Origin of the sequence: Mesotoga sp. BH458_6_3_2_1 (genome assembly GCF_003664995.1) — a bacterium.
Taxonomy (GTDB): domain Bacteria; phylum Thermotogota; class Thermotogae; order Petrotogales; family Kosmotogaceae; genus Mesotoga.
The window spans coordinates 115343-173013 of record NZ_JFHL01000005.1; the positions used below are offsets into that span (position 1 = coordinate 115343).

The 57671-nt window shown below is 46.6% G+C and carries 48 protein-coding genes and 1 tRNA gene (2 of these 49 running past the window's edge); 31 read left to right on the forward strand and 18 right to left on the reverse strand.

Translation table 11 applies throughout. The features are described 5' to 3' along the window. From Y697_RS04535 to pth, 5 genes are all read left to right on the forward strand, one after another. Positions 1-714, forward strand: partial view of an aldo/keto reductase gene (locus Y697_RS04535; protein ID WP_121550493.1) — the 3' portion only. It extends 414 nt beyond the left edge of the window; only the last 714 of its 1128 coding nucleotides appear in the window; its start codon lies beyond the left edge, outside the window; the stop codon is at positions 712-714. A gap of 113 nt (positions 715-827) precedes the next feature. Next, positions 828-2177, forward strand: coding sequence for a bifunctional UDP-N-acetylglucosamine diphosphorylase/glucosamine-1-phosphate N-acetyltransferase GlmU (gene glmU / locus Y697_RS04540; RefSeq protein WP_121550494.1), 1350 nt, complete (start codon positions 828-830; stop codon positions 2175-2177). Beyond that, positions 2177-3124, forward strand: coding sequence for a ribose-phosphate pyrophosphokinase (locus Y697_RS04545; protein WP_121550495.1), 948 nt, complete (start codon positions 2177-2179; stop codon positions 3122-3124). Before glmU ends, Y697_RS04545 begins: the two co-directional genes overlap by 1 nt. A 13-nt stretch (positions 3125-3137) precedes the next feature. Further along, on the forward strand, positions 3138-3782 hold the full coding sequence (locus Y697_RS04550; protein ID WP_121550496.1) for a 50S ribosomal protein L25: 645 nt from the start codon (positions 3138-3140) through the stop codon (positions 3780-3782). Between the two features lie 3 nt (positions 3783-3785). Further along, entirely contained in the window at positions 3786-4361 is a 576-nt protein-coding gene (pth, locus tag Y697_RS04555) for an aminoacyl-tRNA hydrolase (RefSeq protein ID WP_121550497.1), read from the forward strand. Between the two features lie 11 nt (positions 4362-4372). Here the strand turns inward: pth and uvrB are convergent, their stop codons facing one another. From uvrB to Y697_RS04580, 4 genes are all read right to left on the reverse strand, one after another. Then, positions 4373-6379, reverse strand: a complete 2007-nt coding sequence (uvrB, locus tag Y697_RS04560; protein WP_121550498.1) for an excinuclease ABC subunit UvrB — start codon at positions 6377-6379, stop codon at positions 4373-4375. A 298-nt stretch (positions 6380-6677) separates the two neighbouring features. Further along, on the reverse strand, positions 6678-7271 hold the full coding sequence (gene ruvA / locus Y697_RS04570) for a Holliday junction branch migration protein RuvA (protein ID WP_121550500.1): 594 nt from the start codon (positions 7269-7271) through the stop codon (positions 6678-6680). After that, positions 7255-8574, reverse strand: a complete 1320-nt coding sequence (locus tag Y697_RS04575) for a folylpolyglutamate synthase/dihydrofolate synthase family protein (protein WP_121550501.1) — start codon at positions 8572-8574, stop codon at positions 7255-7257. The genes ruvA and Y697_RS04575 overlap by 17 nt, the downstream gene beginning before the upstream one ends. Beyond that, complete coding sequence (locus tag Y697_RS04580) at positions 8571-11174, reverse strand: valine--tRNA ligase (RefSeq protein WP_121550502.1); 2604 nt, start codon at positions 11172-11174, stop codon at positions 8571-8573. Before Y697_RS04580 ends, Y697_RS04575 begins: the two co-directional genes overlap by 4 nt. A 128-nt stretch (positions 11175-11302) precedes the next feature. Here Y697_RS04580 and Y697_RS04585 point away from each other — a divergent pair, with 128 nt between their 5' ends. Beyond that, entirely contained in the window at positions 11303-11620 is a 318-nt protein-coding gene (locus tag Y697_RS04585; protein ID WP_121550503.1) for an MGMT family protein, read from the forward strand. Here the strand turns inward: Y697_RS04585 and Y697_RS04590 are convergent. Then, complete coding sequence (locus Y697_RS04590; RefSeq protein ID WP_183083708.1) at positions 11617-12843, reverse strand: hypothetical protein; 1227 nt, start codon at positions 12841-12843, stop codon at positions 11617-11619. The genes Y697_RS04585 and Y697_RS04590 overlap by 4 nt on opposite strands. Positions 12844-13057: 214 nt before the next feature. Between Y697_RS04590 and murJ the strand changes: the two genes are divergently transcribed. The 4 genes from murJ (at position 13058) to Y697_RS04610 (ending at position 16835) form a co-directional block, all read left to right on the forward strand. Continuing rightward, entirely contained in the window at positions 13058-14554 is a 1497-nt protein-coding gene (murJ, locus tag Y697_RS04595) for a murein biosynthesis integral membrane protein MurJ (RefSeq protein WP_121550504.1), read from the forward strand. 64 nt (positions 14555-14618) lie between these two features. Further along, positions 14619-15848, forward strand: a complete 1230-nt coding sequence (locus Y697_RS04600) for an NAD(P)/FAD-dependent oxidoreductase (RefSeq protein WP_121550505.1) — start codon at positions 14619-14621, stop codon at positions 15846-15848. A gap of 194 nt (positions 15849-16042) precedes the next feature. Then, the gene (locus Y697_RS04605; protein WP_121550506.1) at positions 16043-16231 is read left to right on the forward strand and encodes a hypothetical protein; all 189 of its coding nucleotides are present in this window, start codon (positions 16043-16045) and stop codon (positions 16229-16231) included. Between the two features lie 73 nt (positions 16232-16304). After that, a complete protein-coding gene (locus Y697_RS04610) occupies positions 16305-16835 on the forward strand; it encodes a cob(I)yrinic acid a,c-diamide adenosyltransferase (protein ID WP_121550591.1) in 531 nt (176 codons plus the stop codon). Between the two features lie 3 nt (positions 16836-16838). Here the strand turns inward: Y697_RS04610 and Y697_RS04615 are convergent, their stop codons facing one another. The 3 genes from Y697_RS04615 to Y697_RS04620 all read right to left on the reverse strand — a co-directional run bounded on the left by Y697_RS04615 (position 16839) and on the right by Y697_RS04620 (position 19042). Continuing rightward, positions 16839-17111 carry a hypothetical protein gene (locus Y697_RS04615; protein ID WP_121550507.1) on the reverse strand — a complete coding sequence of 91 codons (273 nt, stop codon included), beginning with the start codon at positions 17109-17111 and terminating at the stop codon, positions 16839-16841. Positions 17112-17407: 296 nt separating this feature from the next. Then, positions 17408-17620, reverse strand: a complete 213-nt coding sequence (locus Y697_RS14580; protein WP_183083709.1) for a hypothetical protein — start codon at positions 17618-17620, stop codon at positions 17408-17410. A 45-nt stretch (positions 17621-17665) separates the two neighbouring features. Next, positions 17666-19042, reverse strand: coding sequence for a protein O-GlcNAcase (locus tag Y697_RS04620; RefSeq protein WP_121550508.1), 1377 nt, complete (start codon positions 19040-19042; stop codon positions 17666-17668). 199 nt (positions 19043-19241) lie between these two features. Here Y697_RS04620 and Y697_RS04625 point away from each other — a divergent pair, with 199 nt between their 5' ends. The 12 genes from Y697_RS04625 to Y697_RS04680 all read left to right on the forward strand — a co-directional run bounded on the left by Y697_RS04625 (position 19242) and on the right by Y697_RS04680 (position 34355). After that, the gene (locus Y697_RS04625; RefSeq protein WP_121550509.1) at positions 19242-20078 is read left to right on the forward strand and encodes a DegV family protein; all 837 of its coding nucleotides are present in this window, start codon (positions 19242-19244) and stop codon (positions 20076-20078) included. An 88-nt stretch (positions 20079-20166) separates the two neighbouring features. After that, positions 20167-21237, forward strand: coding sequence for a winged helix-turn-helix domain-containing protein (locus tag Y697_RS04630; RefSeq protein WP_121550510.1), 1071 nt, complete (start codon positions 20167-20169; stop codon positions 21235-21237). 301 nt (positions 21238-21538) lie between these two features. Next, positions 21539-22642 carry an aldo/keto reductase gene (locus Y697_RS04635; RefSeq protein WP_121550511.1) on the forward strand — a complete coding sequence of 368 codons (1104 nt, stop codon included), beginning with the start codon at positions 21539-21541 and terminating at the stop codon, positions 22640-22642. Positions 22643-22666: 24 nt separating this feature from the next. After that, complete coding sequence (locus Y697_RS04640) at positions 22667-23200, forward strand: DUF6512 family protein (protein WP_121550512.1); 534 nt, start codon at positions 22667-22669, stop codon at positions 23198-23200. Positions 23201-23281: 81 nt separating this feature from the next. Continuing rightward, positions 23282-25291 carry a urocanate hydratase gene (locus Y697_RS04645; RefSeq protein ID WP_121550592.1) on the forward strand — a complete coding sequence of 670 codons (2010 nt, stop codon included), beginning with the start codon at positions 23282-23284 and terminating at the stop codon, positions 25289-25291. 7 nt (positions 25292-25298) lie between these two features. Then, positions 25299-25859 (forward strand): pyruvate kinase alpha/beta domain-containing protein, encoded by a 561-nt coding sequence (locus Y697_RS04650; RefSeq protein ID WP_121550513.1) that lies wholly within the window; start codon positions 25299-25301, stop codon positions 25857-25859. Between the two features lie 54 nt (positions 25860-25913). Next, positions 25914-25989: transfer RNA gene (locus Y697_RS04655), tRNA-Ala, on the forward strand. Positions 25990-26410: 421 nt separating this feature from the next. Next, entirely contained in the window at positions 26411-28519 is a 2109-nt protein-coding gene (locus Y697_RS04660) for a glycosyltransferase family 4 protein (RefSeq protein WP_259462311.1), read from the forward strand. Positions 28520-29299: 780 nt separating this feature from the next. Beyond that, positions 29300-30805: a B12-binding domain-containing radical SAM protein gene (locus Y697_RS04665; protein ID WP_121550514.1), complete on the forward strand. Its 1506-nt coding sequence runs from the start codon at positions 29300-29302 to the stop codon at positions 30803-30805. A gap of 175 nt (positions 30806-30980) precedes the next feature. Continuing rightward, positions 30981-32240: a 2-hydroxyacyl-CoA dehydratase subunit D gene (locus Y697_RS04670; RefSeq protein WP_121550515.1), complete on the forward strand. Its 1260-nt coding sequence runs from the start codon at positions 30981-30983 to the stop codon at positions 32238-32240. Continuing rightward, on the forward strand, positions 32237-33967 hold the full coding sequence (locus tag Y697_RS04675) for an acyl-CoA dehydratase activase (RefSeq protein ID WP_121550516.1): 1731 nt from the start codon (positions 32237-32239) through the stop codon (positions 33965-33967). Before Y697_RS04670 ends, Y697_RS04675 begins: the two co-directional genes overlap by 4 nt. A 55-nt stretch (positions 33968-34022) precedes the next feature. Then, positions 34023-34355: a DUF2188 domain-containing protein gene (locus tag Y697_RS04680; protein WP_121550517.1), complete on the forward strand. Its 333-nt coding sequence runs from the start codon at positions 34023-34025 to the stop codon at positions 34353-34355. Between the two features lie 615 nt (positions 34356-34970). On the opposite strand, the gene Y697_RS04685 is transcribed toward Y697_RS04680, so the two are convergent. Both Y697_RS04685 and Y697_RS04690 read right to left on the reverse strand, forming a co-directional pair. Then, on the reverse strand, positions 34971-35330 hold the full coding sequence (locus tag Y697_RS04685) for a cupin domain-containing protein (protein WP_121550518.1): 360 nt from the start codon (positions 35328-35330) through the stop codon (positions 34971-34973). Positions 35331-35472: 142 nt separating this feature from the next. Next, positions 35473-36501, reverse strand: a complete 1029-nt coding sequence (locus Y697_RS04690) for a TrkA family potassium uptake protein (RefSeq protein WP_121550519.1) — start codon at positions 36499-36501, stop codon at positions 35473-35475. An 84-nt stretch (positions 36502-36585) separates the two neighbouring features. On the opposite strand from Y697_RS04690, the gene Y697_RS04695 reads away from it, so the two are divergent. The 4 genes from Y697_RS04695 (at position 36586) to Y697_RS04710 (ending at position 43105) form a co-directional block, all read left to right on the forward strand. Next, entirely contained in the window at positions 36586-38544 is a 1959-nt protein-coding gene (locus Y697_RS04695) for an ATP-dependent helicase (RefSeq protein WP_121550520.1), read from the forward strand. A 44-nt stretch (positions 38545-38588) separates the two neighbouring features. Then, the gene (locus Y697_RS04700) at positions 38589-40736 is read left to right on the forward strand and encodes a sodium-translocating pyrophosphatase (RefSeq protein ID WP_121550521.1); all 2148 of its coding nucleotides are present in this window, start codon (positions 38589-38591) and stop codon (positions 40734-40736) included. A gap of 94 nt (positions 40737-40830) precedes the next feature. After that, positions 40831-41994 carry a sugar MFS transporter gene (locus tag Y697_RS04705; RefSeq protein ID WP_121550522.1) on the forward strand — a complete coding sequence of 388 codons (1164 nt, stop codon included), beginning with the start codon at positions 40831-40833 and terminating at the stop codon, positions 41992-41994. Continuing rightward, positions 41987-43105, forward strand: a complete 1119-nt coding sequence (locus tag Y697_RS04710) for an NAD(P)/FAD-dependent oxidoreductase (protein WP_121550523.1) — start codon at positions 41987-41989, stop codon at positions 43103-43105. The genes Y697_RS04705 and Y697_RS04710 overlap by 8 nt, the downstream gene beginning before the upstream one ends. On the opposite strand, the gene Y697_RS04715 is transcribed toward Y697_RS04710, so the two are convergent. The 7 genes from Y697_RS04715 to Y697_RS04745 form a co-directional block, all read right to left on the reverse strand. After that, positions 43091-43813: an ABC transporter ATP-binding protein gene (locus Y697_RS04715; protein WP_121550524.1), complete on the reverse strand. Its 723-nt coding sequence runs from the start codon at positions 43811-43813 to the stop codon at positions 43091-43093. The genes Y697_RS04710 and Y697_RS04715 overlap by 15 nt on opposite strands. Further along, on the reverse strand, positions 43792-44805 hold the full coding sequence (locus Y697_RS04720; RefSeq protein ID WP_121550525.1) for an ABC transporter permease: 1014 nt from the start codon (positions 44803-44805) through the stop codon (positions 43792-43794). The genes Y697_RS04715 and Y697_RS04720 overlap by 22 nt, the downstream gene beginning before the upstream one ends. 4 nt (positions 44806-44809) lie before the next feature. Next, positions 44810-45781, reverse strand: coding sequence for an ABC transporter substrate-binding protein (locus tag Y697_RS04725; protein WP_121550526.1), 972 nt, complete (start codon positions 45779-45781; stop codon positions 44810-44812). Between the two features lie 253 nt (positions 45782-46034). Continuing rightward, positions 46035-46973, reverse strand: a complete 939-nt coding sequence (locus tag Y697_RS04730; protein ID WP_121550527.1) for an ABC transporter permease — start codon at positions 46971-46973, stop codon at positions 46035-46037. Next, a complete protein-coding gene (locus tag Y697_RS04735; RefSeq protein ID WP_121550528.1) occupies positions 46966-48081 on the reverse strand; it encodes an ABC transporter permease in 1116 nt (371 codons plus the stop codon). The genes Y697_RS04730 and Y697_RS04735 overlap by 8 nt, the downstream gene beginning before the upstream one ends. Next, entirely contained in the window at positions 48078-49604 is a 1527-nt protein-coding gene (locus Y697_RS04740) for an ABC transporter ATP-binding protein (RefSeq protein WP_121550529.1), read from the reverse strand. Before Y697_RS04740 ends, Y697_RS04735 begins: the two co-directional genes overlap by 4 nt. A 52-nt stretch (positions 49605-49656) precedes the next feature. Beyond that, complete coding sequence (locus Y697_RS04745; RefSeq protein WP_121550530.1) at positions 49657-50709, reverse strand: BMP family ABC transporter substrate-binding protein; 1053 nt, start codon at positions 50707-50709, stop codon at positions 49657-49659. A 248-nt stretch (positions 50710-50957) separates the two neighbouring features. Between Y697_RS04745 and Y697_RS04750 the strand changes: the two genes are divergently transcribed. Together Y697_RS04750 and Y697_RS04755 are read left to right on the forward strand one after the other, a co-directional pair. Next, positions 50958-51443: a ferritin gene (locus Y697_RS04750; protein ID WP_121550531.1), complete on the forward strand. Its 486-nt coding sequence runs from the start codon at positions 50958-50960 to the stop codon at positions 51441-51443. A 77-nt stretch (positions 51444-51520) separates the two neighbouring features. Continuing rightward, the gene (locus tag Y697_RS04755; RefSeq protein ID WP_121550532.1) at positions 51521-53305 is read left to right on the forward strand and encodes a 5'-nucleotidase C-terminal domain-containing protein; all 1785 of its coding nucleotides are present in this window, start codon (positions 51521-51523) and stop codon (positions 53303-53305) included. Positions 53306-53382: 77 nt separating this feature from the next. Here Y697_RS04755 and Y697_RS04760 read toward each other — a convergent pair whose 3' ends face one another. Beyond that, positions 53383-54243, reverse strand: a complete 861-nt coding sequence (locus Y697_RS04760) for a proline iminopeptidase-family hydrolase (RefSeq protein ID WP_121550533.1) — start codon at positions 54241-54243, stop codon at positions 53383-53385. A 445-nt stretch (positions 54244-54688) separates the two neighbouring features. Here Y697_RS04760 and Y697_RS04765 point away from each other — a divergent pair, with 445 nt between their 5' ends. The 3 genes from Y697_RS04765 to Y697_RS04775 form a co-directional block, all read left to right on the forward strand. Next, entirely contained in the window at positions 54689-55696 is a 1008-nt protein-coding gene (locus tag Y697_RS04765) for a sugar ABC transporter substrate-binding protein (protein WP_121550534.1), read from the forward strand. 81 nt (positions 55697-55777) lie between these two features. After that, positions 55778-57268 carry a sugar ABC transporter ATP-binding protein gene (locus tag Y697_RS04770; RefSeq protein ID WP_121550535.1) on the forward strand — a complete coding sequence of 497 codons (1491 nt, stop codon included), beginning with the start codon at positions 55778-55780 and terminating at the stop codon, positions 57266-57268. A 23-nt stretch (positions 57269-57291) separates the two neighbouring features. Continuing rightward, positions 57292-57671: the start of an ABC transporter permease gene (locus Y697_RS04775; protein WP_220665724.1), read on the forward strand. The gene runs 646 nt beyond the window's last position; only the first 380 of its 1026 coding nucleotides appear in the window; it begins with the start codon at positions 57292-57294; the stop codon falls past the right edge of the window.

Sequence of the window (57671 nt, forward strand, 5' to 3'; positions counted from 1 at the left end):
GCTCTCTCAAGTGGCCGGATCCGACACATCGGTTTCTCCTTTCACGATACTCTTGATGTCTTCAAAGAGATAATTGATTCTTACGATTGGGAGTTCTGCCAGATACAATATAATTTCCTCGATACAGAGAATCAAGCCGGCGTTGAGGGTTTGGGATACGCGTCAGATAGGGGAATCGGGATAGCGGTTATGGAACCCCTACGGGGAGGAAAACTGGCCAACAATGTTCGAAAGGATATTCGCCAAATCTGGCAGTCCGCCGAAATTCAGAGAACCCCTGCAGCCTGGGCGCTTAGATGGGTATGGAATGATCCAAGAGTGGGTGTTGTTCTGAGTGGGATGTCGACTATGGATCAGGTGAGAGAAAACATTGAAACGGCCAGAGAAGCTGCTCCAGATTCCTTGACTCCTTCTGAACTGGCAACGGTTGAAAGGGTTAAAGCGGAGTACATAAGGAGAATAAAGGTAAACTGCACGGGCTGCAGTTATTGCATGCCATGCCCGAGTGGCGTAGCGATTCCCACCTCCTTCGACTTTTTTAACGACGCCTTCATGTTTGACAACATCGAGGATCAGAAGAAGGTCTACTTGAGATTTGTCAAGGAGGAGAACAGAGCGTCCCGCTGTGTTGAGTGCGGGCGGTGCGAAGAGCTCTGTCCACAGAATATAGAGATAATCAAGAATCTCAAAGAAGTCTCCGCCCTCTTCGAATAAGAGAGTCTTGACGGAGAGAATGTCTTTCGCGGCTGCGCTGCCTTTTTCTCTGATAGTGCTATATAATTGTGCCGTAATTGGGAACGTCACTAACCTCTAAGGGGGTAATATAGATGACCGGAATAGTTCTTGCCGCTGGTCAGGGCACTAGGATGAAATCGAAGTATCCTAAAGTCATACATAGAATTCTCGACGTGCCTATGGTCAATTGGGTTGTATCGGCTCTTAGAAAGGCCGGTGCCGACAGAATAGTCGTTGTAACCGGATACGAAGCCTCGATGGTCGAAGATATTCTCGATGACGACATCATCTCAGTGAGGCAGAATCCCCAGCTTGGAACGGGCCACGCGGTTATGACCGCCGTCGATTATCTGGACGACGAAGAGATAGTCGTTATTGCTGGAGACGAACCTTTGGTACGGCCCTCGACACTTAAAGAACTTGTCTTTGCTAGGGGTGAAAAAGATCTTGATGTCGTCTTCTTGACTATGAAACCATCCGATCCGACAGGATACGGAAGGGTCGTCAAAGATGGAAACAGGGTGAAGATTGTAGAACACAGAGATGCAGATCCAGAGACGAGAAAGATCAACGAAGTCAACTCCGCAATTTACGCTTTCAGAGGAAGCTTCCTAAGGTCGGCAATCAGCAGACTGTCGAACAACAATGATCAGAAGGAGTACTACCTGACAGACACCGTAGCTATGGCAGAGAAAGCCGATACGATCATTGTCGAAGATGCAAGGGAAGTCCTTGGCGTGAATGACAGGATTCAACTGGCCGAAATAAATTCGATAGCTCAGAGAAGGATAAATGAGGAGCTCATGAAGAACGGTGTAACTCTGGTTAATCCTACCACCTGTTACATTGGACCTGAAGTTCAGATCGGTATTGACACCGTAATTGAACCTATGGTTTTCATTACAGGAAGGACCACCATTGGCGAAGGTTGTCTGATTGGTCCGATGACGAGAATCGAGAACTCGAAAATAGAAGACAATGTGGAAATCGTAAGATCCGAGGTTTCCTCGGCGGATGTACGTTCAGGAGCAAGAGTCGGCCCGCTTTCCAGACTCAGACCCGGTGCGGTAGTTATGAACGATGCTCACGTCGGCAACTTTGTGGAATTGAAGAAGACCGTCCTTGGAAGAAGATCAAAGGCGCAGCATTTGACCTATCTGGGTGACACGAATGTTGGGGAAGATGTGAACATTGGAGCGGGTACAATAACCTGCAATTACGACGGAAAGAACAAACACAAGACCGAGATCAGTGATAGAGCGTTTATCGGCAGTAACACAGCTTTAGTTGCCCCGGTGAAGATCGGTGAGAACTCTGTGATAGCAGCCGGTTCTGCGATTACCGAAGATGTCCCGCCCAACTCACTTGCGTTTGGTAGAGCGAGGCAAGTCGTAAAAGAAGGAAGATTCTCAAATAATAATGGGCAGGAGGAGAAAAGCTGATGCCTTACCAGACAAACGAGATGAAAGTATTCGCTGGTTCTGCGAGCCTACCTTTGGCAGAGAAGATCTCGCAACATCTTGGAATTAGGCTTGGAGATTGCAGAACAAAGAGGTTTTCCGACGGCGAGATAAATTTGAAGATTGACGAGACGGTCAGGGGCCACGATATCTTTATAATTCAGTCCACATGTAGCCCGGCCAACGAGAACCTCATGGAGCTACTCATAATGATCGATGCCTTTAGAAGAGCTTCAGCCCATTCAATTGCCGCCGTAATCCCATACTATGGTTACGCACGTCAGGATCGAAAGGCAAGAGGCCGCGATCCAATTACTGCAAAACTGGTGGCGAATCTTCTCACGACTTCAGGAGCGAGCAGACTAATCACCATAGATTTGCATGCCGAGCAAATACAGGGGTTCTTCGATATCCCCGTCGATAATCTGTGGTCTTTCCCCGCCTTTTTCAGGTTCTTCAACCAGGGACGGTTCGACAGAGAAAAAATGGCGGTCATTTCTCCTGACATCGGAGGAGTGAAGCGGGCGAGCAAGTTTGCGGCGAAACTCGGTGTTCCTCTTGCTATTCTAGACAAGAGAAGACCAAAGGACAACGTTGCCGAAATGGTACACATAATAGGCGATGTCGAGGGAAAGACAGCAATAATCTTTGATGATATAATTGACACCGGCCGTTCACTGGTTGAGGCAGCAAAGATGCTAAAATCCAACGGTGCGAAGAAGATCTATGCCTGTGCCACCCATGGCGTCCTCTCCGGCGAGGCGACAAAGATAATTGCGGAGTCGGAGATTGAGAAGGTCTTCATTACTGACACGATATATCATGAAGATCTTCCTGACAACATAATGGTGTTGTCTATTGCTCCGTTATTGGCGGAAGCATTAACCCGTGTCAGGAAAAATCTTTCGGTGAGTATTTTGTTCAGATAGAGGAGGGAAACAAATGCACGAAATAAATCTCGTTGCTGAACCGCGCAACGGTGAAACGAAAGCGAAAATCCTGGTAAATCAAGGCAGGATCCCTGCAGTGGTTTACGGACCAGAAATGGAAACGATTTCCATAAGTCTGGATAAGGTCGAGGTCTTGAGAATTATGAACAGGGTTGCAGAGACGACTTCAATAGTTCTCTCTCTTGATGGCAAGGAGTACCGCGCCTTTCTCAAGGGAGTTCAGAGAGACAAGGTTACCGACTCGGTTATGCATCTCGACTTTTTCATTCCTTCCAGTGGTCACAAAATGGAGCTTCATATTCCAATCAAGTTGAAGGGCACGCCAATCGGAGTTGAAAAGGGAGGAATCGTCGATCATATTATCAATGAACTTCCTGTCTCCGTTCTTCCAAAGGATATTGTGGAAGAGATAGTTGTGGATGTAAGTTCCTTTGATGTTGGTCACGTTCTCAGGGTTGGAGATCTGGAGATTCCCGAAGGTATAAAACCATTGCTTGACGATGAAGATGCGATCATGCTCATTGCTCTTCCAAGAGCAGCTAAGGAAGTTGAAGAGGAAGAGGTTGAAGAGCTTGAAGAAGATGTCGAGCCTGAAGTAATAAACAAGGGAAAGAAAGAAGAGGAAGAAGAGGAATAGAGAGTGTTCCTTTTTGTTGGACTGGGAAATCCTGGCCCACGTTATGCGCTTACGAGACATAACGTGGGTTTTCTCTTCGTAGACGAGATGATCAAGCTAGGCCTCAGAAAAACCATTCAGAAGAGGATCTACGAAGCCTATCTTCTTGAGGGTGAAGAGAAACTCTATGTGGCGAAGCCTCTCACTTTCATGAACCTCAGCGGCGTTGCCGTAAGGATGATGCTGAAGGATCTCAACTTTTCCGATGGCGACACTCTCGTACTCGTTTATGACGACGTATGGATACCCCTTGGAAGAATACGAATCAGAGAAAGTGGTTCAGACGGTGGACACAATGGGTTGAAGTCGGTGATTTCGGAGATCGGCACAAAAGACTTTCCCCGAATAAGAATTGGAGTGGGACCACTGCCTGAATACGGAGATATGGTAGACTACGTACTCGGCAAATTCAGCAACGATGAATACGAAAGGGTAAGCAGGGCAATTGATCTCTCGGTAACCGCCGCAAAGGAGCTGGTTATCGGTGATATCAGAAAAGTAATGTCGATCTACAACGGTATCGAAACGATTGATTCCTGATTTAGAGACTTCTATATGTTTTGTCTCTTCTTTTTTAGGCTGTGCATCTCATCTCTCAGGATAGCCGCGTCTTCAAACCTGAGCTCCCCTGCGGCTCTTATCATCTCTTCGTTGAGAAGTGCAACGTAATCGTCGTAATCGAGAGACTCCTTAAGTGCAAGGACACCCTCCAGGTAAGTTGCTCTAGCCTTATCTTCCCGCTCTTTATTGAGATCTTCTCCGGCAAACTCTTCGAAGATATTTCTGTATAGCGGCTTCACTATTGTTTCGGGAGTGATATTATGCTCTTTGTTGTAGATTAGTTGCTTTAGTCTTCTTCTGTTGGTCTCATCTATTGCCCTCTTCATAGAGCCGGTTACAGTATCGCCGTACAGAATTACCTGACCGTTGATGTTTCTGGCCGCCCTTCCAATTGTTTGAACCAGAGTAGTCTCCGAGCGTAGAAAACCCTCTTTGTCGGCATCCATTATCGCAACCAGAGAGACTTCGGGAAGATCCAGCCCTTCTCTCAAAAGGTTCACCCCTACCACAACCTCCACAGTTCCGTCTCTAAGTTTCCTCAATACCTCGACTCTCTCGATTGCATCGAGCTCGGAATGAAGATACTCCGCCTTAATCCCGATTTCGTTCAAATAGTCCGAAAGCATTTCTGCCGCCTTTTTCGTCAAGACAGTGACCAATGCTCGTTCATTTCTCTTCTTGACTGTTCTCATCCTTTCTATGAAGTCGTCGACCTGACTCTCGGTTGGATGAACTATAACTTCGGGGTCAATGAGACCCGTCGGCCTTATAACCTGGTCGATTACTCTCGAAGAATGTTCGACCTCAAAGTTTCCAGGAGTTGCAGAGACGAATATTATCTGACCTACGGTGCTGAGAAACTCTTCAAATCTTAAAGGACGATTGTCAAAGGCAGCGGGCAGCCTGAAGCCGTAGTCAACGAGGTTCTTCTTTCTCGAGTAGTCTCCCCTGTACATGGCCCCCAGTTGAGGGACTCCGATATGAGACTCGTCAATGAATGTAATGAACTTTTCTCTATCAAAGTAATCGAGCAGGGTGTACGGTCTCTCTCCTGGCATTCGACCATCGAAAAACCTCGAGTAGTTCTCGATTCCCGAGCAGTAACCAACGCTCGAAAGCATCTCCATATCGTATGTCGTACGCTGCTTCAATCTCTGAGCTTCGAGATATTTCCCCTCTCTTTCAAGCTGCTTGATCCTCTCTTCAAGTTCGCTCTCTATATTCCTCATAGCTCCGGAAATCTTTTCCTGAGTTGTAACGAATTCCTTTGCAGGATATATAGTCACCATATCGAGCTCTTCTATCGTCTTTCTGTTGATTGGATCGAAGGTGACAATCCTTTCTATCTCATCATCAAAGAAGTAGAGCCTTATTCCAAAATCCTCGTATGGGGGGAAGATTTCAAAGATCTCTCCTTTAACGTGAAATACTCCTCCCACGTAGATGTCTTCGGAACGATTGTATTGAATGTTTGCCAGCCGAAGGGCGAGCTCCTTTCGGTTAAATGTATTTCCGCGTTCGATATGGATATTCATCGTTGCAAAGTCTCTCGGATCACCGCTCGCATAGATTGCGGAGACGCTTGCAAGGACGACGGTGTCGTTTCTGGTCAGAACGGACTTCAGAGTAGAGATTCTCATCCTTTCCAGTGTTTCGTTTATCTCGGCTTCCTTTTCAATAAAGAGGTCCTTGGATGGTATGTACGATTCGGGCATGTAATAGTCGTAATAGCTTATGAAAAGTTCTACTTTGTTTTTCGGAAAGAAAGTCTTGAACTCTCTGTACAGTTGAGCAACGAGGGTCTTGTTTGGAGAAATGACTATGGCCGGTCGTTGAAGGGAGCTTATTAGGTTTGCCATCGTGAAAGTCTTTCCCGAGCCGGTAACTCCCAGGAGAGTCTGAAATCTGTCGCCGCTTTGGAGTCCTTCGATCAGTTTTTCGATAGCCTGCGGTTGGTCGCCCTGAGGTTTGTACGAAGAATCAAGTTCGAAGAGCACCAGATCAACTCCTTTCAATCGTAATGGTGAACAATTTTACACCATGCAGTCAGTTGTTTTCAATCGAGAAGACAATCGATTTCTTCAGCTCAGAAGAAATTACCGGTGGCCCTCAGGCGCTTCAGAATAAAGCGTCTTTCAATGGGTGAAGGGACTTCTGGACATTTTATGAGATACTTCGCTCGAAGAGACTTACCGTTATTTCTCTTCGAATCGCTCTGCCATAAAGACTCTCTGCCGCCAAAGCAGGTTCTCTTACGCAGTGCCATAAGGTTCCTCAAGTGTTTCGCTGCACGTCCTACTTTCTTATTTCTTTGAGGGCCCTCTTGAGCAACTCCTGGGTATCAATCTCTTTGTTCTCTTTCAAGATCTTGACAACGACCTTCCTGGCCTGGTTTTCATCGAAACCGAGGGATGTCAGTGCGACCATCGCCTCTTCACCCTGGGAACGCTGTACGGCTGGCACTTCATCTCCACTTTCTATTTCCGATGTTTCTATTAAAGAGGCTATCTCAACTATCATTCTCTCGGCGGTCTTCTTCCCAATTCCCGGAAGTGAAGATAGCTCGGCTACGTTTTTCGAGGAAATTATGTGTTTTATTCTCGAAGGAGAAGCGGAAGACAAGATCTTCATGGCGGATTTCGGACCTATTTTGCTGGCCTTCAGCAAGATGTTGAACAGCTCTTTCTCTTCATTGTCGATGAAACCATATAGTTCTGGCGGTCTGTCCTGTGAGTAGGCCATGAATGTTAGAAAGTAGAACTCCTTCTCTCCTGTAAGCTTCCCGATAGTATTCGGAGTGCAGTTAAGTCTGAAAAACAGACCCCCCACCTGCACTACGACTTCAGATTCCCTTATCTCCTTTACCCGTCCCTCAATGCCTTCCAGCACTTTCCTTCACTCCAGTCAGGCTGTTTCTTATCTCGCTAACGAGATAGAGAGAACCACAAACGAGAATCTTTTCCGAAGTACTTAGAGCCGTCTCAAAAGCTGCCTCGTGAGACTCGACGAGATCCACGAATGAACAATACTTTCTCCACGTATCGGCTACTCTTTCGGGATGAACGCTTCTGTGATTTGGCACTCTGCATACGACAACTCTGTCTGTGATCTTCGAAAGCGTTCTGATGTTGCTCTCATAATCCTTATCGTCCAGGCTTCCAAAAAGAAGCGTAACCTTTTCTTTGGGAAAATACCTCTCCACAGTCTTTCTGAGAACTTTAGCGGCCTCGGGATTATGGGCGCCGTCAAGCACAACAGTTTTCGAGTTTATACTGAAGACCTCGAATCTCCCGGGCCAGCGGACATTTACCAAAGCTTCTCTCAAGCACCTCTCATCCACTTCATTGCCCATTTTTTCCAGTCCAATTTCCGTGGTCTTTATTGCAATGGCCGCGTTTGCAATCTGGTGCTCTCCATTGAGTCTGATCCGAAGATTTCGAATCGTCTTGTCTCCACGATAGTCGAAAGTGTTGTTATTTATAGCGTACTCTCTTCCGTACGCGTCGAAATCCCTCTGGTAGAAGAAGGTTGGAGCATCAAGTCTTCCGGCCGTTTCGGAAACAATTCTCCTGATTGCCGGTCTCGTGATTCCAGATACTACCGGGCTATTGACCTTGATGATTCCCGATTTCTCTCTTGCTATTTTTTCTTCGGAATCGCCGAGAATTGCAGTGTGATCCAATCCAACGCTGGTAATAACCGAAACAAGGGAGGAAGCAATAACATTGCTTGCATCGAATCTACCTCCAAGCCCGACCTCGAGGACTACGGCGTCGCACTTCTGTTCTTTAAAATGCAAGAAGCTCATTGCAGTCACTACTTCAAAGAAACTGGGGGCATACTCCTCTCCCTTTCTGTCCATCTTCGCGAGAAAGGGCTGGAGTTTTCTAAGAGTTTTACAGACATCTTCTTCGGAAATATCGCGTCCGTCGACCTGGATCCTTTCTCTGAAAGTCGTTATGTGAGGCGAGATATTCAGCCCGGTCTTAAAACCATGAGACGTTAGGATCGATCTCGTAATTTCGGCAACGCTTCCCTTTCCGTTTGTGCCAGTTATATGCACTATAGGATATGATTCTTGGGGATTCCCGAGAAGTTCCAGAAGCTCTCTGATTCTGTATAGACCATACTTGATCTTTCCATAAGGTCTCGAATTGTATAGATAATGGATAGCTTCTGAGTATGTTTTCATCTTAGGTCTTCGATAATCTTCTCGATCCTGAGAATGTTGTCTTGACTTATCGAAAGTCTTTCTCTGTTCTCATTGACAACTTCTTCAGGAGCATTGTCGACAAAGCTCTTGTTTTCAAGCTTCGATTTGGTTCGGGTAAGATCGTTTCTCTCCTTCTCGAGTTTTCCCTGTAATCTCTGGATTTCAGCCTCGGTGTCAATCTCACCCAATACTACATAAAGCGTATTTTCATTATCTGCCCAGGCTGAAACGCTTCCCGAGGTCTTTTCATCTCTCCGGCCAATCTCATTTGAATTCGATAGATGAGATACAAGCTTCAGGACTTCTGAATCAATCTCTCTTCCGAGACAGTAGACATCGGTCTTCGAGGAGGGAGGAATATTCATCTCCGCCTTAACGTTTCTGATTCCTCTCACTATTTCCATGATCCTCGAAAACTCGTTTTCTGAAGCATCGTCGAAATCCGACTCATCGAACTCCGGCCATTCAGAAGAGATCAGCAAGCCTTCGGAACCAGGGAGTCTCTGCCAGATTTCTTCGGTTATGTACGGCATGAAGGGATGAAGCATTCTCAAAGAGGCGTCTAGGATCTTAATGAGAACATTCTGCGCTACAGCTCGATCTTCGGCTCCTCTGTTCAGTCTCGGTTTTATACTTTCAATGTACCAATCACAGAATTCATTCCAGAAGAAAGAATAGATCGTCTTGGAGGCTGTCGGGAAATCATAGACGTCGATTGAGCTTTCGACTGCCGTCACAGATTTCGCCAATCGGGACATTATCCAGCGGTCCTCCACAGCTAGCTTCGTTTCATCGATCTCCATCTTTTCGAAACCCTCCATGTTAAGGAAGACAAACCTCGAGGCGTTCCAGATCTTGTTGGCGAACTTCTTGTAAGTATCAAAGAATCTTACATCGAGTTTGATATCGTGATTCTGGGCCGCAAGAATGGCAAGTGTGAAACGCATGGCATCCGTACCGTGTTCCTCTATTACATCAAGTGGGTCGATGCCGTTTCCCAGTGACTTTGACATCTTTCTTCCGTTTTTGTCTCTGATTAAACGAGTGATATAGACATGATCAAAAGGCTTATCTCCCATGAAGTGGTACCCGGCCATTATCATCCTTGCCACCCAGAAGAAGATGATATCGAAGGCCGTTACCAGAACACTCGTTGGATAAAAAGCTTTCAGATCGGATGTCTTTTCTGGCCAGCCCAGAGTGGTAAATGGCCACAGCTGTGAAGAGAACCAGGTATCCAGAACATCTTCATCCTGTCTCAGCTTTCTGGAGCCGCACCTGGGACAGAATTCGGGATCATGTTCTTCAACTATTATCTCGTTGCAATCATCACAATACCATACGGGAACCCTGTGGCCCCACCACAACTGGCGCGAGATACACCAGTCGCGAATTTCGTGCATCCAGTTCAAATATACCTTCTTCCAAGTTTCGGGAAAGAAGACTACGTCTCCTTGCTCGACAGCCTCTATAGCCCTTTTTGCAAGCGGCCCAACTTTGACATACCATTGATCGGAAAGCGAGGGTTCAACTATGGTCTCGCAGCGATAGCATCTTCCGACGGCATGCACCATGGGTTCGACTTTTATCAGGAAGCCCTGTTCCTCGAGATCTTTGACGACCTGTTTCCTCGCTTCGTATCTGTCGAGGCCTCTATACTTCCCGCCATTCTCGTTAATCCTTGCATCTTTATCGATTACCTCGATCACTTCCAGACCATGTCGCAGGCCTATCTGAAAATCATTGGGATCGTGAGCCGGTGTTACCTTTAGGGCTCCGGTTCCAAAGGATGGATCTACATACCTGTCCTGAATTATCGGAATCTCTCTGTTCATTAGCGGCAGAATAACCGTCTTGCCTGCAATACCCTCATATCGTTCGTCGGAAGGGTAGACCGCGACTGCCGTATCCGCAAGCATTGTCTCGGGCCGAGTAGTTGCGATTACAACGTATTCTTCGCTACCCTTTATAGGGTACTTTATATGATAGAAGGCTCCCTTTTCATCTTCATGCTCGACTTCTTCGTCGGACAGAACTGTTGCACATCTCGGACACCAGTTCACTATGTATTTTCCACGGTAAATAAGCCCTTGCTTGTAGAGATCGACAAAGGACTTTCTTACGGCTTCGCTCAGCCCGTCATCCATAGTGAATCTCTCCCTGGACCAGTCAACCGAGCAGCCCATTGCTTCTATCTGCTCGCGGATTCGCTGTCTGTATTCAGCAGTCCAGTTCCAGGTAGCCTCGAGGAACTTCTCTCTACCCAGTTCTTCGCGATTCGTTCCCTTTTTGGCGAGGTCCTTCTCGACAGCGTTCTGAGTCGCGATACCTGCGTGATCCTCACCGGGAACCCACAGCGCCTTGAATCCTTTCATTCTCTTGAAGCGGATTATAATGTCCTGAATAACGAGATTCAGGGCGTGTCCCATGTGAAGGGGGGCTGTGATATTTGGAGGTGGAATCATTATCGTAAATGGTTCACCCGTTCCTCTTGGTTCGAAATAGCCGCCTTCCTTCCAACGAGAGTACCACTTCTCCTCAAGGTCAGAAGGATTGTATCTGGTGCTCAGCTCCTCCATTCGAACTACCTCCTTATGGGGCTTCTGCATTTAAATCGAATTATATCACGAAGTAAAACCGCATAATGAGAGATGCCGTTAATATGTAGATTAGCTCTCCGTATAGTAAAATCATCGAGGTGATGTATATGGAAAACGAGAGAGTCTCGGTCTACAGAAGAATCTACGACATGGTAAGAAGGATTCCATCGGGAAGAGTTGCGACCTACGGCCAGATTGCCGCGCTGGTGGGTGGATGCTCTGCAAGGATGGTTGGATACGCCATGGCGGGAGTATCAGATGAGACTATTCCATGGCAGAGAGTGATAAATGCACGAGGAAGAATAAGCATAAGGGATCCGAACGGCTACTCCCTTCAGAAGGCAATCCTCGAAAGAGAGGGGATCGACTTCGATGAAAGCGATTCAGTGGACCTTTCCGTCTTTGGCTGGGAGGGACCGATTTAGGAAGTCTTCTCGACGACGTGAATAGTCAGTGTATGGGTCTTTTCGACGGTTAGATTTTCAAACTCCCCGAAGAATCTGAACGTGACTGGATAGTCTCCTTTCATTTCAGGCGTCCAGCAGAAGACGCAGTGATCATCTTTCTTTGTCAGAGTACCGGATGTCGTCTCTAGTTCGACTCCATTTGTAGACTTCCAAATCCATGCATGATCCGACAACGACCATTTATCGTACCCGATGTAGTTCCACTCTGCAAGAAGCGAGTTTACCCTGAACTCAATCGTCTCTCCAATTCCGGCAGTAATCTCGGGAACCGGAATCGTCCTTGAGAATTGCTCGAAGGAATTCAGGTAGAACATGTCCTCCCAGAATGGGACAATGTTTTTACCTGCGCTTTCGTAGGCTTTTTCGACGATCCCCACGCAGGAGTAAAGATCTCTTTCGGTGAAGGGAAGATCCCAGTAACCGGACCAGGCAAATCCGACCGACCAGAGCGCACCCTTTCCTGCCACTTCAAAGATGAATCTCGAGATTCTTCGCCGTTCTTGGGGAGTGATTTCTCCTGCATACCTTCGTGACCCTGAGAAGCTCGTTGACCAGTATTTAAGCCATCGGGATTCGTAAGTATCGTACTTGAAGAGACTTACATAGGTATCATTCTGAAGAGTATTCGGGAAGACGAATACCCCCTCTTCGATTAAATTGTATCCATGAGTCAAAAAGGGATACGACTCTCCGAAAGTAACGCCGTCGTTGAACCCGAGATTCCCGTCCGTCATGGCCGTCTCTTGATCAACCCCCAGATATAATGCGGAGTGGGAGGGTATCCAGTTCGGGCCGATGTGATACAGTAGGTCGCCTTCAAGAAGAAACTTTCCTGGAAGATGTTCAGCAGAGTAAAGAGCGTCTGCTCTTGAAATCAACAGGCAGTAGGGAAGCCTGGTAAACCTGACGAGCGTGGAAAGGGAATCTCTGCTGCACTGAGACTGAAACTCCGTTTCCACAGGTAGAAAGGAAGTGGTGCTGAGAATCGGCTGAACCATCAAGAGCTGACCTTCACCTACTCCAAGCTCCGAGTGGGAGAGCTCGAAAAGCGGCCCGGGAACTTCCGGATCACTTTCATGAAAAAAGATCAGTGTCGTCCTTTCAGAAATTGACTGCAATTCGTAAGAGACGACTTTTTCTTTCTGGACATTGTTGAAATATGCTGTTATGCCTTTGGCCAACTGAAAAGAGTTGTCTCCTGGAAGCAGAGAGAGAGCTTCTCGTAGCGGTACAGCATGAAAAGGTCCGGTGCATCCTGCAAAGAGCAGAATACACAAAGTGACAGAGAAGAAAATCGATCTCCGCATTGACATCACCATTATTTAGTTTACCATTGTAGGGGCTAAAGAGAGATCGGACGTGTGGTAAATTATACTGTGAGGAACAGGAGGCGTGATGAAAAGGATTCCTAGGTCAACTTCGGTCGCGGCAGGCACTATAGCGATTCTTACCTTTTCGATTTTGTCGAAGGGTATGGGTTTTTTCAGAGAGATGCTCGTCGCCGGATTGTTTGGAACGTCTGCAAATCTAGATGCAGTATTCGTCGCTATGACTCCGGCTACAACGCTTTCCGGGATAATTGCAGGAGCACTTGCGGCCATTTTCGTCCCGGTATATCATTCAATCAGAAAGGAAGACCCGGAAAGATCAAGAAGATATGCGGGAGCTGTTCTCATTTCTGGTTCACTCGTATTTCTGACGATGGGAGTTGTCTTTCTTCTTATTCCTGAACTGGTTATAAAGCTTTTCGCTCCCGGCTTTTCCGACGAAGTGGTGGCCTATGCAGCCAGAAAGCTGAGATATCTGTCTATCTACCCATTGATTGGCGGAATTGAGAGCATACTGGGCGCGATTCTGAAATCGAACAGAAGGTTCATCCAATACGGTATTTCACAGCTATTTTTCAACGTAATTGCGATTCCGGTCATATTTTTCACCGCCCCGTTTCTTTCCGAAGCATCATACATACTGGCCTGGATACTCGGAAACGCGATTACTGTGTTGGCTTACCTGCTTCAATCAAGAGAGCTATTCACTCTCAGGATTGGTAGAGGAACATCGATTGTGGAAACACTGTATCTTAGCCTTCCGCTAATTTTTTCCGGAAGTCTGGGTGTGATAAACAACATGGTGGACAAGGCTTTCGTTTCGCTCCTTCCGCCTGGCCGGGTTGCTTCTTTACAGTATGCGCACACGCTTCTCGGATTGATCACTTTCACGATATCTGCCTTTCAAATGACTGCATACACCGAACTATCAGAGCTCATAGTCGCAGACGACAAAGACAGAGTGAAAGAGCGACTGAGGAAAACCGTTACAACTTCTCTGAATATATCTCTTCCTCTCGCGGCCTGGATTATCATGATGGCCGAGCCTCTTGTGAGGATAATCTACCAGCGAGGGGAGTTTGACTCGAATTCCACAAGCCTTGTGAGCATGGCTCTTATCGGTTATGGAGCGCTAATAGTGCTTTCCCCGATCTCCCATACTTGCTCGAGCTATTTCACGGCAAGAAAGAGATTGAAGGCGATTACTATGGTATCTGTGTTCTCAATCTTTTTGAATGCTTTTTTTGACTGGCTTATGCTTGAACCTTTCGGTCACGCAGGTATCGCTGCAAGCACTTCGATTGTGGTCCTAAATGCCACAATCATCTATGTTCTGCTCATTAGAAGAGAGGGCCTGAATTTCATGCCCTACAAACGAATAATCAAGCTTGTTGGATTCTCGATTGCTGTTTATCTTGTCGTTCTTCTTCTGAGGTTCAAAACAGGCACGACACTCTGGCTCCTTCTGGGAAATGGTCTTTTCTTCTCTTTGTTCTTCATTAGTGCAAAGAGTGAGATTAGAGCAATCTCATCAAAGATCATGTCGCTTTTCAAAAGAAAGTGATCACGAGTAATGTCTTTTAGCTCGATTGTCCTCGAAATCGAACTGCAAAACAGGAGGAAGAATTATGAGAGATGTAGTGATAATCGGCGCCGGCCCCGCCGGACTCTTCGCGGGAATAAGCTGCACTACGATGGGAAGAAACGTGACTATTATTGAGAAGACAAGTTCACCGGGAAAGAAGCTTCTGCTCTCCGGCGGAGGACAATGCAACTTGACAAATGATGAACCAACAGCTGCCATGCTCAAGAGATATTTCGGTGCGGGAAGATTTTTGAAACCTTCATTGATGGCCTTTGATTCAGATAGATTGAGAGATTTCTTCGAACAGAGAGGGCTGCCGCTTTTCAGCAGGGAGGATGGCAAGGTCTTTCCGGCCACATACTCTGCAAGAGATGTTCTTGAAGTGCTTCTCGGCGAGTGCGAGAAACAGGGAATACAGATCAGATACGGCTGCGGAGCAAGGGGAATCGAACTGACTCCTTCAGGTCGGTTTAAGCTCAGCACTCAAGCTGGTGAGATAGACGCAGATTATCTGGTGATCGCTGCCGGAGGAAAGAGCTATCAAGAGACGGGCTCTTCGGGGGACGGTTACTTCTTGGCAGAAATGCTTGGCCACAGCATTGTCCCGCCCAGGCCAGCGCTCACCTCAGTTTCAATTAAGGATTTCGCATTGTCAGATCTGGCCGGAATCTCTCTGAAAGAAGCAGACGTCACGTTGTGGAGAAATCAGAAGAAGTTAACCGGTCGGAGTGAAGACCTTCTCTTCACCCATGAGGGTTTTTCGGGGCCGGCAATTCTCCATCTTTCCAGAGAAGCGGAACCCGAAGACATCATAAAGTTGAACATTAGCGGTCTCCCACGTGAGAAACTCGAAGCCAAACTTATCGAGCTCTTCACCAACGAAGGCAAGAAGCTTGTAAAGACTGCTCTGAATTCCTTGCTGGACATCCCCGACAGACTCCTCACGAAGATCGTGGAAATCTCAGGGGTCGCTCAAAGATCATGTTCAGAACTGAAAAAAGAGGAGAGAAAGGCGTTGATTAAAAACCTCTTCGAGTCAAGTTACGTTATAGAATCAATCGGAGACTTTTCTCAGGCGATGGTTACAAGAGGAGGAGTCTCCTTATCAGAAGTCAATCCTAAGACAATGGAATCTAGACTCGTTGCCAATCTCTTCTTTTCGGGAGAAGTTCTGGATTTCGATGGCGAGACGGGAGGCTACAATCTCCAGGCGGCCTTCTCGACGGGTTATTTGGCCGGCAAGACGATCAAGGTCAAGACGTCAAGAGAGTGAAACCGACAAGCAGCTATTCCTCATTTTATTGTTTATGAAGAAAACAATATGTTAAGATTGATAGAGCATAGAACAGAGTTCGTTGACCTACCCACCTCAAGTTTCATGGAGACAGAGAGTTTTTCGGGAAGCAAACGCGCTGCCACTGAACAACGTATTTTGTTGTCTCTATGGTCCTCTTTCGGAGGTGCATTGTGGAGGTTAAGAAACCGAAGTGGTTTGATGACTGGATTGAGATCGATCAGGATTATCTGAAGGAATCAGGGACAAGTTGGAAACTGAAAGCGAATGCTCCCAGAAGAGTCAGAAGAGAGTATGAAAGACTCATTGAACAGATCGTCAACAAGGGTCCTCACTCTTACTCCTGGAAACATGAACGGTAATCTCTTCCAGTTTAGATTATTGTTATTGAGACTCGTACGGCAGAGAATTCTGCAACGCATTGGGGGTATTCGTCTGAGTATAAGTACTGGGACCGGTGATGGAGGGGAAACGAGCCTCTGGAGTGGAGAAAGAATAGAGAAAGACAGCGAACGTGTTGAAGCGTATGGAACGATAGACGAGTTGAGCTCTTTTCTCGGCGAAGCTAAGCATTTCTCCAGAGAAGAAGTCGCCCATCATCTGGTCAAGATTCAGCGTTCTCTATTCAAGGCCGCCGGCCAGCTGGCTTCAAAAGATATTGATTATGTTGAGCCGATTGAAGAGGCCGATGTCCAAGTGCTTACTGATCTCGTACACAGATACGAGTCGGAAGTAAAACTCGAGGGATTCGTGATCCCAGGAAGCACTGTTGCCTCCTCGAAGCTTGACATTTGTAGAACTGTAGCCAGAAGGGCTGAAAGGCGGGTAATTGCGCTCTCGAGAACCGAAAAGATCGACAGCGTCTTACTTAAATATATCAACAGGCTTTCCGATCTTCTCTTCATGCTTGCAAGGTATGAAGAGTATAAGGCAGGTAAGATTGTCTACAAGAGAGATGTGAAGTAAGTGTTATCGATAGCTTACTCTCGCTACTCCGTCCTTCATGCATGAACCGAAACTGTAAGCCACCGAGTCCGTATCCATTCCAGGCAGGTAGAAGACGGTTATCATCTCGTCGACATCCTGTCCCGAAGTCTCCCATATTTGGTGAGTGATGTTTTCGAGTTCGACCTCGCTCACAACTGATTTCTTCAGAATAATTCGTGCAGTACGCCTACGCCAGGCCCTTCCAAAATCCCTGACAGTAAGTATCGAATATGAGTCTTCAAGGTTCGAAGTCAACTCAAAAATCTCCCTCCCGCGCAAGTCTAAATTATTATACAACATGTTACAGATCAATTCCAACTAAAACACATAATTCAGTCGGTAATTTATTTTCTACAATTCGCAAACGAAACTATTAGGGATTGTTTCACCAAACGGAATAATGGAGTCAGACTATCCTGATCGGTTCAGTGTATTGACGGGACTTCAAGACAGTTTGCTCCAGGATGATTGAGGCAGATTTTAAGAGTCGCATCGATACTGACTTTGCATTGCGCAGAAAAGACAGAGCTAGAGACTTCTGTTCAAAATTTCTAACCTATGTTGCTTCTTCCAATGCCGAGTACCTTGCGGCAGTGAGGGCAGAAGTATACTGCCGTTTTGCTGAACAACAGGCCGGGCCCCTTCTGCTTAAAGAAAATATCCGAAAGATCTGACTCACAGTAAGGACACTTAGGTTTCAGCTCTTCCTTTTTGATTATGTTCAAGTATCTCCCCTCCTCAGAATCGATATCCCCTGCTAACATACGCGCAGGCAGTCAGTCTCAAAAAATGATAGCACAAGAAAAAGCCTAGTTCAGGAGAAGTTTCGTGAAGCCTTTTACCCTTACTAGAATCTCATGAATTGACTCTCTGAAGAGAGTCCCTCCCGAAAGCGTGTCAGCCTTCACTAATTCGCAAAGAGCAGATTCTGCTTCGATGCACAAATCATGGCTTTCGGAAATCTCTTCTTCTGTTACAGTCTGTGCAAACATAAGAAGTCTTGCTGATACTATTTCTGCCGCGGCACGAAGTACCTTTCCCCAAAGTGAGAATTCAAGAATCCATGGTTCGATTTCTTCCATCAAACTGGTTGGCAGCGTCTCCTTAAGAACCTCGGCCGATTCAGAAATCCTCTTCGCCTCTTGCATGAGTAGTTCTTGCACTTGTGACCATCTGTTCTGAGATATCAGAAGCGCTAAAGAGTCTCGAGTATCAACAAGCCTCTTCGAGTGGCCTCGATGAATGGGACTCATTAGATAGTATTCACAGAAGATCTTCATCTCTTCTTCGCACGACGGAGCGATCTCCTTGACAGCACGAGACCAGGATTCTTCGACTTCAAATCCATAAGGATCTGAAAGGAATTCGGCAGCCGAGCAGAGAGCTATCTTAGATGCGCAGGGCTGGATCATTGGATTCAGCACAATTCCTTCACTGTGTTCAACAATCTCGGGATCTCTTCCTTCATAAGGACCGACATGCAGCTCGGGGACCATGAACGCATCGTTTACGGGATAATTATCCCAGAATAAAGGCTTTCTCTCGAATGCCATTTCGGCCAACCTGGCATTTTCAGCAGAAATTCTTTCCGAACAGATACCGGGCCCTGTCCACATGATCGAGATATCTCTGTCGAGTTCTTTGCCGAGCGTTCGCATGTATTCGGTGATCTCTTTGCCGTGGTAATGAGTCGGACACACAATGAAGCTGGAAATATTTTCTACTTTCCTTTTAAGCGATCTGTACACCGTATTTGCGAAGAAGGATTGGGCCTGTGCAAGGGAAGTGAACTCCCTAATGTCCTCTTCATGGACAAGAGTCTCTGGAATATCATCGTAGAAAAGCGCAAAAGAACGAACTCCAACATTTGCCATTTCAATGAACTTCGAAATCATGATATCGACATCTGAATCGCTAGAGTATTTCACGGCAAGTCCAGGGCTGACGGAAAATGCAACGGTTACCCCCCACGACGAACCTTCAACGACCAATTTTGAGAACTCGCTTTTGAAATCCTCGTCGTACATATTTCGCCATCTCTTCCTGTGGAGCTGATCGTCTTTCGGAGCGTATATGTAAAGATTGTACTTGTGCTCTCCCAAAAACTTCATGATCTCTCGCCTCTTCTCCATTGCCCAGGGGGTGCCGTAGAATCCCTCAACAACGCCCCTAATCTCAAAATACATGAAATCAACTCCTTTGGCCCTTCTATTTCCAAAAAGTCTATCACGACGCTTTCGTTTCTGCAGAAATCTGCGCTTTCTCAGGGCGAGATTTTAAAAGAGTGCGGAGAGTTTCGAGAAATGACATCGAAATCTTCAGTAGGTTTTGTCTCTGAACGCTATAATTGTAGAATAGTCTAGTCTACTGAAGGAGGTAGGTAGAATGAAAATAGGTCTGGTCACCGATAATACGTGTAATTTGACCCCTGAGGAGGTACAGAAATACGATGTTCGAATCGTTTCGCTGTATATCAATAGAGGTGGCAAGTACTCTAAATCTGTTGATCTCGATCTAGACAAATATTACGAGGAGTTGGGTTCTGCCTCTGAACTGCCCAGTACCTCACAACCTTCTCCCCAAGACTTCATAGAAGTTTTTGAGGAGGCACTCAAGACATACGAGGTTTTGATAGTCCCCGTTCTCTCTGGTAAATTGAGTGGCACAAGCGTTTCCGCAACTATTGCCGCAGGAGATTTTGAACAGCCCATACATGTAGTCGATTCGCAGCTGATAGCCGATGGAACGGGACTGCTTGTGAAAAACCTCGGTGACATGATTCAAAAGGGCGCTTCCATTGAAGAGCTAGTCGAATACGCTTCAAACTTCCACAACAAGACCAGAACATTCTGTTCAACTGATGATTTAAGTTACTTGCAGAAGGGTGGAAGGATTGGAAAGGCCAAAGCTCTGATGGGAAACCTATTGAAGATGAAGCCGCTAATCCAGCTTGACGAGGGCGAGCTTAAACCTGTAGAAAACGTCAGAGGGAATAAGAAATTGCTTGAAAGCCTTGTTAGCCACGTTCTCAAAGAGATTCCACCCGAGAATCTCCGAAGAGTGAGAGTGCTGACGATTTGGAGAAAGGAAGATGCTGTAGCCGCAGAGAAGATGTTCCGTGAAGAGGCTCCCGGAGCAGAAATCGAAAGCAGGATTATTGAGCCGGTAATCGGTACTCATCTCGGCCCTCAAGGAATCGGTATAGTCAGCGAAATGAAGTAAGAAGCTCAAAGACCTTTTATGTACTTGGCAAGAGACAGTATAAGAAACAAGTTCATCTCATATTCATCATCCGGGAGGTGAAAAGACTTTGAATGCGCTTGAAAGAGTTAAGATAAGGTTTGGAAGGGCCTTCGATTTCCTGCCGAGCATATATCGACTAACAAATGACGAGAGACTGACAAAGCACTTTTTGGAACTGACTCCGGGCTACCGTCCCGTGGGAGAGCTTGCCGAATGGGTAAGGACTACCAAGAAGAAGCTGCCGGAAACGATTCTCGAGAAAATGAGTCTGTACTTCGACTGGAAAGCACCGCTTGGAATGAGAATAAGTCCTGTCATGTCTGAAGAGAGTTTCGAAAGTGTTCAAGCTTTGTTGCAGAAAATCGCCTTAGTCTCTCCGAAAGACATGATAAAGGATTTCTTGTTGATTGGGTTAGGACCGAGATCTGTCGGGTACGATGAAGGGGTTGTAGACAAAATACTGGACGACCAAAAGGAGGCACTCGTCTTCCTTGCGGAAAAGGCTGTTCTTACACCTCAGCAAAAGGCGGTTATGCTTGATTTCATATCGGATCCGGAAAAGATGAAGGATGACTACCTTCATCTCTTGCAGTGGTATGAAGAACATGTGTATTCAACCTCTCCCTACGATGAGAAGAAGTTGAAAGAAAGTCAGGAATACCTCCAAAGAAATCTCTCCACCCACGGCAACGGGTATCTCCTGAAGCTCACGGACAATTTGCATTATGAAGAACTCGATGAGGACCGGAAGATCCTTCTAGTCCTTTCATATTTCATAGAGAACGCTCAGGGCGGTATTTTTCATCCGCGTTCTGAGAGCGATGTCTTCATCGTTGGCTTCAATTTCGTCAGTTCTGTTCTCGAAAGAGATTCGGTCAGTATTGCTTCCAGAAGATACGGAGCTCTCTCAAATCCGAATCGCATAAGACTGCTCAATGCACTTTTTGGGAAACGTCTTACCGGCTACGAGCTGTCGCGATCAATGAAGTTGTCTAACGCGGAGTTGACAGAGGCTTTCTCGGCCTTGGTAGCATGTGGACTGGTCAAGACTTTTCGTCTGAACGATCGGATTATCTTCACAGCCGACAGAGATGAAGTGATCGAAATGTTGACATGTGTACTTGACGCCCCGAGCTAGTTAACTGGTCCCTCTTGCGGCCATTTACCTATCATGAAATCTCACTCTTTCGATCTGTTCTCTCTTCCGAAATAAGGAGCCCGGAAAGCGGCCGGGCCGGGTGGTAGGAGACCGAGTCTCTTTGAAATTGCGATGGAGGATTCGTGCCACCAGTCATTGTTTTCTTGTAGGGTTAACGACACTTCGTCTAGAATTGTTCCGCTTTTGGTGAGTGATTAGGTGTATTCTATTGAAATCTTACTGGGAGAGAATCACAATATTTGATAATTGCCGTAGTAACATTGTAATTGGGGGTGAGTGAATGGAATATCGTAAACTTGGGAAGACAGGACTTGAGCTCTCCCTTTTGGGGTTGGGAGGGTTTCATCTGCTTGAAATTGAGCTTGACACAGTAAAAGAGATTGTGAAGAGATACCTGGAGGCGGGTGGCAATTACTTCGAAACCGCAAGATCTTATGGTGACGGTGTATCTGAGAGAAAGCTCTCCACAGTACTTCCAAAGGAAGGAATTGTAGTAGCCTCCAAGACAGGAAGCAGAGAGAGGCAATCTTCGGAAAAAGACTTATTATCTACCCTTAAGGCACTCGGAAGGGATCACATAGATATCCTCTTCCTTCACGCCGTAACCAAAAACGACTACTGGGAAGCCATTTCTTCCTCGGATGGAGCGTTGAAAACGGTGGAATGGGCGAAAAGGGAAGGCCTAATAAGATATGTGGGTATAACCAGTCACGGTTACGGAGGAACGCTTCTAAAGGCGCTTAAAGAGTACCCCTTCGATCTTTTCATGACACAGATGAACTATTACGACAGATTCAACTTCCCCGAAATAGAAACGAAAGTCATTCCATATGCGGTGTCGAACAATATTGGAATTGTCGCAATGAAATCTCTGGCAGACGGCTACCTCTGGAGAAGCGTTGAGAATGCCTTCAGATATACTAAGACAATACCTGTTTCGTGCATCGTCAGTGGGATCAATTCTCTGGATCAGCTTGAAGAGGATCTGAAGTTGATAGAGAAAGACCCCTTTTCTCCTGAAGAGCTCGAGCGGCTGTTTTTTGAGGGACCAGAACTCGGCAATTACGTTTGCAGACAGTGCATGAAATGTCTCCCATGCCCTCAGGGCATTAACATTCCCGGTCATTTTCTTGCAGAGGGTCGTTACGACAGGCAGATGTTGGATGGAAAAGTTAGAAGCGCTGCAGACTATGCCTTAAGGGACAGACTCGCTCACTGGTTTGGAAGCGAAGATCAGGGTATTGCTGAATATAAATCAATGATTCCCGGTGTCGATGCCTGTACCGACTGCGGCATATGCAACGAGCGATGTCCTTACGGGATAGATATTCCGAGGAAGCTTAGAATCGTGAAGTCCAAGATTACGGAAGGGTATGTCTGGTAATCAGAAACTCCAACGGGGGCTCTTATGAACAAAACGAGGTTTTTCCAATGGGAGGTCTTCGGTTTCTTTTTCATATTCTTTCTTGGTGCTCTTCTCCATATGGTCTATGAATGGAGTAACGGCAATATTGTCGTTGGTGCTCTGACTCCCGTCAATGAAAGTATCTGGGAGCACCTGAAAATGGTATTCCTTCCAGGAATTGTCCTTCTAGTTCTTGAGGCCATCTTGTGCAAAGAGATCACATTCCCATCCTTGATCCTTGGAAAGACGCTGGGCATATATATCATGTGCGGCACTATTCTAGGAGGCTTTTATTTCTATACTCTCTTTATCCATCATGTCTTGATTATCGACATACTTCTTATGGCTATCGCAGTGGCGCTCGGGCAGGTGGTTTCTTATTTTGTCTCTTCGAGGGTGGAAATCGGTCGAGCATTGGCCCTATTGTCATTAGTAATGCTTTTCGCGCTCGGAGTTGCTTTCGTAGTATTTACGTTCATTCCACCTCACTGGGAGCCTTTCAAGGACTCTTTGACGGGGGGTTACGGTATTCAGTAGAGCTTTCTTCAATTGAGAGCGTTTACCCAATAACTACAGATAAGTGTTGAGAAAGGAGGTTTCGTTTTGCTTTCCGCAGATATGTACGGATCGATGGAGATCAAATTAGATGAGAGTTTGCCACCAGATCCTGTCTTTAGGCAAGGAATTAGAAGGGCGCCGAAAAGAGAGCTCAATCTCTCCCGGAAAGAGATTGAACTTGCGTTGCATAATGCGCTTCGTTATATACCGACAGGACTTCATGACAGGCTAGCTCCTGAGTTTCTTCAAGAGCTTTTGACCATGGGAAGGATCTACGGATACCGTTATCGTCCTCAGGGTGAGATAAAGGGAAAGCCAATCGATCAGTACAAAGGAAAATGCATTGAGGGTAAGGCATTCCAGGTAATGATCGACAATAATCTTGACTTCGAAGTGGCCCTTTACCCTTACGAACTGGTAACTTATGGAGAGACTGGGCAGGTCTGCCAGAACTGGATGCAGTACAGGCTTATTAAGAGATATCTCGAGGAGCTGACCGATGAGCAGACTCTTGTGGTAATGTCCGGACACCCGCTTGGCCTATTCAAATCGGGTAGTTCAAGCCCGAGGGTCATTATCACCAATGCGCTTATGGTGGGAATGTTCGATAACCAGGAGCAGTGGATCAAGGCTCAGGCTCTGGGAGTAGCCAATTACGGACAGATGACTGCTGGTGGATGGATGTACATCGGGCCTCAGGGGATAGTTCACGGTACGTTCAACACGATCCTCAACGCCGGAAGGCTGAAGCTGGGAATTGCAGACGACGGTGATCTTCGAGGACATCTCTTTGTTTCCTCTGGCCTCGGAGGGATGAGCGGAGCCCAGGGAAAGGCAGTCAAGATAGCCGGCGGTGTGGGAATTATTGCCGAGGTTGACCGGTCGAGAATTAGGACTAGATTGGAGCAGGGCTGGATCGATGAAGTTGTAGAAGTGCCCGAGAAGGCCTTTGAGCTGGCAGAAAGAAAGACCAGGAACAATGAGAGTCATGCGATTGCCTTCCACGGAAACATAGTCGATCTACTGGAATTTGCGGTTGAGAAAGGTTTGAACATTGAGCTTCTTTCGGACCAGACGTCTTGTCATGCTCCGTACGACGGCGGCTACTGTCCTCAGGGACTTACATTCGAGGAGAGAACAGAACTCCTCAGAACGGACAAGCGCAAATTCAGAGAGGCCGTGGACAAATCTCTCATTAAGCACTTCGAATGCATTAGACAGCTGGTGAAAGGGGGAACTTACTTCTTCGATTACGGGAACTCTTTTATGAAGGCAGTCTTTGATGCAGGAGCAAAGGAAATCGCTAAGAACGGATTAGACACTTCTGAAGGATTCATCTTCCCGTCGTACGTCGAGGACATCATGGGCCCCATGTTGTTCGATTTCGGTTACGGTCCCTTTCGCTGGGTGTGTCTGAGCGGGAGAAAGGAAGATCTACTCAAAACAGATGCTGCCGCACTGAGATGTATCGATCCAGAACGCCGTGGACAGGACAGAGACAACTACATGTGGATAAAGGATGCAGACAAAAACAAGTTGGTTGTAGGTACTCAGGCAAGAATACTGTATCAGGATGCGTCAGGCAGGCGCGATATTGCCCTGGAATTCAATGACATGGTTAGAAATGGAGAGATAGGACCGGTAGTGATAGGAAGAGATCATCACGACACCGGAGGAACGGACTCGCCTTTCAGGGAGACCGCAAATATTAAGGACGGAAGTAATGTCATGGCAGACATGGCAACACAGTGCTTTGCAGGAAATGCGGCCCGAGGTATGAGCATGGTCTCGCTTCACAATGGGGGTGGAGTGGGAATAGGGAAGGCAATAAACGGAGGATTTGGGCTTGTTCTAGACGGAAGTCGGAGAGTTGATGAGATAATCAAGACATCAATATCCTGGGATGTCATGAGCGGTGTTGCAAGGAGAGCCTGGGCGAGAAACGAAAATGCCCTGTTGGTTGCCTCCGAATTCAACAAAGAGAAAGGGAGAAGCGAGCAGATTACTCTTCCATTCCTGGTGGAGGAAGAGATAATCAAAAAGACGATGAAGATTGTGGATTGGGAGTGATGAGTGAATGACTATGTATTTCTCTAAGAGTGATGAAGAGACTACCAGAGCTCTTCTTCAAAGGATTTTCCAGCGATCGGAGGAAACGCGGATCAGGGATGTGGTTTTGCCTTCGACTAGTGGAAGAGTCGCAGAAATTGCCCATGAGCTCGTCCCCGATTCAGTTAAACTGACCGTTGTTACTCATAGCGTGGGCTTCAGGGAGCCAAACGGTGATGAATTCGATCCGGCGATCAGGAAGCTTTACGCAGGTAGCAGGCACTCTTTGTTGACGGCGACTCATCTCTTTCGGGGTATTGATGGCGCCTTTGCCAAGGCGAACGGTGGGGTCTATCCGCCTCAGGTATTTGCGACTGCTCTGCGGCTATTCGGTCAGGGAACGAAGGTGGCCGTGGAGATCGCGATCATGGCTGCCGACGCCGGATTGATAAGAGTCGGCGACTGGGCGATCACCTCGGGAGGAACCGGACATGGAATAGATACTGCCTACATTGTCAAACCGTGTCATTCCATTGATCTGAGTCTCTTTGAATTTGGAGAGCTGATTGGGATTCCTTCGAGCCTTTGATTTTTCGTGATAGATTGAATTCCTTGATAATTCGGGCTATAATCAATCTTGTGTGGGGCCGTAGCACAGCTGGGAGCGCGCCGCCTTCGCAAGGCGGAGGCCGGGGGTTCGAATCCCCTCGGCTCCACCAGAGGGGAGATTTCTCCCCTTTTTTTTATTTGCTCCTTGTGATATGCCACTCTGTAGATCTCTTTGCAGTGAAAAAAGTGTCAAAGAGTGGCCTTCATTAGAAGCGGAGGCTTCTATAAGGGTTGATCTACTTAAGACACAGAGCCTATTTATATCCTGAAGAGATAATATCTGTGATGGTAGGAAAGGTGTCGTCACCGGTCGGAGTATTTAGTGCTCTTTCTGGGTACCTATAGCAATAGTCTTGAGAAATCTCGACGTCCTCGTCAAAAGAGAGATCTAAAGTCAGTACTGAGGCGGGACGTAATCCTTTTGTGAGGTAGTCGCGGTGAGTCAAGACTAAAAAGACATCGTACGTAGAGTTTGACTTTCACTTATTTAGAACGTTAAGTCGCTGGTATGATGATCAGTGAGGTGAGAAAGTGAAGGAAGCAGGTGCACTCCTTATTGATACAATTCGAGAAACCTCTGATTCAGTGGATCGATCTCTGATGACTTTTGAATCTGCCTGTGAAGTCGTAAGTAAGAGCGGGCAGATTGCAGATGGATTCGCTGCTGCTATTAATCTTATAAACATGCTCAATAATCGCGAGAAACTCTCCGAAATAGCTAGACATGAGAATTCTCTGCTAAGAATCCTGGCAGCGATCAGGATAGGGGAGCTTCTGAGCCCAGAGAAGTTCGACGATCAAGCAAAGGAGTGGAGAGGAGACAGTCTTCTGATGACGTCGCTTCTGAGAGGCATGGTTCGAGCTGGAAAGGAAGTCCATGAGAATAGTGTCCTGAGTTTGGCAGGAATCTCTGAAGAAACGGATTTTCTCCTCGCCCGACTGCTCCGTAGTCAAGAGCTGGAAGCGGTTTTTTCGAGAGAGCTGCTGCCGATAGTTGCTGAATCGGCAATTCTGAGTCAAAGGAAGGATTGGGACGCGGATCTCCTGCTGAGTCTCTGGGAAAAAGAGAGAAGCATTCGGCGATCTCTGCTGTACCTGGCGGATGGGAACGAGATGCTCATCAGAGATATGCTTAACAGAATTGATGGATCTGACAAATCTCTCGCCCTTATGGGCTTAATGAAGGCTACCAGATATGGGATCGATCTGCCTCCAAATCATCCCATACTCAGTTCCGATACCTCAATCAGTACGCTCCGTGAGTCCCTGAAGAATCTGGGAAATCACTCAATTATCGGAAATCCTCTGGTTCAGTTCAGCTTTTATGGTGATCCGCTGAAGGCGGGGAAAGGTTCTAGCGGAGGCATTGGAACCTTCCTTAGAACACTTGGCAATAAGCTGTCTGAGACTCTTCCGGGCGTGATTACAGTCGTTCCGATCGATGCCAAAGACCTGTTGAAAAACAATCTCTTGTTAAACAAAGAAAGAGAGCGGCATCTCTTCATTTATGTGCCGTTAATTGACTATGAGAAAGTGAAGGCAGATAGTTTTCTAGAAGGAAGGTTGGACGTTCTATCAAACGTAAGTGATATTCTCGCGATTGGTGGTATTCATCCAGCACAATTTCACATGCGCTTTTCCGATTATGCTTCCTATTCAATGCTCCATTTGGCTAATGAGATGAACTCGAAGTCGTTCTTCACGATAACTCCAGATCCGCAGCGAAGCTTTTCCGATCATAACGGAGATCTCATCAGCCTGGATTCAATCAAGGCATTGAAGGAGACATCAAGAGTGGAGATCTCACACTCAATGGTGAGAGAGTGCGACAGATTATTTGGTATCGGTGCGGAAGAAAGTCACAGTCAGCTCTTATCCTATTATCCTCAGCTTGTCGAGAAGAGTGTCGCGAAAAAACTTGAAATGATGCCTGAGGGCATCTCACTAAGTAATGAATGTCCCATTGCCGTCGAAGGCCCACTCTTCTCGATTTTGTTTGACAAAAACAGAGAATTCTTTCTCGACCGCGCATTCAGGGAAAACCCGCTTCTGCTTACGATTGGCAGGCTCGATCCTGCAAAGGGACAGACAAAACTGCTAAAGGCCTGGGGAGATTCACAGCTCAGGGACTCATTCAATCTGGTTATTATTGGAGGAGACATAGAGAATCCAAATCAAATTGAGCTGAACGAACTGGAAGAGATAAGAAAGTACGCGCAGGAAAACCGCAAAATTCAGGGTAGGTTCTGTCACTTGCCTGCGATGAATAATGATAGGATAAGATGTCTTGAGAACAGCATCGCACATGTAAAGACTACTCCCTGGCCCCCCATCTATGTTGCACCTTCTTTCAAAGAGGAGTTTGGCATTGCGATTCTCGAGGCTATGGCGGCCGGTTTCGTTGCAATAGGACCCAGGCGAGGAGGGGTGAAGAGCTATATACGTCACGAAAAAAACGGTTTTCTTATGGATACGACCAATGAGTCGACTATAAGGAACGACCTTCAGAAAGTCCTGCTAGACCGTCAAAACTCGGCCCGAAAGATGAAAATGATTGCCGAAAACGGCAGCAAGACCGTTTACAGGAGATACTCAATTTCAGTTGTAGCAAAGATGTTTTCGTCCTCTTACACTTCTTAAAAACAATTCTCCTTCCCTTGGGGACAGACTCCATTTTTTACATCACGTTAACATACATAAGTGCCTAGGAACACTGGAAGACGCTGCGTCGGCCGAAGATGGTACCGGGACGTAAGACACTGAATTGAAGTCTTTGAAATTCTCCTTCCCTTGGGGACAGACTCCATTATTTACATTTAGTTAACATGCACAAGTGCCTAAGAACACTGGAAGACGCAACGTCGGCCGAAGATCGTACTGGGACGTAAGACACTGAATTGAAGTCTTTGAAATTCTCCTTCTTCGTTGTCCCTGGTTTAACTTGGGATCTAGGATTTTAGTTTGTCGTTGTTATAAGTGGGTTGTCCGAAGGGAGCGAAATAGATCATGATTGCAGTAGGCACGAAGACGCATGATCGCGTTGCGGACATTCACGGCGCGGTGAGCAAGCGGGTGTTCTCTTTGAAAACAAATAGTTGTGATTAGCTGGGGACAGTTCCGATCCGCTGGGCAGTGTTGTACTGATTACTCCTTTCGATCGGTTCGTTGTGATAATATTGATTAGATGGCACTGCGAGATGAGTGATGTGTTTAGGTCTTCAACTAATTACTACGCTTTCCAACAGTATGGAATCTGTGGATACTTCGAAATTCTTGTAGATCAAAGACCAGTCGGTCCAGCCAAAAATCAAACAACTTGGAGACTCAACCACTATCGATATTGCACAAATTCATCAACTTGCAGAGCAAGGTGTTTCCAGCAAAGGTTCGAGTGTCACTATAAAAAAGGGAAGTGGAGATATGAAGGTTTTGATGGTCTATCCAGAATATCCAGAAACATTTTGGAGTTTCAAGCACGCTTTAAAATTTGTCTCAAAAAAGGCGGCGTACCCTCCGCTGGGCCTCATGACTGTTGCCGCTATGTTGCCCGAAGATTGGGAGAAGAAACTCGTAGATATGAATACTGACAGTCTACGTGATGAAGATATCCTGAAGTCCGATTACGTGATGATCAGCTCAATGGATATTCAGCTTGACTCGGCAAAGAAGGTTATCCAAAGATGCAAGGAGTTGGGCGTCAAGACGATAGCAGGCGGGCCGCTTTTCACAACGAGACCAGAGGAGTTCAGTGAAGTCGATCATCTAGTTCTTGGTGAAGCAGAAGTGACTCTGGCACCGTTTCTTCATGATTTAGAGAAGGGTCAGGCTAAGCACATTTACAAGTCCGACGGGTTTCCAGATATTTCAAATTGCCCCATTCCTGAATGGAAACTTCTCGACATGAGAAAGTACTCTTCTATGAATATCCAGTATTCTAGAGGTTGTCCTTATAACTGTGAGTTTTGTGACATTGTTCTGCTAAACGGACGTATTCCCAGGACGAAGAGTGCGGAAAAACTCATTGGGGAAATGGAAGCATTATATAAGGCCGGCTGGCGTGGAGGAGTATTCATAGTTGACGATAACTTTATCGGCAATAAGACTAAACTGAAGAGAGAGATTCTTCCGGCTATTGCCGAATGGATGAAAGACAGGAGTTATCCGTTTGTGTTGAATACGGAAGCCTCGATTGATCTTTCAGATGACGATGAACTGATGAGACTCATGGTGGACGCTAATTTCGGAACGGTCTTCGTAGGCATCGAGACTACCGAAGAGGAAAGCCTCGTTGAATGCGGTAAGTACCAGAACCGAAACAGAGATTTGCTCTCTTCTGTGAAGAAAATGCAGGAGTTCGGACTGCAGGTTCAGGGAGGATTCATTGTAGGCTTTGATCACGATAAGCCTTCGGTATTTCGGAACATGATCGATTTCATCCAGAAGAGCGGCATAGTGACGGCAATGGTTGGTGTCCTCACAGCGCCTACGGGCACAAGACTCTTCCTAAGGTTGAAAGAAGAGAACAGGATCGCTTCGGAGTTTTCAGGAAACAACACTAGCATTCTAACTAACATAGTTCCCAAAATGGATCTCAATAACCTTGTAGACGGTTACTATAAAATACTCAGAAACATTTACGCTCCAAAACCATATCGCCAGAGAGTAATAACGTTTCTCAAAAACTACAAACCCAATTCGCTTAAACATGTCAGGCCCCTTTCAGATAGTCTGAAGGCTTTTCTGAAGTCACTATGGCTAATTGGAATAAGGGAAAAAGGTCGAATGAACTATTGGTTGTTGCTCCTGTGGACGGCTTTCTTTAAGCCATCGCTATTCCCGCTCTCAGTTGAATTTGCGATATATGGCTATCACTTCCGAAAATCTCTTTCTTTTGGGTTAGGCAGAGAGGATGAAAACAGCCGCTGAGTCACGGAGACCAAAATTCAAAGTGAGCCCACATATAGGAAACAGAAAGTTGCCGACCGGTTAATTCCAGGTTCTTTTTTCGCAAGAGGTTATAATTGAATTCAGTCCGATATCTCGACTCATGAGGGCGGATTGATGTCAGCGATTCTTTATGGCGGGAGTGAGAACATAATAGATGTCAGGAAAGAGCGTGAAGTTCGGCAGCTTTCTAAGAAATTACATAGATCATACTGATAAGTTCAAAAAATGGCTTCAGCTTGGTATGGGATTTGAGAATTTCAGAAGAAGGCATTTTCCAGACAGGGATCGAGCACGATTTGTCAACACGGTCAATCACCTGGCGCTTGAGGAAGTATATCTTGCGATAAAGGGCTCGAGTACGGTGTGGGTGAACTTAATGGCTCCTTCTGAGCTTCTTCTTTCGGCGGGTCTTAACCCCGTCTCGGCCGAAGGCATTTCGGGAGCGCTTTCGTCGATGCATCTTGAGGACACGGCGATTGCATATTCTTCACAGGCAGGAATCAGCGATTCCCTGTGCACGTTTCATAGAGCTTCTCTCGGAGTATCCATGAGAAAACTTCTACCTCCACCGAAGTTGGTGATGACGACAAGCATTCTTTGCGATGGAAATCTTCCGACATTCAAGAGGATAGCCAGAGAGTACGACGTTCCTTTCATTTTGATAGATGTGCCCAGAGGTCGAAAGCCGGAGGCCGTGGGTTATGTTGTCTCTCAACTGAAGGCAGTTATCGGCACGATCGAAGAAATCACCGGGAGCGCTTTCAAGATGGAAGAGTTGTCAATGAGATTATCTTATGAACGAGAACTGATGGAAAACCTAGAGGAGATAAAGTCCAGAGCGAAAGACGAGTATTTGCCTCAGCATCTCTACGAACACATGAACTCACTGTATGTACTGCATACTTTGGCCGGCGACAGCAGAATTGCTGAGGCCTCCAGAAGTATTGGCGAGAGGCTTGAAGCGATTCCCGAAAATGCTAGGAAGGTACTCTGGCTTCACATCCCCCCTTATTACGACAACGAGCTTTTCAATCTCTTCCTCCCGGGATCGAAAAACCTCGTGGTTGCGAACGAGCTGATGTGGGACTGGATGTATCCGGTCGATCCGCAGCGACCGCTTGAGAGTCTCGCCGAGAAACTGGTATACAACCCTCTTTGCGGAAGCGTGGTCGATCGTGGGAATTTCTGCCTGAATCTTGCACGAAACTTCAGTGTCGATGGAGTGATCCACTTTTCTCATTGGGGATGCAGACAGTCGGCAGGAGGAGTGAGCTACTTGAAAAAAGTCTTCGAAGAGGAGGATATTTCCTTTCTCGAGCTCACGGGTGACTGCGTTGACCATGCATCTCAGGGAGCCGGGCAGTTACGAACAAGGACAGAAGCATTTCTGGAGATAATGGAGAATAGAAAATGATCTACTACTCGTGCAGTTACATACCGATGGAAGTAATGCTAGGAAGCGACAGCGAATTCCACAGAATTACCTCCGATACGCCTATCTCTTGCCACGAATTAGGATGCAATTTATGTGGTTATGCAAAGACGGTCTACGAAAAAGGAATGGAACTTAATTCAGGTGATTGTCTCTTGATTGCCGACTCCTGTGACGCGATGCGTAGAATCGGAGATCTTCTTTCCGAACTTTCATCGGCCAGGGTTTTCATCCTCAGACTTCCTTGGAAGAGAGATGCTGATGCAATACAATTCCTTTCCGGCGAAATCGGAGATCTGACGATTTTCCTCGAAAACTCAGGTGTTGCTGTTAACCTGCATAAAGGCATCGGTCGATTCAACGATCTCGTAGATCACGTCCTTACAAATGAGATTAGGGTAGAGGGGGCCGACTTGTCAAGGCTATATCTTTCGGCGCTGGATGGAAAAAAAGCCGAGATCGACTCCTCTAATCTCGTGAGCGGTGGAGCGAGAAAACGAGTTGCACTAACTGGGGGAGTAACTGATATGAGGGTTTTCGATACTGCAGTAGAGAAGGCCGGCGGAATAACAGTATCCAATGACACTTGCCTGGGAAGAAGACCGTTTTCCAGTAAGACTGCCGATAAGATCGAGCCACTAATGGCGATTGCCGAACGTCTGCTGAAGTGGAGATCTCCTTGCGCTCGTTTCTCCGAGAGAATTTCAGCTTCAGATGAGAGTGCGGACGCGACTGTCTTTGTAGTTCCCAAGTTCTGCGACTTCTTTGATTTTGTTCGTCCCCTTGACAAAGAGAAGACATACAGAGTTGAACTCGACTTTCCTCTAAATTCCGATGGACAACTGACCACTAGAATCGGGGCACTGATGGAAAAGAACGACTCCAGATCGGTACTACATTCTCAGGAGGGAACAGCGGTGATTTACGCAGGAGTTGATTCCGGCTCCACAACAACAAACGGCGTCCTGATTGATGGAAAAGGAAAGATAATATTTTCGAAGACCGTGAGGACGGGAATTAGGGCTTCAAATACTGCCGAAGACATCATGAAGGAGATGACCGAATTCTCCCGAAAGAATGGAAATCAGATAGGAAAGTGCATCTCTACGGGTTATGGAAGACTGCTTGTCTCGTCTGCAAGCGATAAGATCACTGAAATCTCGTGTCATGCGAGAGGTGTTTTCGAACTCTTTCCCGAAGCGCGCGGGATTATTGACATCGGCGGGCAAGATAGCAAAGTTATTCGCTTGAATTCCGAGGGGAACGTTGAAGACTTTGCAATGAATGATAAGTGTGCCGCCGGAACAGGAAGATTTCTTGAGGTCATGGCTTCTGCTCTTGAACTGGACACCGAAAAGATGTCTTCGCTTGCCCAAAAATCGAAGAAGGACATTTCGATAAGTTCAGTTTGCACCGTATTTGCGGAGTCTGAAGTCGTCTCGCTAATTGGAATGGGAGAAGGAATCGAAGATATATCGGCCGGTCTGTTCAAGGCGATAGCAAGAAGAGTGGGTGCGATGTATTCAAGACTGGGATCACCAACACCTCTTGTTTTCACTGGAGGTGTTGCGAGAAATGCCGGAGTAGTTGAGGCTTTGAAGATGTTTTTCAAAACGGAGATTCTCATTCCCGACGTGCCGGATATCATGGGAGCTTACGGCGCAGCCCTGTTCGCAAGAGAGTCAAGTTCTGAGAGTGACATTAGATGAGCCTTTGAACTTCTGCGCCCTTCAATTTGTCATAAATCTGTAGGAGGTGCATTTTATGGATCACCATGAAGAATTGCACAAGATTCCGAGTATAAGTGAAAACGTTATGGAAGACATTTACCATGTTAAGCCCCACGAAGGGTCCTGGATAGTGGACCACGAAAGTGAAGAGAGAATAATTCACCGGTTCGACGACAAAGTCGACGCAATTAATGCTGCTTCGGAGTTGGCAAGGAATAGTCCTGAAGGGAAACTAGTAATTCATGATTCCGAGGGAAACGTCGACAGAGATGAAACGATAAGAGTAGGTAAGTCTCTTCAGGAAAGAGCTGGAGGCGCCAGGGTTTTTATCCCTGTAGCCTATCACACCCGACTAAGCAGACATTGAAAGTGAAGAATCGTAGACCCTCCAATAGCGAAGACTCTTCAACCTATAAGTTCGAGAGAAGACGAGGAAGATCATTTCGAGAAGATGGCTTCACTGACGAGAAGGCCGTAAATATTGTATTTAGTCGCTACTAAAACAAGACGTATTGCACGAGAAGCACCATCGCGTGTAATACCGTCCGGTAAATCCTAGCTGGCATGTCTAAACAAAATGGTTCATTTCATCAGGAGACAGATGCTAATGGATGTAGATATTGGAGTTACCTATGCAATCTTCCTTTTCATCAAGCAAAACTCGCTCTCTATAACCCGGTTTTCTTAACCAATTCTTCGTAACCCGATCTTCATAACCCTTCACTTAGCTGTATTTCGTTCCGGGACGATCTTGTGCAGGCATTGCGTCTGCAAATATTCCACGGCACTCCCTTATGTTAACTGGATGTAAATAATGGAGTCTGTCACCGATGGAAATATGCAAATATTCCACGGCACTCCCTTATGTTAACTGGATGTAAATAATGGAGTCTGTCACCGATGGAAATATGAGAGTGTTCTGGCTCCTTGCTCTTAACAAACCTCCCACCAAGTACCACCAACAACCGCTCTTAGCCTTTGATCACTTCTTATCGATCTTGAAGACCCATTGTGAATAGGTGCCGGATTCGACTATTAGAGAGTGACCCACCCCGGTAGGAATGAGCAGTGAATCGCCTAATTGGAGGATGTGTTCTTCTTCGACAATCATTTCGTCACTCCTGTACTCGCCATCGGAGATTTCGTTGATGTCACCGTTTAGTACGCCCGTCTTTACCTTCGCAGTTCCCGAAATCACAACATACAGATCATGCTGGTACTTGTGGGCCTCAGGCTTTCCCGAGAACGGAGCTTTTATCTCCACAGCCTTTGCTGAGAATCCCTTAACTCCAGGTGCGAAATCTACTCCTTTTGCCGAATACTTTATCGCTTTGTCTGCCATTTTAATTCCTCCTATTCAGAACTGAGTTTTTTATCAAAAGTGATCTAGTCTACAGTAGTCTGGAAATCTAGATCAACCGATAATTGTTCAGAAAGACGCGTTTACTTCCTTTCGGATTTTCTAGATTGTGTCTTGTGCAGAATCAATCCTCCAGGCCCGCGTTCAGCAAAGTCTGAAGTTTGACAACTTGCTCGTGTTCACCGAGCACCATAAGACTGTCTCCCGGCTTCACTAAAGTCGAAGCGCTTGGGTTGAACTTGTTGACTCCATCGTTGACTGTCGCAATGACTATCAAGCCAGTTTTTTGCGGGATCTTCAATGCCTCCATCGACATCCCCTCTTTAGTGAAAGTGCGGGGTACCTTGACCTCTTCAAAGCGCAACTGAAGCGACCCGGACTGAGAAATGCTGTCGAGAAAGCCTATTATAGTTGGATTAAGCATCATCGACACCATTCTATGTGCCCCGATTTCCTGGATAGGGATTACTTTGTCGGCGCCCGCATAGCTGAGTTTGTTTATGTTCTCTTGGTGGGTAACCTTGGAGATTATTTTCATCCTCTTGTTCATTCCTCTAGCCGTAAGGACAACAAATATATTGTCAACATCATCTGGTAGACAGGCGAGCAATCCTTGGGCAGTATCAACCCCGGCATTCCTTAGAGTCTCTTCCTCGGTAGCATCGCCAGAGATATAGATGAGTTTTCCTCCCTCTTTTGTTGTGAGATCCCTGAGCCTTTCTTCGTTCCTTTCAACTACCACCACATCGTTGTTCCTCATCGACATCTCATGGGCGATTGTAGACCCCAAGTCTCCCGCCCCGATTACTATGTAATGATTATCGAGCTTCTGAATGGTCTTCAATATCCTTCTCCTCCTAATAAACTTATTGACTCTTCCTTCAACAAGAAAGGCCGTTATGTTTGAAACGGCATAAACAACTATGGTGATGCTTGCAAGTATTATTAGACTGGTGAACACCTTCCCGGCTTGAGTCAGGTCAGTAATCGTGCTGTACCCAACAGTCGATATAGTTATCATTATCATGAAAAAAGAGTCGATAGGGTTATAGCCTTCAATTATCGAGTATCCTACGATTCCAATTACGAACACAGTCAGTAGCAAAAAAAGAGAAACAACAATCTGTTTTACACCCCCGGTTTCGTTATTCATCAATCCCTCCGAATCAAATGCAGTCTGAGTGAAGCCATTTCTCCGTTATGGTAAAATCTTAGCAGAAGGGGGCCGCTGTGGTCGATGAAGAAATATACTCTCAAAAGTTCTGAAATTCCCGGATTTCTAAGTGAAGGACTCGACGAGGAGCAGCTGAAAGCTGTCGTCGAATCAAACGGACGTTCATTAATTGTTGCGGGCCCTGGTTCGGGAAAGACAAGGGTTATCACATACAAGATAGCGCATCTAGTATCAAGCTCTATCAATCCGCAAAATATCCTTCTTGTGACTTTCACACGCGCAGCCTCCAGGGAAATGATTGATCGAGCGAGGCGGGCTAGCGGATCGAATCTTCAGGGAATGCTTTCAGGCACGTTCCACCATGTCTGCAACTATTTCCTGAGAAAGTATTCCAAAGCGGCCCAGTTGAAGGAAAACTTTACGATTCTTGATAGAGAGGATTCCAAGGATCTCATAAAACACTGCAGGACAGAGCTTCTCGAAGAGAGAAAGGGAATAAACAGCTCGACTCTCCCATCTGCAGGTGTATTACAGAGCATATATTCATACTCGGTCAATGTTCTTTCATCTCTGAGAGAGTCGACAGTGAGGAAGAACAGGAAATTTCTTGGTTCGTACGATGAGATAGAGGAGATCTGGAAGAGATACGTTCAAGAGAAGACTCATCAGAACTGTGTTGACTACGATGACCTCCTTCTGAAGGCTCTCAAGCTCTTTAATGATAATCCCGCTATCTTGAAAAAGGAGTCGGAAAGGTTCAGATGGGTTTTGGTCGATGAGTTTCAGGATACCAACGTTCTTCAGTTCAGACTTGTTGAGATGCTTTCTTCTGTCCATGGAAACCTTATCGTTGTAGGAGATGACGCTCAGTCTATCTACTCTTTCCGCGGGGCCAGGTTTGAAAACGTCTATGATTTTCTTGCCGCCAAGGACGCCAAGATCTTCAAGATACAAACGAATTACCGTTCCACTCCTCAAATCGTTGAGCTAATCAATACTATAGTCCCAGAAGACTCGATTGAGAAGCAGCTTAGGGCCGTTCGTATGAGTGGTCCGATTCCAGTCGTCGCCGAGACCTGGGACAATCTCGAAGAAGCATCGTTTGTGGCACAAAGAATACAGGAACATATAGACGATGGAATAGACCCTGAAAGCATAGCAGTCTTGTACCGTTCTCATTATCATTCACTGGAACTCCAGATGGAGATGGACAAAAGGAAGATGAATTTCACGCTCTACTCTGGGCCGAGATTCACGGAAACTGCTCATGTGAAGGATATTCTGTCGGTGCTGAAAGTAATAGAAAACCCGCTGGATCAAATCTCATGGGGAAGGTCTCTAAGACTCTTTCCAGGCGTGGGTAACGCAACCTCGCTTAGAATAATCCAGGGAATAACAGCTGCTGTGAATGATGGCCACAAACCGGTCGATGTAGTGAGTTCTCATGTGAGCAATCGTGTTAAGCTTGATAAAATGGTAAGTCTCTTCGGCGACATTGGCGAAGAAGAACCTCCTTCGGAAATAATAAGGAGATTCTATACGGATTTCTACGGCGACTATCTTGACGAGAAGTTTCAAGACGCAAGAGAAAGAAGAATGGATGTTGAGAGGATGATCGAAATAGCAGGACGGTACAAATCGATCTCCGACCTTCTCGAGGACCTTGCAGTGAGCGAAAAAATCGACATCGAGCGGGAGTCGGCGGAAAAGCAGCCGTCGGTAGTGCTCACCACGGTTCATCAGGCAAAGGGACTGGAATGGGAAGTCGTTTTCATTCTTGCCGTCAATCCGGGTGATTTCCCCAATTCTATGGCCATAATCGAGGGTTCATTAAGCGAAGAAGAGAGGATTTTCTATGTGGCCGTAACGAGAGCAAAAGATTATCTTTACATACTCAGGCAGAAAGGTGGCAGATCCAGACCTATGATAGGAAACAGATATGTCTTCAGAAGCGGACACGATTTTGTGGAGAAGTTGCCGAAAGACTGTTTTGAACGATGGGACGTTAGCTGGGATTTTTAGCCAATTTTGTGCTCCAATATAGAAGTAACTAGGAGGGAGAAGAAATGAACTCATTGTACTTACCACTCGTGGCAGGGATCATCTCTACAGTCTTTGCTTTCATTATGTTGCGGCGTACTCTAGGTTTTTCGCAGGGCAGTGACAGGATGAAAGAGCTTTCCAAGTATATTCAAGAAGGTGCCTCTGCATTCCTTGAAGAAGAAGCAAGAAAGATATTTCTTGTGGCGGTGATTCTGGCTGCCGTTCTCGGGATCATCTTTCAGTCGTTCAAATATCCGATAGTCTTGCTATTCGGAGCTCTTGTTTCTGAATTGGCAGGGGTAATAGGAATGTATGCGGCAACAAGAGCTAATGCAAGGGTGGCGGCCGGAGCGGGCACCGGACTCTCAAGCGCCTTCAAAGTAGCCTTTTCAAGCGGTTCAGTAATGGGGCTTGCAGTCGCCGGTTTCTCATTGACCGGTCTTGCGATTGTGATGCTGGTTTTCAAGAGCTCGTTCGTTTTCGAGAGCATAACAGATATCTCGAAAGCATTCGGGAGAATCTCCTATATAGATGGAGTGATGATCATCAGCTCGTACTCTCTCGGTGCCAGTCTGATAGCTCTGTTCGACAGGGTCGGCGGAGGTATGTATACGAAAGCCGCCGATATGAGTGCCGATCTCGTGGGTAAGATCGAGGAGCATATCGAAGAAGACGACCCCAGGAATCCAGCGACTATTGCCGACAACGTCGGTGACAACGTGGGAGATGTCGCAGGGCTCGGTGCAGACATTCTCGAGTCGTACGTAGCATCGATTGTATCTGCTATCGTACTTGCGATCTTTATGAAGTTCGCCGATCACGGAACGATGACAGAGTCTCAGTATTATGGGCTGATCATCCTTCCTGTTCTTATTGCCGGAGCGGGTGTGCTTGCCTCGCTGATCGGAGTTCTCGTTGTGGCGAACATGAAAACGAAGGATGCACAGAAGAGCCTGAGTTTCGGGAACTTATTTACTGGGGCTCTTGTTCTAGGATCTGTGGCGATTGTAATCGGAATTGCCGCACCGGACTATCCTTTCAAGGACAGTTTCATAATCAACCCCGAATTCGTTTCAAGGTGGAGACTGTTCTTCGCAATAGCTTCGGGACTAATCGCGGGGATAATCATCTCGAAGCTCAGTGAGTACTACACTTCCGATCAATACAAACCGACAAGAAAGCTTGCAAAGGATACTCAAAGCGGTGTTGCAATCAATATTACAGGCGGTCTTGCGCTTGGCATGGGCAGTACACTGTGGCCAGTGATAACGCTTGCAATGGCAATTCTTGCAGCTTACTGGTCTGCCGGTGTCTATGGAATCGCGATCGCCGCTCTTGGAATGCTTTCCTTTGTCGGATACATTGTTTCAGTCGACTCTTATGGACCGGTAGCGGACAACGCAGGTGGAATAGCTCAGATGGCCAATCTCGATCCGAAGGTCAGAAAGCTGACAGACAGATTGGATTCTGTTGGAAATACGACCGCTGCAATAGGTAAGGGCTTCGCCATAGGCTCTGCCGCCTTTGCAGCTCTGGCGTTGATAGTCTCATACATATGGGGCTCAGCAGGGACTGCAAATGAGATTGTGAACAATCCCGTAATCAACCTCGTAGAACCCTACACACTGATTGGGATTCTAATTGGCGGAATGCTTCCCTTCTTCTTCACTTCATTGTTGATCAAAGGGGTATCCGACACGGCCAACCTCATGATAGTGGAGATCCGCAGACAGTTCAAAGAGATTCCAGGAATCAGAACTGGCGAGGCGGTCCCTGACTACAAGAGATGTATAGAGATAACCACAAAGGGAGCCGTCAGCAGAATGCTTACTCCCGGTGTGGTCGCGATTGCTTCACCGTTCATAATCGGATTCCTCTTTGGCCGCTCTGCAGTTGCCGGCTTGTTGGTGGGTGGACTTTCGAGCGCAATAATGATAGCCATCTTCAGCGCCAATTCAGGCGGGGCCTGGGACAATGCCAAGAAATTCATTGAAACAGGCGAGTACGGAGGAAAAGGAACTCCAACGCATGAAGCGGCTGTTGTAGGCGACACCGTAGGAGATCCCCTAAAGGATACGGTTGGACCCTCAATGGATATTCTCATAAAGCTCATGTCTGTAGTTTCTCTGGTCTTTGGGTCTCTCTTCCCAGTTACACCATTCTTCATGTGAAGGAGAGATCTTTCATAAACGCGGCCTCATGGGCCGCGTTTTCTTTAGAATCGCTTCATTTCAAAGTATCGGCCGGCCGTGTTAGAATTCTCTCATGGAAACCAAGAAAGCTTTCAGCCTAATTTCGTCGTACGGTTTTTTTCTCTTTGGATTTACCTCAATAATACTCGGCAGCGCGCTCCCGGCAATCGAGAGAAGTTTCGGAATAGATCATCAGATGGCAGGCATTTTGCTTTCACTTCCAACACTCGCCTTCATGTCATCGGCCCTCGTTGTCAGTGCCCTTACAAATCGTCTGGGACCTTTTAAACTTCTTGCTATGGGTATCTTTTCTCTTACCGGGGGATTGACCGTTCTCTCGATTGGACGGTCGTTCGGACTTCTACTTATCGGAAGCATGGCCGTGAGCTTCGGAACTGGAGCCATGGAGACTTCAATCGGTATCGGAGTCTCTGGAATGAATTACAGAAAGCCCGGAGGAGCGCTCAACCTTATGCATTCATTATTTGCGGTTGGTTCTATTATCGCGCCCTTTCTCGTCGCTGCCTTTCTTGTGGATTACAACTCATGGTGGAAGCCATTTCTGGTAGGGCTTTTTGGAGCGGTTTTTCTTGTTGCGTTTGTGCCGTTTCTCTTCAGGATTCCCTTTGTTGGAACGAGTGAAAAGGCGACGCACTTCAAGAACGAGGTCTTTTCTCAGAAGATCTTCTGGCTCATCATGGCTGGAGTCCTTCTCTATGTGGGTTATGAGATCGGCTTCACTTCATGGCTCTCAAGCTTCGTTTTTGAGACAAAGGGCATTGATATGAGATATGCGAGTATCTTTCCCGCTCTTCTTTGGGCAGGAATATTCATCGGGCGATTACTTGCCGGATTCTTTGTCGATAAACTGGGATACGAACTTTCACTTCTAATGATGGTCATAATTGCTTTTGTGTCATTTGGAGCGGCTTTGCTTCTTCAATCGGCCATAGCTATCGGAGTGGCAGTAGTCTTTGCGGGGTTTGGTTTTTCAGGAACTTTCCCCACACTTCAGGCCGTTTTGATTTCTTCCATGAAGAATGGAATAGGCTTTGCTATTGGCATGTTTACAGTCGCTGCATCGATTGGCGGCGCAATAGCAAACTTCTTTGTTGGCTTCCTCGGTCATCAGTTTGGTATGATGGCCGGAGTTATCTTCATAATGTTTCTTATCTTCCTTGAGATAGTTGTAGTGCTTTTAATAATGAGGCTTAGGGCGGTGAGAGGAAATGCATAAGAAGGTCATAGTGGTTGGTGCTGGACCTGCCGGTCTGGCGGCTTCAAGAACGCTTCTTAGAGAGGGTATTGAGTTCACCCTTTTAGATTCTCGAAGCTTTCCCAGGGAGAAAGGTTGCGGTGGAGGGCTTACACCTCGAGCTCGAAGAACTATCTCACAGATATTTCCTGAATTAGAAATAGATGGTTTTGAAAGTTTTGAGCTTGCATTAAGCAAGATTTCAGATGGAGCAGTTAAGCATCTGGTGACACTGGTTTCAAAAAAGCCGATATTCACGACCGTAAACAGAAGGGAATTCGATAACACTCTGCTGGAATCAGTCATTGAAAGAGGGGGAGAGTTTGTCAGCTCAAGAGTTAGAGAAGTGAACAGGAGCGGAGATGGTTTCGTGGTTCGAACGGAAGATTTAGAGTACACCGCAGACTATGTGATAATAGCTGCAGGAGTATTCGGAGCGAAACTTTTGGGGCAGGAACCGCCATGTTACACTATTGCATCCCACGGTAACAGCTCTCCCACAGCGAGTGCTTCGGTCATTTTTATTCAGGACGGATACCTTTGGAGTTTTCCGGGAGAATCTTACGATTCAGTCGGGGGTGGAACTTACCCGGACTGCAGACTGCTCCCATCTTTCGACGAGATGAGCACAAGGATAAAGAAGTGCTTTGATGAAGAGCTTATACTTAATGGAACACCTGTTCCACTTTTCAATAGTGATTTAGTCCTCAAACTAAACAATGTTGAGACGGGCCTTCTCTTTACAGGGGACAGCGCAGGTCTTATCGACAACTGGATAGGTGCGGGGATTGACTTTGCACTTGATTCGGGGAGGCAGGCGGCCCTGTCGATTGCTGAAGACGGTTACAAGGGAAAGACCGCAAACGAAAGATACCTGGAAAGGCTCTTCCCTATTGCGAGGCATCTGCAGATCGCAGACGCCTTCAGGAAGAAGTTCAACGCTAATCTTGATGAGAAACTAGATCTTCTTAAAGGAAGAACGGCTGGCAAACTGTTGATCAATTATTTGAGCGGTTATGTGAAAGATCCTTACTGGCTCACCTTGAAGAGTCTCTTCACGAGTGGAGTCAAGAGTCGCTCAACACATAACTGAAGTTGCTCTGGACAGTATCTCCCTTATTCCATCGTTTGCAACTTCTCCCTCGATCAATCTCATCAACCTTTCTCCGTAAGAATTGGCGATTTCCATGTTGTGAGTTATCATGATTATCGTTATGTCATATTCTATGTTGATTCTGGCCGTCAGTTCCATAACTCTTAAGGCGCTGTCCGGATCAAGTGCAGCCGTATGTTCGTCAAGAAGCAGCAGTCTGGGCTTCGACAAAATGGCCATTACCATTGCAAGAGACTGTTTCTGTCCGCCCGAGAGTTCTCCCGCCTTGGTTTTCATTCTGTCTTCCAGTCCAAGGCCGAGATCCTTGAGAAGAGATATCGCCTCCTCTTTGACAGAACTGAACCTGAAGGGTCTGTTGCCTTTCTTCGATGCGATTATCAGGTTCTCGGCTATTGTAAGAGCCGGGAATATTCCCGTATTTGGGTCCTGATAGACTCTTCCAATAAACTCCGCAAGCCTGTGAGGCTTCATACAATTCATGGTCTTGTCGTCGATTATATATAGACCCGAAGTAGGCTGAACCTCGCCAAGAATTACTTTCAGAAGCGTTGACTTCCCTGCCCCATTGGGTCCTACTATTGTCAGAAACTGCCCTTCGGGAATTGTCAGACTTACATTCTTCAGAGCGACTCTTTCATTTTCCATTCCCTGATTGTATACGACCGTCAGATCTTTGAATTCGACCATAACCTCTTCACCTCCTGTTTCACCTTCCGCTTCCCCCCGCTTGAGGAAAGCTGACGTAATCCAATTACCGTGATTATGAAGACTGCTGTGAGTAGTTTCATATCGCTTGCAAGAAAGCCTATTCTGTAACCGTATCTCATTGCCAGAGATAGTAGTGCCTGATAGATAACACCTCCGACTATCGGAGATAGAAGTCCGTAGAACAACTTGACTCTCCCTAGAAGTATCTCGCCCATTATTACCGATGCCAGTCCCGTAACAACCATTCCCTGACCGATTGTGGCATCAGAGAAACCGCTGTAGAGAGCAAAAAGACCTCCGCTCAAACCTATTACACAGTTGGCAATGGTAAGCCCCGCAATGGCAAGAACATTCTGCGAGATTCCAAAGGAAACCACCCCTGAGGGATTGCTGCCAAAAGCTCTCAGTGTCATTCCCGGATCCGACTTTAAAGCAACAGACAGAACTACGATCACAGCAGAAATCACCAGAATTATGAGCATCAAATCCGAGCCATCGAGATCGTTGTTGAAGATATTCTTGGCGACAACGGTAGTTCTTGACTCTCTCTTCTCAGCATCTATGTCGATCTCTCCAAATAAACTCTCCAAACCTGTGCTTCCGCTCATCTCTTCGAAACTCTGGGTTGCTCTCTCTGGAACGACTCTAGGAACAGGGAGATTGGGGCCACCCATTACCCTGAGATTTACTGAGTAAAGCATTGTCATGACTAGTATTCCGGCTAAAAGAACGTTGATCTTGAGTTTTCTGTGGATGGTTCCGGTAATACTCCCCGCAAGCGCCCCGGTCCCTGCCGCTAATGCAATCGCTATCCAGGCAGGTAGACCGGAAACAATTGCTCTTACGGCAACCGCTGCACCCAGTGCAAAGGATCCATCCGTTGTGAGATCTGGAAGATCAACTATTCTGAATGATATGTACACTCCCAGGGCCATGAGGCCAATTATCAATCCCTGTTCCAGAATCGCCATCTTACTACCTTTCGGTCTCTACACCATCAGTTACTATGAGATTGGCTAGATCCAGAACTGATTGTGGAATTTCAACACCGATTTCTTCGGCTATGTCTGTGTTTACGAAAAGAATCAGGGAATCCTGCCCAAGTATCTTTGTCTCAAGTTCCGATGGAAGAGCGCCCTTGAGAATCTCAACGACAAGTTGCCCGGTAGCTCTACCTATCTGATAGTAGTTGAATCCAAAGCCTATCAGGCCGCCGGATCTCGCGATGTCGATATCGGCTGCGACGATTGCGATATTCTCTCTCAAAGCTACTTTAGAAATCGATTCTATGCTTGAGGCCGCAGTGTTGTCAGTACCGATGTAGATTGCATCGACGTCTTTGATCTGCGCATTGAGTGAGGCGACCATTTCAACTGTCGTGGAGCCTGTGATATCAATTAGCTTCAGCCCAAGAGCGTCACAGGCCTCTTTAGCAAATTCCCTTATCGTGACCGAATTTGCCTCTCCCGAGTTATAGATGATCCCGACAGTTTCAACGTCGGGAAGAGTCAGTGTCAAAAGCTGCAGCTGAGTCTTCACAGGTGTCATGTCACTTATTCCAACCACATTTCCAGAATTCTTTCCAAAGGCAGGTACAAGACTTGCACTGACTGGATCCGTAACTGCACTGAAGACTATTGGAATGGTCTTCGAGGCATTTACCAGCGCTTGTGCAGATGGTGTGGCAATACCCACCATTACTGCAGCGTTTGTCGAAACGAACTGTTTGGCAATAGTAACCGCGGTTGAAACCGAACCCTGAGCGTTCTGAAAGTCGATTACAATGTTCTCTCCGTGCTTAAAGCCGTTCTCTTCGAGTACGTCGATTACCCCATCCCTAACCGCATCGAGTGCCGGGTGTTCAACGATTGCCGTAATTCCAACCGTCTGCATAGATAAACCAAGAACTCCAACAAGTAGCACCAAACATACAAGAACCCGCTTCATTCTACATCCCTCCTGATATAAAAAAAGAGAGGACGTTTCTCACGTCCTCTCTCTTTATACTCTCTAGTGTATTTTAACTCAAGCACACACTGGAGGAGTCCGAAGAAAGGACGTTCCTCCTAAACCAATAAGCGTATACGTAGCTTACAAATGCCGCTCGAGTCATCGCATTAACCTCCGAATATCTTGATGAGAAGTTTATACCACAAATGAATGTTACGGATCAAGAATAAAGACGAACGTTTTGTTTCCTTTAGGTTCTCTCTTCTCTTGAATACGGTACTCCCAGTGACGCCGGAGCTCCCACCTTTCTCTTCAGTGTCTCTGTAGAGGTGAAGAATAGAACGACGATCGTGAGAAGATATGGAAGCATCTTCAGAAAGTCGGGCGAAATATGCGCCCCGACTGCCTGCAATCTCAATCCGAGAGCAGTGATTCCTCCGAATAGATAAGCTCCGATCAATGCCTTAGCGGGATCCCATGTGGCGAACAGCACGAGAGCTATGGCAATCCATCCTCTTCCTGCAGTCATGTTCTCGATCCACATGGAGTTGTAAGCTAGCGAAAGATAAGCTCCCCCGATGGCCGTGATGGAACCTCCCAGTATCGTGTAGAAGTATCTCACCGCAAATACGTTTATTCCTTTGGCATCTGCAGCATCTGGAGATTCGCCCACTGCGCGAAGCGTAAGCCCCGGTCGAGTCTTGTATATGAACAACCACATGAGTGGAACCATAATGAAGCTTATATAGACCAGGAGATCATGGTTGAATAGGATCTGACCAATATATGGAACCTCGGAAAGAACGGGGATCTTTATCGGTTCAAAACGCCTGGCGATTACACCGATATAGTCCTTTCCCCAGAGTCCGCTGAGGCCAGTGCCGAGCATCGTTATAGCAAGTCCGCTCACGATCTGATTTACTCTCAGAGTCACTGTGAAAAAGGCGTGGACCAGACCGAGAATAGCCCCTGCAAGCATCGCAACCAGAATTGCCGCTAGTAGACTTGACGTCTGGTAAGAAGCTACAAAGCCTCCAATCGCCCCAATAAGCATAAATCCTTCAAGGCCGAGATTCATGACGCCCGACCTTTCAGTAAATATCGTGCCGAGGACCGCAAAAAGCAGCGGAGTTCCCGCCCTAACGGTAGCGCTGAGTGTCGAGAGAATGAAAGACTCGATATTATTCATTCGTAACTGCCTCCTCTCTCGATACCCTAAATCTGTATTTGGAAATTGCCTCTCCTCCGAGAAGGCTGAAAAGTACCAATCCCTGGAACACAGATATTAGAGCCATCGGCAGCTTATAGAACATCTGAAGCTGATCATTCCCTACGAGCAGCCCGCCGAAGAGAAATGCGACAAGGAGAATTGCAATTGGGTTCAGCTTGGCCAGCCAGGCTACGATGATTGCAGTGTAACCATATCCGGGAGAGAATCCGTGCTGCAATCTGTGCTGAATTCCCATCATCTGTACGGCTCCTCCCAGCCCCGCTATTGCTCCGCTGACAACGAGCGCAATGATCGTGTACTTTATTATGCTGATCCCCGAGTATCTGGCAGCCTGAGCGTTGTCTCCGACGATTTTCGAATTCATCCCCCATCTAGTCCGCTTATAGACGTAGTAAAGGACTATCGCAAGGGCAACCGCAATAAAGAAGCCAACGTGGAACTCGCCTTTGAAAAGAGTCGGTAACCTTGCTTGATCAGGGAAGGGAGCCGTCCCGGGGAAGCCATATCCCTTGGGGTCTTTCCACGGTCCGTAGACAAGATAATCCACCCAGAATATTGCGACATAGTTGAGCATGAGAGTTACCACTATCTCGTCGGTCTTTGCAAAAGCCTTCATCAATGCGGGTATTAAGGCCCAGATTCCGCCCGCTGCCGCTCCGAGGACTGAAATAAGGAGAATCATCAATACCGGTGAAGTGACATCTTTGAACAAATAAAGAGCTCCCCAAGTAGCGGCCAATGCTCCCATATAGAGCTGGCCTTCACCTCCGATGTTCCATATCTTCATTCTATAAGCAAATGACAGACCCAATCCTACAAAAGCGAGTGGGACCATTCTCATTAGCGTGCTGAAGATTCCATACTTGTTGGCAAATGGCCATGTAAGCATTTCTTTGTATGCTTCAAACATTTCGCGGAAAGCAAGCGAGAAATTCCCCAGCCGTCCATAGAAAAACACCAGCAAGATTATACCCATAATAACCAGAGCAATAGCTACCGAAAGGATGGGAACAAGGACCGAGGAGTATTTAGGAACTGTCAGTCTCTTCTCGATTCGTATTTTCACGCTATCTCCCCCTGCTTTGAGCCGGCCATCATGAAACCGATCTCCTCGGTGAATTTCGGATCGGGAGGCGTGTATCCCATTATTTCTCCCTCATAGATTACTGCAACCCTGTCTGAAAGCCTGAAAATCTCGTACAGTTCGCCGGCCAGGAGCAGAATGGCCGCTCCGCGCTCTTTGTGAGCAAGAAGAGTTCTGTAAACAAACTCCATGGCTCCTATGTCAAGGCCTCTTGTGGGGTGCTCCGCAACGATGAGGCAGGGTTTAGTGGACAGTTCCCTTGCAAGGACTAGTTTCTGCAGGTTTCCGCCTGAAAGAAATCTTGAGGGTGTCCTCGTCGAAGGAGTCGATATCGAATAACTGCTGATCAATTCTTCTGTAGCCTTATGCATTGCGCGTATATTGACGTTGAAGGGTGACTGAGGAATGTAGTTGGAGTAAGCGTTCTTCATGAACATATTTTCCGTTATTGACAACGAAGGACAAGTTGCAAGCGCTCTTCTGTCCTGAGGAATAAATGCCACACCTTCTTCAATTCGCTGAGCGATATCGGTAGAATTGAGTTCCTTGTCGTTCAAGAAAACGGTTCCGTGGGTTGGTTTTCTCAGACCGTATATTGCTTCAGCCAGCTCTCTCTGCCCATTTCCGGCAACCCCCGCGATTCCCAGTATTTCGCCCGATCGAATGCTCAAGCTAAGCTCTCTTACAGCTTCCAGATTCTTATCGTTCTTGACCGTCAACTTTTCGACCTCGAGAACTGTCTTCCCGGGTTCGGTCTTAGGCTTGTCGAAATCAAGAAGTACATCTCTGCCTACCATCATTCTTACCAGGGATCTTCTATCAATTGAACTTCTCTCTTCAGTTCCAACAAACCTGCCGCCTCTCAATACCGTCACCCTGTCGCTAATCTGAAGCACCTCGTCCAGTTTGTGACTTATGAAGATGACTGAAGAGCCTTCACTCACAAGCTTTCTTATTGCTTTGAACAAGACTTCTGTCTCTTGAGGAGTAAGTACGGCCGTTGGCTCGTCAAGAATGATGACTTTTGCGCCGGTATAAAGCAGCTTTAGAATCTCGATTCGCTGCTTCTCCCCGACAGAAAGAGTCCAGACTCTAGCCCTGGGGTTCACTGGAAGGTCGTAGCTTTCTCCGAGTTTCTTTATAATTGATTCCACAGTCTTGGTTTTAACGAAGAAACCCATCTCTTTCAGACCGAGCACAACATTTTCAGCCACAGTGAACGAAGGCACGACTGTGAAATGCTGCTGGACCATTCCGATTCCATACTTCAGCGCGTTGTGAGGAGAAGAAATGGAGATTCGCTGACCTTCCATGAGAATCTCTCCCTTGTCCGGTTTATATATGCCGAAGAGAATATTCATGAGAGTCGTCTTACCTGCCCCATTTTCTCCCAGCAGAGCATGGACTTCACCTTTACGAAGATCGAGCGAAATATTATCGTTTGCTAAAATACCAGGAAAGGCCTTTGTGATGTTTCTCATTTCAAGAACTGGAAGCTCAGCCAAGAAAAATCACTCCAAAGAAAGAAATTGAGGGGCCGGGCGGCCCCTCACAATTTTACTGGATCTTTCCCACTACGTTGCTTACAAACCAATCCATGCTGAGAAGCTCTGCATCGGTAGGCTTCTCGCCTTTTCCGTATCTAAGTGCACCCGTCTGGTCGTAAACTGGCCCGTCGAAGGGATGCATAAGCCCCTGGATGATTGCCTCTCTCATCGACATCACAAGCTTTGCGATACCTTCGGGGACGAGGTCACCGATGAAGATGTCTACAACGCCTTCCTTGATGCCTCCCCAGTATTGTTCGTTGGTCCAGGTATCCTCAATCACGTTTCTAACTACGTACTCGTAGAAAGGACCCCAATCCCATACAGGAGCTGCGAGGAATGCGTTTGGAGCGAAGGCACTCATGTCGCTGTTGTATCCTATTGAAAGCGCGCCTCTGTCTTCTGCCGCTTGCTGTGGAGAGGGTGAATCCTGATGCTGTGTGATAACATCTGCGCCCACATCAAGAAGAGATTCTGCGGCTTCCTTTTCTCTCGCAGGATCGAACCAGGTGTTGGACCAAACAACATGAACCTTTGCATCGGGATTGACGTACTGCACACCCATCGCGAATGCGTTGATTCCGCGGATAACCTCGGGTATTGGATATGCGGCAACGTAACCGATAATATTGCTCTCAGTCATCGCTCCGGCGATGAGTCCACTGAGAAATCTTGGCTCGTACATTCTGCCGAAATAAGTCCCCAAATTGTCGGTAGTCATGTAACCGGAACAGTGCATGAAGGTTGAATCCGGGAAAGCCTGCGCAACCTTGACCATGCTGTCCATATAACCGAAGCTTGTTCCGAAGACAAGGTCATAACCTCTCTGAGCGTATCCTCTGAAAACAACTTCCGCTTCTGCCCCTTCAGGAACGCTCTCAATGAAATCAGTTACAACCTGGTCCCCAAAGACTTCCTCGACGTGAAGCCTGCCGGCATTGTGCATGGTGCTCCAGCCACCGTCGCCGACCGGTGCTACGTAGATAAAAGCTACTTTCAGTGGTGCCGCCATCAGCGCCGCTGCAATCAGCAGTACCGAGAAGAACAAGAAAATCTTCCTCACTGTCATTACCCCCTTTGTAGTGAAATTAGGTTATCATGATGTAGAAATTATACCTTTATGAGATTGTCAATCCAAATCGAAAGCCGATGAGTAATCGAGAAAAAGCTTGAGTGTATAAGTCTATTAGAACAGCTTTCCGCGACATTTGGGGTACTTCTCATTAAGATAGTTTGAGACTTCTCTTCGCGGTGGTAAAATATCATGAAGGAAGTGTTGACGTTTATAGAGAATAGAGAAGGAGGCTGACTATGATAACAGCAAGAATGGAAAAGGAAATCAACGCCCAGATAAAGGCTGAGTTTGAATCTGCGTTCATTTACATGGGTATGGCTGCCTGGGCTCACAAGAACGGATACTTTGGAACAGAGAACTTCATGTGGAAACAGGCAAAAGAGGAAGAAGAACACGCAATGAAGTTCATTGATTACCTTAAGGACGTAGATGCAACCGTTGAGATTCCTGGCATTGAGAAACCGACCATTGACTACAAGTCGATTTTGGATGTGTTCGAAAAAGGGCTCGAGCATGAGAAATACATCACTTCAAGGATTAACAATCTCGTCACAATTTCCGATGAAGACGGGGATTACGCAACGAATGACTTTCTTCAGTGGTATGTCACGGAGCAAGTGGAAGAGGAGAAGACGTTCAGGAACATAGTGAAGAGGCTGAAAATGGTAGGCGATCACGTGAATGGAATCTTCATGATTGATTCGAAGCTCGAAGAGAGATAGAACTCTGCGGGATGCTCAGGCATCCCGCTTTCATTTCTCACCGGACGGCACCAGCTCGAGATGAAAGGGGGATGAAAATGCGGAGACTGCTTTCTCTAATCTTCATTTTCTTTTTTTCAACTCTAGTACTTGCTTCTAGTTTTCAACTCACGATTCTCCACACGAGTGACATTCACGGAAATGTCTTCCCAATAGATTATGCGACCGGGGAGCTCGCCGATGTCGGTCTGGCAAGAGTATCGAGTTTCGTCAATCTTGTGAAATCGATGAATTCAAATACCATCGTCATAGATACAGGCGATCTAATTCAGGGAACCCCTTTTTCATACTACTTTGCAAGAATAGATGACTCCACTGCCAATCCGGTAATAAGGGCCATGAACATTATAGGATTTACCGCTTCCACTATAGGGAGTCACGAATTCAGCTACGGGCCAAAGCTTCTGGAGGAGGCTGTCTATTGCGCAGAGTTCCCCTTTCTCTGTGCAAACATAGTCTTTGAAGGCAGTGAAGATCCTGTCTTTCCCCCCTATGAGATACTCACCCTCGAAAGTGACGATGAGAAGTTAAGGATCGCGATTCTCGGTCTTACTTCGACTATCATAAAGAAATGGGGAGATCCCGAACATATAGCGGGCCTTTCCTTTCTCGATCCCGTGTGTGTCGCTGAGAAATATCTTCCTTTGCTGAGAGAAGAGGCAGATGTAATAATACTCGCTTACCACGGAGGCTTTGAAAGAGATCTGTCAACTGGGGAGCCCACTGAAGACTTTTCTGGAGGGAATGTCGGTTACGAGATACTAGAAAGAGTTGATGGAATTGATGTGATGTTAACCGGTCATCAGCACAGGACAATTTCGGAGATAGTAGATGGAGTTGTGGTCTCTCAGCCTTCGAGTCGGGGAAGCTTCGTCGGCAGAGTTGAGCTGGGATTTGAGAAGAGAGACGGTCGCTGGCAGATCGTCGACAAGTCCGTAAATCTCGTGTCGATGGCGGCGTATGATGCTGACAAAGCTTTGCTGGAGATATTAGGTGATTTCGAGAACCGCGTTCAGAGCTGGCTCGATCAGCGTGCCGGTTTCTCCATAGGAGACTTTTATATAGGAAACCACCTTGAAGCTAGATTGAGAGACAATGCTCTTATTGAGTTTATCAACAGGGTGCAGATGGAAGCGACAGGAGTAAGTATTTCATGTGCCTCGATCCTAACGGAGGAAATTACCGGATGGAAGACAGGCCCCATCACCATTCGTGATATTATTTCTGTCTATCCCCATTCAAATACCCTAAAAGTCCTTCAAGTGACCGGCGCAGATATCAAGGCCGCCCTCGAGAAAAGCGCCGAATACTTCACTTGCATTGACAACGAAATCGCTCTCAAGCAGAGTGGGCTGACTCCAAAACCGATCCACTATGAATATGACATGTGGGAGGGAATCGAGTACATCATCGCCGCGGATAGACCTGTCGGAGAAAGAGTTCTCAGCATAAGGCGAAATGGAAAGCCTCTCGAGATGAACGAGACTTATAAGATCGTCTTGAACAGCTATCGAGCAGGGGGCGGAGGCGGATATCCCATGTTTGAAGGCAGGCCCGTTCAAAAGGAGATAATGCTCGACATCTCGGAAATCATGACGGATTACGTGCTGCACAGGTATGTAATTAACGCTACCGTAGACAACAACTGGTCAGTGGGAACGGGATTCATTCATACGATAGGGTGGAACGAGACATTGAGATCTATTGCCGAAATGTATGGAATTAGCACCTCTGAAATTATGGAATACAACCTAGACCTCACAAGAGTTCGAAGTATCCCGACTGGCACAGAGCTGATAATCTACAGACCTGCGATTCCGTGAACTTTTACCTTCTGGCTGCACTGGAAGAATCATAGAAGAGTGGCGACAACTCTTAAGGCGTTTTTTTGTTAAGGTCTCTAGTCAGTGCGGGAGAGAAACTGCCTAACTTCTTCGATATATTCGAACGGCTTTTCGAGATGATGCTCATGTGAAGACTCTTCAAATACCTTCATAATGGCGTTCGGAAACTTCTCTCTGTAGAAGGCAGTTGTCTCTGGCGTTGCCTCGTCGTACTCCCCGCAGGTCAGTAGAACGGGGGAGTTTATTTCGCCGAGATTTGAACTGCAGTCGTAACCCTTCAGGATACCAGTTACCGTGAATTCGCTCGGTCCGTACATGTAGTTGTAGACGTCTTCCCCCATGCCTGCGACGGCCTCATTCATGCACTCTGGCCAGGGTTCCATTCTGCAAACGAACTTGCCGTAGAACTCCGAAACTGCTTCCTGATAATCTATTTGAGTGAAGTCTCCGCTAATTTCTGCTCTACTAATTGCCTCTATCGATCTAACTGAAAGCGTCTTCATTAGCCTTCTGGCATCGCCTTCGAATCTTGAAATACTCATTGCCGGCCCTGAGAGAACCATGCTTTTGAGAGTCTCCGGATACTTCAGAGCGTATTCACAGGCAAGAATTGTCCCCCAGGACTGCCCCAGCAAATGAATTTCCGAGTAGCCCAACTCATTTCTCAAGAGCTCTATCTCCTCGACAAAGCGCTCAATTCTCCACAGAGATTTGTCTGAAGGTCTGTCTGACTTCCCGCAACCTAACTGGTCGTAGAATACCACTGGTCTTTCGTTCTCAAGCATTGCGAGTGTCTCCAAATAGTTGTGAGGAACACCGGGACCGCCATGAATCGTCAGCAGTGGGATACCTTTACTATCTCCACCCTTAACTTCATACCACAGTCTCCCTCCCGGAACCCTGACAAATCCTTCCATCGTTCTTCCCCTTTAAGTGATTGCTTCTGAATTGAACAAGTGTAACAGCCAGCAAACAGCTAGATTCGCAGCTAAAACGGGCAAAGCCACACGCCTAACCAGTGAGAATGCGAAGACCCGAATCTTTGGTTCAACCTGCCTCTCATGCAAAACCCAGGATCAAATCCAGTATATCACTGCAGAATGAGAGTCTGATCCTTCGTAAACCGAGGAGACAATCAAGAATAATTTATTGCTCAAAGCAAAGAATAACTTACAGCGAACTAATAATTTTTCAGATAAGAAGGATATTTGGCTCTATTCGACCAATGAGGTCTGTAATCGTCCTTCGTCGAATTACATGAGACATCAGCGGAATTCTTCAACAACGGCTGTCATTGATATAATTATCGTGGGCATTCCAGAATAGTATTTGTCAATTTATTTCCAAAAGGGAGGTAAAGCTATGAGACATGTCAGGCGTTCGGTAATGCTTCTTCTTCTACTTACAGTAATTCTTGGAGGAGAAGCGCTTCTTGCAGGGCTAACCTATGGTTATGTAACTCCGGGACCCGATACGTGGTACAGAAAGGATGTTGAAGGATTCGAGTATGCGGCAAGTCTCGTTGGCGTGGAAGTTGTCGTACTTAACTCCGACTATGATACAGAGAAAGAGATCACAAATATCAACACTCTGGTAAATATGGGTGTTGACGGAATGTGTGTCTTCTCTTTCAACCCTAATGGTGCTTTCATCGCCGCAAGAGAAGCTGCGAAGGCAGGAATACCTCTAGTGGTTACAGATAACGTTGGTCAGGTCCTCCAGTCAGATGACGATATCGTTGCATGCATCGACTTTGACTGGGAGGGAATGGGAGTAAACATTGCCAACTACATCGCAGATAAGTATCCCGGCGAAAATGTCGCATGCATCATGGGACTTTTCGAACACGTTCCCGTTCAGATGTTCAGAAACACTTTCGAACCGAAGGTTAAAGAACTGGGAAAGAACGAGATCGTTGCTATCAGAGATGGTCAGTACACTCCGACAGTCGCTGTCGATCAGGCTCAGGATTTGATCGAGTCCGGTTACGAATTCTCCAACCTCTTCATCTTCAATGAAGAAATGGCGGCGGCAGTAGTCAGAATGCTTAAGACAAGAGGTCTGTTAAACAACCCGATCAGGGTAATCACGACAAATGGTGCGCCTTACGGAATTGAGCTTATCAAAGAAGGAAGCATCGATTACTCAATCTCGACTTCACCTGGTTGGGAAGGATTCGTATCATTCCTTGCGCTCCATGCTTACACTCAGGAACTAATAACCGATGTGAATCAGCAGATCCTCCTGCCAAACACTCCGATCACTCCCGAAACGATAGACGACAAGACGAAGGTAGTTCCCTGGGATGTCGATCCAGTCTGGATAGATCTGACAAGAGAGTACTTCCCTCAATACAATTCGCTTTACTGACAAAGAAACGAGATTCCAGGGGGGATGAGAGCGGAGCTCTTCATCCCCCCTTTTAGATAATCTTTAGATAAGGGTGAAGATATGCAGAGAAATCCGATAGTCGAAATGGATAAGGCAACAAAGATTTACGGAAATCACAGGGCACTCGATGACGTATCCTTTGAGCTTCTTCCTGGAGAGGTGCATTGCCTGGTTGGAGAGAACGGGGCCGGAAAGTCTACTTTAATCAAAATTCTTTCCGGAGCGATTTCACCCGAGGCCGGACTGATCAAAATCGATGGGAAAGAAATCGAAGGCCTAACTCCCCGTCAGTCGATCGAAATGGGTATCTCCACAATATATCAGGATGCCGAACTGGTAGACTCTCTTACCGTTTCCGATAATGTCTATCTCGGCGATGAGTTAGCGGGGAGACTTCCCTTTGTTGTTGACAGCAAGAGACAGATGGAGAAAGTAAATGAAATTATCGAGACTCTGAAGATGCACCTTCCGACCGGTGTTCTTGTAGAAGAGCTCTCGGCCTCTCAGAAGCAGATGCTTCAAATTGTCAAAGCTCTTTATAGAGACGCGAAGGTTTTAATAATGGATGAACCAACGAGCTCACTGGGAATGGACGAAACGAAGGCTCTCATGGATATCGTGAGAAATTTGCGAAATCGCGGTATCGGCATCGTATATATATCCCATTATCTTGAGGAGATATTCGAAATAGGAGACAGAGTAACGGTTCTTAAGGATGGGAGGAGTATGGGTACTTTCTCGATTGAAAACATAACCGTTGAAGAGATCATCAGGAAAATGGTGGGAAGAGATGCCTCCCTGTTTTACAGGAGAAGGAAAGTTGATATTGGCGATTTTGCTCTTGAAGTGAATAGCATTACCAGCTGGGGAGTAGTCGACAATGTCACTTTTTCAGTAAGGAAGGGAGAGATTTTCGGAATTGGGGGACTGGTCGGATCGGGGAGAAGTGAACTGGTAAATATTCTCTTCGGTGCGGACAGGGCCGATGAAGGAGAGATAGTCCTAAACGGCAAAAAGCTGAAGGTAAAGTCCCCGCAGGATGCTGTTAAGCACGGAATCGCTTTGATTACTGAGGATAGAAAGAAACTGGCTATGCTTGGGGGCAGAGATATCGTTGAAAATACGGCTCTTGTGCACAGCGAGAATTTCAAGGGCTTTCTTCTCGATCGCAAGGAAGAAGATAAACTTACTGATGACATTGTGAACAAGCTCTCTGTAGCAGCACAGGACAAGTCGCAAAAGATCGAGGAGCTTTCCGGAGGAAATCAGCAGAAGGTTATTATAGGTCGTTGGCTGATTGATGACTCGGAAGTCTATATATTCGACGAACCTACAAAAGGCGTAGACATCGGAGCAAGAGAGCAGATCTATGAGTTAATCATTGAGCTCGCCGAACGAGGCAAATGCATAATCATGGTCTCATCCGATATGCCAGAATTGCTTTCGATGAGCGACAGGATTGGGGTCATGAGGAACGGAAGATTGGTCGATATTGTACAAAACAAGGACATAGAAGAAGAAGATATGATAAAACGTTTCATAGGTGTCTAGAGCTCGCGGGAGGGAATACGATAATGAGTAAGGATGACACGATGGTGCAGAAAAGAAGAATTCTTTCGAGAAAGAGAAGCTCGATTCTCAAGAGCCAGTGGTTCTATCTGCTCATTGCAGAAGTGACAATAGCCATAATTACGGGGCTGGTCAACCCAAGATTTTTCACAACAAGCAATGTGATGAACATTCTTGAACAGATAGCCGTTCTCGGTATCGTTTCTTCGGGGATGACTTTGCTGATAATATCCGGCGAGATAGACATCTCAGTCGGAGCGAATATCGGTCTTTCTTCTGTTGTTATGGCAATGATGATAAAAGCGGGGTACGGCTACCTTCTCGCAGTCCTTGTTGGAATAGCTCTAGCCATATTCAACAGCCTATTAGTTGGAATAACTGCGAG

What these genes read in the sequence shown, in the direction of transcription:
- Y697_RS04690 (WP_121550519.1), bottom strand. Translation starts at nt 36,501, where the DNA reads ATGAATAACGAAACCGGGGGTGTAAAACAGATTGTTGTTTCTCTTTTT.
- Y697_RS04730 (WP_121550527.1), bottom strand. Translation starts at nt 46,973, where the DNA reads ATGAATAATATCGAGTCTTTCATTCTCTCGACACTCAGCGCTACCGTT.
- Y697_RS04770 (WP_121550535.1), top strand. Translation starts at nt 55,778, where the DNA reads ATGCAGAGAAATCCGATAGTCGAAATGGATAAGGCAACAAAGATTTAC.
- Y697_RS04695 (WP_121550520.1), top strand. Translation starts at nt 36,586, where the DNA reads ATGAAGAAATATACTCTCAAAAGTTCTGAAATTCCCGGATTTCTAAGT.
- Y697_RS04580 (WP_121550502.1), bottom strand. Translation starts at nt 11,174, where the DNA reads ATGGAGGAGCTGAGCACCAGATACAATCCTTCTGACCTTGAGGAGAAG.
- Y697_RS04750 (WP_121550531.1), top strand. Translation starts at nt 50,958, where the DNA reads ATGATAACAGCAAGAATGGAAAAGGAAATCAACGCCCAGATAAAGGCT.
- Y697_RS04705 (WP_121550522.1), top strand. Translation starts at nt 40,831, where the DNA reads ATGGAAACCAAGAAAGCTTTCAGCCTAATTTCGTCGTACGGTTTTTTT.
- Y697_RS04700 (WP_121550521.1), top strand. Translation starts at nt 38,589, where the DNA reads ATGAACTCATTGTACTTACCACTCGTGGCAGGGATCATCTCTACAGTC.
- Y697_RS04755 (WP_121550532.1), top strand. Translation starts at nt 51,521, where the DNA reads ATGCGGAGACTGCTTTCTCTAATCTTCATTTTCTTTTTTTCAACTCTA.
- Y697_RS04625 (WP_121550509.1), top strand. Translation starts at nt 19,242, where the DNA reads ATGAAAATAGGTCTGGTCACCGATAATACGTGTAATTTGACCCCTGAG.
- Y697_RS04720 (WP_121550525.1), bottom strand. Translation starts at nt 44,805, where the DNA reads ATGGCGATTCTGGAACAGGGATTGATAATTGGCCTCATGGCCCTGGGA.
- Y697_RS04760 (WP_121550533.1), bottom strand. Translation starts at nt 54,243, where the DNA reads ATGGAAGGATTTGTCAGGGTTCCGGGAGGGAGACTGTGGTATGAAGTT.
- Y697_RS04675 (WP_121550516.1), top strand. Translation starts at nt 32,237, where the DNA reads ATGATCTACTACTCGTGCAGTTACATACCGATGGAAGTAATGCTAGGA.
- Y697_RS04685 (WP_121550518.1), bottom strand. Translation starts at nt 35,330, where the DNA reads ATGGCAGACAAAGCGATAAAGTATTCGGCAAAAGGAGTAGATTTCGCA.
- Y697_RS04645 (WP_121550592.1), top strand. Translation starts at nt 23,282, where the DNA reads ATGTACGGATCGATGGAGATCAAATTAGATGAGAGTTTGCCACCAGAT.
- Y697_RS04600 (WP_121550505.1), top strand. Translation starts at nt 14,619, where the DNA reads ATGAGAGATGTAGTGATAATCGGCGCCGGCCCCGCCGGACTCTTCGCG.
- murJ (WP_121550504.1), top strand. Translation starts at nt 13,058, where the DNA reads ATGAAAAGGATTCCTAGGTCAACTTCGGTCGCGGCAGGCACTATAGCG.
- Y697_RS04765 (WP_121550534.1), top strand. Translation starts at nt 54,689, where the DNA reads ATGAGACATGTCAGGCGTTCGGTAATGCTTCTTCTTCTACTTACAGTA.
- Y697_RS04635 (WP_121550511.1), top strand. Translation starts at nt 21,539, where the DNA reads ATGGAATATCGTAAACTTGGGAAGACAGGACTTGAGCTCTCCCTTTTG.
- Y697_RS04725 (WP_121550526.1), bottom strand. Translation starts at nt 45,781, where the DNA reads ATGAAGCGGGTTCTTGTATGTTTGGTGCTACTTGTTGGAGTTCTTGGT.
- Y697_RS04620 (WP_121550508.1), bottom strand. Translation starts at nt 19,042, where the DNA reads ATGTATTTTGAGATTAGGGGCGTTGTTGAGGGATTCTACGGCACCCCC.
- Y697_RS04665 (WP_121550514.1), top strand. Translation starts at nt 29,300, where the DNA reads ATGAAGGTTTTGATGGTCTATCCAGAATATCCAGAAACATTTTGGAGT.
- Y697_RS14580 (WP_183083709.1), bottom strand. Translation starts at nt 17,620, where the DNA reads ATGTTAGCAGGGGATATCGATTCTGAGGAGGGGAGATACTTGAACATA.
- Y697_RS04585 (WP_121550503.1), top strand. Translation starts at nt 11,303, where the DNA reads ATGGAAAACGAGAGAGTCTCGGTCTACAGAAGAATCTACGACATGGTA.
- glmU (WP_121550494.1), top strand. Translation starts at nt 828, where the DNA reads ATGACCGGAATAGTTCTTGCCGCTGGTCAGGGCACTAGGATGAAATCG.
- Y697_RS04650 (WP_121550513.1), top strand. Translation starts at nt 25,299, where the DNA reads ATGACTATGTATTTCTCTAAGAGTGATGAAGAGACTACCAGAGCTCTT.
- Y697_RS04545 (WP_121550495.1), top strand. Translation starts at nt 2,177, where the DNA reads ATGCCTTACCAGACAAACGAGATGAAAGTATTCGCTGGTTCTGCGAGC.
- Y697_RS04680 (WP_121550517.1), top strand. Translation starts at nt 34,023, where the DNA reads ATGGATCACCATGAAGAATTGCACAAGATTCCGAGTATAAGTGAAAAC.
- Y697_RS04550 (WP_121550496.1), top strand. Translation starts at nt 3,138, where the DNA reads ATGCACGAAATAAATCTCGTTGCTGAACCGCGCAACGGTGAAACGAAA.
- Y697_RS04670 (WP_121550515.1), top strand. Translation starts at nt 30,981, where the DNA reads ATGTCAGGAAAGAGCGTGAAGTTCGGCAGCTTTCTAAGAAATTACATA.
- Y697_RS04640 (WP_121550512.1), top strand. Translation starts at nt 22,667, where the DNA reads ATGAACAAAACGAGGTTTTTCCAATGGGAGGTCTTCGGTTTCTTTTTC.
- Y697_RS04715 (WP_121550524.1), bottom strand. Translation starts at nt 43,813, where the DNA reads ATGGTCGAATTCAAAGATCTGACGGTCGTATACAATCAGGGAATGGAA.
- Y697_RS04710 (WP_121550523.1), top strand. Translation starts at nt 41,987, where the DNA reads ATGCATAAGAAGGTCATAGTGGTTGGTGCTGGACCTGCCGGTCTGGCG.
- Y697_RS04575 (WP_121550501.1), bottom strand. Translation starts at nt 8,574, where the DNA reads ATGAAAACATACTCAGAAGCTATCCATTATCTATACAATTCGAGACCT.